This is a genomic window from Neptunomonas japonica DSM 18939 (genome assembly GCF_000422765.1).
Taxonomy (GTDB): domain Bacteria; phylum Pseudomonadota; class Gammaproteobacteria; order Pseudomonadales; family Balneatricaceae; genus Neptunomonas; species Neptunomonas japonica.
Genome location: NZ_AUGR01000027.1, coordinates 1 through 49,061, shown reverse-complemented (window position 1 = coordinate 49,061; position 49,061 = coordinate 1). Strand labels below are relative to the sequence as shown.

51 protein-coding genes, 4 tRNA genes, 1 other RNA gene and 1 pseudogene are annotated in these 49,061 nt (G+C 45.1%); 41 read left to right on the top strand and 16 right to left on the bottom strand.

Annotation, left to right across the window (positions count from 1 at the left end; all coding sequences use genetic code 11):
- Both G511_RS23160 and G511_RS0116210 read right to left on the bottom strand, forming a co-directional pair.
- Positions 1 to 287, bottom strand: a pseudogene (locus G511_RS23160) (IS3 family transposase); the annotation flags it as partial.
- Positions 288 to 405: 118 nt separating this feature from the next.
- Complete coding sequence (locus tag G511_RS0116210; protein ID WP_028470574.1) at positions 406 to 990, bottom strand: superoxide dismutase; 585 nt, start codon at positions 988 to 990, stop codon at positions 406 to 408.
- A gap of 271 nt (positions 991 to 1,261) precedes the next feature.
- On the opposite strand from G511_RS0116210, the gene G511_RS0116205 reads away from it, so the two are divergent.
- Positions 1,262 to 1,543 (top strand): hypothetical protein, encoded by a 282-nt coding sequence (locus G511_RS0116205; protein ID WP_028470573.1) that lies wholly within the window; start codon positions 1,262 to 1,264, stop codon positions 1,541 to 1,543.
- Positions 1,544 to 1,568: 25 nt separating this feature from the next.
- Here the strand turns inward: G511_RS0116205 and nudE are convergent, their stop codons facing one another.
- Complete coding sequence (gene nudE / locus G511_RS0116200; protein WP_028470572.1) at positions 1,569 to 2,120, bottom strand: ADP compounds hydrolase NudE; 552 nt, start codon at positions 2,118 to 2,120, stop codon at positions 1,569 to 1,571.
- Positions 2,121 to 2,161: 41 nt separating this feature from the next.
- On the opposite strand from nudE, the gene yrfG reads away from it, so the two are divergent.
- From yrfG to G511_RS0116180, 4 genes are all read left to right on the top strand, one after another.
- Entirely contained in the window at positions 2,162 to 2,845 is a 684-nt protein-coding gene (gene yrfG, locus G511_RS0116195; protein ID WP_281170426.1) for a GMP/IMP nucleotidase, read from the top strand.
- A complete protein-coding gene (gene hslR / locus G511_RS0116190; RefSeq protein WP_036552264.1) occupies positions 2,838 to 3,233 on the top strand; it encodes a ribosome-associated heat shock protein Hsp15 in 396 nt (131 codons plus the stop codon). The genes yrfG and hslR overlap by 8 nt, the downstream gene beginning before the upstream one ends.
- A 77-nt stretch (positions 3,234 to 3,310) precedes the next feature.
- Complete coding sequence (gene hslO / locus G511_RS0116185; RefSeq protein WP_028470569.1) at positions 3,311 to 4,183, top strand: Hsp33 family molecular chaperone HslO; 873 nt, start codon at positions 3,311 to 3,313, stop codon at positions 4,181 to 4,183.
- A gap of 176 nt (positions 4,184 to 4,359) precedes the next feature.
- On the top strand, positions 4,360 to 5,907 hold the full coding sequence (locus tag G511_RS0116180) for a phosphoenolpyruvate carboxykinase (RefSeq protein ID WP_028470568.1): 1,548 nt from the start codon (positions 4,360 to 4,362) through the stop codon (positions 5,905 to 5,907).
- 81 nt (positions 5,908 to 5,988) lie between these two features.
- Here G511_RS0116180 and ppx read toward each other — a convergent pair whose 3' ends face one another.
- Positions 5,989 to 7,509 (bottom strand): exopolyphosphatase, encoded by a 1,521-nt coding sequence (gene ppx, locus G511_RS0116175; protein WP_028470567.1) that lies wholly within the window; start codon positions 7,507 to 7,509, stop codon positions 5,989 to 5,991.
- A 179-nt stretch (positions 7,510 to 7,688) separates the two neighbouring features.
- Here ppx and trxA point away from each other — a divergent pair, with 179 nt between their 5' ends.
- From trxA to G511_RS0116150, 5 genes are all read left to right on the top strand, one after another.
- Positions 7,689 to 8,015, top strand: coding sequence for a thioredoxin TrxA (gene trxA / locus G511_RS0116170; RefSeq protein ID WP_028470566.1), 327 nt, complete (start codon positions 7,689 to 7,691; stop codon positions 8,013 to 8,015).
- A gap of 199 nt (positions 8,016 to 8,214) precedes the next feature.
- Positions 8,215 to 9,474, top strand: coding sequence for a transcription termination factor Rho (gene rho, locus G511_RS0116165; RefSeq protein ID WP_028470565.1), 1,260 nt, complete (start codon positions 8,215 to 8,217; stop codon positions 9,472 to 9,474).
- A 130-nt stretch (positions 9,475 to 9,604) separates the two neighbouring features.
- On the top strand, positions 9,605 to 11,104 hold the full coding sequence (gene ubiD, locus G511_RS0116160; RefSeq protein ID WP_028470564.1) for a 4-hydroxy-3-polyprenylbenzoate decarboxylase: 1,500 nt from the start codon (positions 9,605 to 9,607) through the stop codon (positions 11,102 to 11,104).
- Positions 11,101 to 12,162 carry a 2Fe-2S iron-sulfur cluster-binding protein gene (locus tag G511_RS0116155; RefSeq protein ID WP_084629136.1) on the top strand — a complete coding sequence of 354 codons (1,062 nt, stop codon included), beginning with the start codon at positions 11,101 to 11,103 and terminating at the stop codon, positions 12,160 to 12,162. Before ubiD ends, G511_RS0116155 begins: the two co-directional genes overlap by 4 nt.
- A gap of 218 nt (positions 12,163 to 12,380) precedes the next feature.
- Complete coding sequence (locus G511_RS0116150; protein WP_028470562.1) at positions 12,381 to 12,833, top strand: DUF302 domain-containing protein; 453 nt, start codon at positions 12,381 to 12,383, stop codon at positions 12,831 to 12,833.
- 86 nt (positions 12,834 to 12,919) lie between these two features.
- On the opposite strand, the gene G511_RS0116145 is transcribed toward G511_RS0116150, so the two are convergent.
- From G511_RS0116145 to hemC, 4 genes are read right to left on the bottom strand one after another with little or no spacing between them, the layout of a single operon-like run.
- Positions 12,920 to 14,218, bottom strand: coding sequence for a heme biosynthesis HemY N-terminal domain-containing protein (locus G511_RS0116145; protein WP_028470561.1), 1,299 nt, complete (start codon positions 14,216 to 14,218; stop codon positions 12,920 to 12,922).
- Positions 14,218 to 15,552, bottom strand: a complete 1,335-nt coding sequence (locus G511_RS23155) for a uroporphyrinogen-III C-methyltransferase (RefSeq protein ID WP_245574104.1) — start codon at positions 15,550 to 15,552, stop codon at positions 14,218 to 14,220. The genes G511_RS0116145 and G511_RS23155 overlap by 1 nt, the downstream gene beginning before the upstream one ends.
- On the bottom strand, positions 15,549 to 16,373 hold the full coding sequence (locus G511_RS0116135; RefSeq protein ID WP_036552262.1) for a uroporphyrinogen-III synthase: 825 nt from the start codon (positions 16,371 to 16,373) through the stop codon (positions 15,549 to 15,551). The genes G511_RS23155 and G511_RS0116135 overlap by 4 nt, the downstream gene beginning before the upstream one ends.
- A complete protein-coding gene (hemC, locus tag G511_RS0116130) occupies positions 16,354 to 17,298 on the bottom strand; it encodes a hydroxymethylbilane synthase (protein ID WP_028470559.1) in 945 nt (314 codons plus the stop codon). Before hemC ends, G511_RS0116135 begins: the two co-directional genes overlap by 20 nt.
- 186 nt (positions 17,299 to 17,484) lie before the next feature.
- Between hemC and argH the strand changes: the two genes are divergently transcribed.
- Both argH and G511_RS0116115 read left to right on the top strand, forming a co-directional pair.
- A complete protein-coding gene (gene argH / locus G511_RS0116125) occupies positions 17,485 to 18,882 on the top strand; it encodes an argininosuccinate lyase (RefSeq protein ID WP_028470558.1) in 1,398 nt (465 codons plus the stop codon).
- Positions 18,883 to 19,272: 390 nt separating this feature from the next.
- Positions 19,273 to 20,271 (top strand): GGDEF domain-containing protein, encoded by a 999-nt coding sequence (locus G511_RS0116115; RefSeq protein ID WP_169565794.1) that lies wholly within the window; start codon positions 19,273 to 19,275, stop codon positions 20,269 to 20,271.
- A 9-nt stretch (positions 20,272 to 20,280) separates the two neighbouring features.
- Here G511_RS0116115 and G511_RS0116110 read toward each other — a convergent pair whose 3' ends face one another.
- The gene (locus G511_RS0116110) at positions 20,281 to 20,535 is read right to left on the bottom strand and encodes a GlsB/YeaQ/YmgE family stress response membrane protein (protein ID WP_028470555.1); all 255 of its coding nucleotides are present in this window, start codon (positions 20,533 to 20,535) and stop codon (positions 20,281 to 20,283) included.
- Between the two features lie 95 nt (positions 20,536 to 20,630).
- Positions 20,631 to 21,143, bottom strand: coding sequence for a glycine cleavage system transcriptional repressor (locus tag G511_RS0116105; protein WP_028470554.1), 513 nt, complete (start codon positions 21,141 to 21,143; stop codon positions 20,631 to 20,633).
- A gap of 76 nt (positions 21,144 to 21,219) precedes the next feature.
- Between G511_RS0116105 and G511_RS0116100 the strand changes: the two genes are divergently transcribed.
- Both G511_RS0116100 and G511_RS24860 read left to right on the top strand, forming a co-directional pair.
- Positions 21,220 to 22,131, top strand: a complete 912-nt coding sequence (locus G511_RS0116100) for an AEC family transporter (protein WP_028470553.1) — start codon at positions 21,220 to 21,222, stop codon at positions 22,129 to 22,131.
- Between the two features lie 215 nt (positions 22,132 to 22,346).
- Entirely contained in the window at positions 22,347 to 22,481 is a 135-nt protein-coding gene (locus G511_RS24860; protein WP_281170425.1) for a hypothetical protein, read from the top strand.
- A 179-nt stretch (positions 22,482 to 22,660) separates the two neighbouring features.
- Here G511_RS24860 and G511_RS0116090 read toward each other — a convergent pair whose 3' ends face one another.
- The 4 genes from G511_RS0116090 to G511_RS0116080 all read right to left on the bottom strand — a co-directional run bounded on the left by G511_RS0116090 (position 22,661) and on the right by G511_RS0116080 (position 24,052).
- Positions 22,661 to 23,239 (bottom strand): 5-formyltetrahydrofolate cyclo-ligase, encoded by a 579-nt coding sequence (locus G511_RS0116090; RefSeq protein WP_028470552.1) that lies wholly within the window; start codon positions 23,237 to 23,239, stop codon positions 22,661 to 22,663.
- Between the two features lie 8 nt (positions 23,240 to 23,247).
- Positions 23,248 to 23,425, bottom strand: a non-coding RNA gene (gene ssrS, locus G511_RS24245) — 6S RNA.
- A gap of 115 nt (positions 23,426 to 23,540) precedes the next feature.
- Positions 23,541 to 23,846: a cell division protein ZapA gene (locus G511_RS0116085; protein WP_028470551.1), complete on the bottom strand. Its 306-nt coding sequence runs from the start codon at positions 23,844 to 23,846 to the stop codon at positions 23,541 to 23,543.
- Positions 23,843 to 24,052 carry a hypothetical protein gene (locus G511_RS0116080; RefSeq protein WP_028470550.1) on the bottom strand — a complete coding sequence of 70 codons (210 nt, stop codon included), beginning with the start codon at positions 24,050 to 24,052 and terminating at the stop codon, positions 23,843 to 23,845. Before G511_RS0116080 ends, G511_RS0116085 begins: the two co-directional genes overlap by 4 nt.
- 151 nt (positions 24,053 to 24,203) lie before the next feature.
- Here G511_RS0116080 and G511_RS0116075 point away from each other — a divergent pair, with 151 nt between their 5' ends.
- The 12 genes from G511_RS0116075 to G511_RS0116020 all read left to right on the top strand — a co-directional run bounded on the left by G511_RS0116075 (position 24,204) and on the right by G511_RS0116020 (position 37,501).
- Positions 24,204 to 24,791, top strand: a complete 588-nt coding sequence (locus tag G511_RS0116075) for a UPF0149 family protein (protein ID WP_028470549.1) — start codon at positions 24,204 to 24,206, stop codon at positions 24,789 to 24,791.
- A gap of 15 nt (positions 24,792 to 24,806) precedes the next feature.
- Positions 24,807 to 26,138 carry a Xaa-Pro aminopeptidase gene (gene pepP / locus G511_RS0116070; protein ID WP_028470548.1) on the top strand — a complete coding sequence of 444 codons (1,332 nt, stop codon included), beginning with the start codon at positions 24,807 to 24,809 and terminating at the stop codon, positions 26,136 to 26,138.
- Positions 26,138 to 27,388, top strand: coding sequence for a 2-octaprenyl-6-methoxyphenyl hydroxylase (gene ubiH, locus G511_RS0116065; RefSeq protein ID WP_028470547.1), 1,251 nt, complete (start codon positions 26,138 to 26,140; stop codon positions 27,386 to 27,388). Before pepP ends, ubiH begins: the two co-directional genes overlap by 1 nt.
- Before the next feature lie 9 nt (positions 27,389 to 27,397).
- Positions 27,398 to 28,666: an FAD-dependent oxidoreductase gene (locus tag G511_RS0116060; RefSeq protein ID WP_028470546.1), complete on the top strand. Its 1,269-nt coding sequence runs from the start codon at positions 27,398 to 27,400 to the stop codon at positions 28,664 to 28,666.
- A 208-nt stretch (positions 28,667 to 28,874) separates the two neighbouring features.
- Entirely contained in the window at positions 28,875 to 29,978 is a 1,104-nt protein-coding gene (gene gcvT, locus G511_RS0116055; protein WP_028470545.1) for a glycine cleavage system aminomethyltransferase GcvT, read from the top strand.
- Between the two features lie 22 nt (positions 29,979 to 30,000).
- On the top strand, positions 30,001 to 30,393 hold the full coding sequence (gene gcvH / locus G511_RS0116050) for a glycine cleavage system protein GcvH (RefSeq protein ID WP_028470544.1): 393 nt from the start codon (positions 30,001 to 30,003) through the stop codon (positions 30,391 to 30,393).
- A gap of 100 nt (positions 30,394 to 30,493) precedes the next feature.
- Positions 30,494 to 31,690, top strand: a complete 1,197-nt coding sequence (locus G511_RS0116045) for a class I SAM-dependent rRNA methyltransferase (protein WP_028470543.1) — start codon at positions 30,494 to 30,496, stop codon at positions 31,688 to 31,690.
- Positions 31,691 to 31,708: 18 nt separating this feature from the next.
- Positions 31,709 to 32,746: an NADP(H)-dependent aldo-keto reductase gene (locus G511_RS0116040; RefSeq protein WP_028470542.1), complete on the top strand. Its 1,038-nt coding sequence runs from the start codon at positions 31,709 to 31,711 to the stop codon at positions 32,744 to 32,746.
- Positions 32,747 to 32,920: 174 nt separating this feature from the next.
- Positions 32,921 to 34,090: a FecR family protein gene (locus tag G511_RS0116035; RefSeq protein WP_028470541.1), complete on the top strand. Its 1,170-nt coding sequence runs from the start codon at positions 32,921 to 32,923 to the stop codon at positions 34,088 to 34,090.
- Positions 34,081 to 34,548 carry a hypothetical protein gene (locus tag G511_RS0116030; protein ID WP_028470540.1) on the top strand — a complete coding sequence of 156 codons (468 nt, stop codon included), beginning with the start codon at positions 34,081 to 34,083 and terminating at the stop codon, positions 34,546 to 34,548. Before G511_RS0116035 ends, G511_RS0116030 begins: the two co-directional genes overlap by 10 nt.
- The gene (locus G511_RS23975; RefSeq protein WP_051222156.1) at positions 34,548 to 36,974 is read left to right on the top strand and encodes a putative bifunctional diguanylate cyclase/phosphodiesterase; all 2,427 of its coding nucleotides are present in this window, start codon (positions 34,548 to 34,550) and stop codon (positions 36,972 to 36,974) included. The genes G511_RS0116030 and G511_RS23975 overlap by 1 nt, the downstream gene beginning before the upstream one ends.
- A 122-nt stretch (positions 36,975 to 37,096) precedes the next feature.
- Complete coding sequence (locus G511_RS0116020) at positions 37,097 to 37,501, top strand: CBS domain-containing protein (protein WP_028470539.1); 405 nt, start codon at positions 37,097 to 37,099, stop codon at positions 37,499 to 37,501.
- A gap of 16 nt (positions 37,502 to 37,517) precedes the next feature.
- On the opposite strand, the gene G511_RS0116015 is transcribed toward G511_RS0116020, so the two are convergent.
- Positions 37,518 to 38,171, bottom strand: a complete 654-nt coding sequence (locus G511_RS0116015; protein WP_028470538.1) for a histidinol-phosphatase — start codon at positions 38,169 to 38,171, stop codon at positions 37,518 to 37,520.
- Between the two features lie 150 nt (positions 38,172 to 38,321).
- Here G511_RS0116015 and G511_RS0116010 point away from each other — a divergent pair, with 150 nt between their 5' ends.
- Together G511_RS0116010 and ptsP are read left to right on the top strand one after the other, a co-directional pair.
- Positions 38,322 to 38,816 carry an RNA pyrophosphohydrolase gene (locus G511_RS0116010; protein WP_028470537.1) on the top strand — a complete coding sequence of 165 codons (495 nt, stop codon included), beginning with the start codon at positions 38,322 to 38,324 and terminating at the stop codon, positions 38,814 to 38,816.
- Between the two features lie 19 nt (positions 38,817 to 38,835).
- Positions 38,836 to 41,112 (top strand): phosphoenolpyruvate--protein phosphotransferase, encoded by a 2,277-nt coding sequence (ptsP, locus tag G511_RS0116005; protein ID WP_028470536.1) that lies wholly within the window; start codon positions 38,836 to 38,838, stop codon positions 41,110 to 41,112.
- 28 nt (positions 41,113 to 41,140) lie between these two features.
- On the opposite strand, the gene G511_RS0116000 is transcribed toward ptsP, so the two are convergent.
- A complete protein-coding gene (locus tag G511_RS0116000) occupies positions 41,141 to 41,908 on the bottom strand; it encodes an NRDE family protein (protein WP_028470535.1) in 768 nt (255 codons plus the stop codon).
- Positions 41,909 to 41,999: 91 nt separating this feature from the next.
- Between G511_RS0116000 and G511_RS0115995 the strand changes: the two genes are divergently transcribed.
- From G511_RS0115995 to G511_RS0115935, 13 genes are all read left to right on the top strand, one after another.
- Positions 42,000 to 42,800, top strand: a complete 801-nt coding sequence (locus G511_RS0115995; RefSeq protein ID WP_028470534.1) for a sulfite exporter TauE/SafE family protein — start codon at positions 42,000 to 42,002, stop codon at positions 42,798 to 42,800.
- A gap of 8 nt (positions 42,801 to 42,808) precedes the next feature.
- Entirely contained in the window at positions 42,809 to 43,606 is a 798-nt protein-coding gene (lgt, locus tag G511_RS0115990; RefSeq protein WP_028470533.1) for a prolipoprotein diacylglyceryl transferase, read from the top strand.
- A 16-nt stretch (positions 43,607 to 43,622) separates the two neighbouring features.
- Complete coding sequence (locus G511_RS0115985; RefSeq protein ID WP_028470532.1) at positions 43,623 to 44,474, top strand: thymidylate synthase; 852 nt, start codon at positions 43,623 to 43,625, stop codon at positions 44,472 to 44,474.
- Between the two features lie 36 nt (positions 44,475 to 44,510).
- Positions 44,511 to 44,984 carry a PaaI family thioesterase gene (locus tag G511_RS0115980; protein ID WP_028470531.1) on the top strand — a complete coding sequence of 158 codons (474 nt, stop codon included), beginning with the start codon at positions 44,511 to 44,513 and terminating at the stop codon, positions 44,982 to 44,984.
- Between the two features lie 212 nt (positions 44,985 to 45,196).
- A complete protein-coding gene (locus G511_RS0115975; protein ID WP_028470530.1) occupies positions 45,197 to 45,703 on the top strand; it encodes a dihydrofolate reductase in 507 nt (168 codons plus the stop codon).
- On the top strand, positions 45,704 to 46,687 hold the full coding sequence (gene birA, locus G511_RS0115970; protein WP_028470529.1) for a bifunctional biotin--[acetyl-CoA-carboxylase] ligase/biotin operon repressor BirA: 984 nt from the start codon (positions 45,704 to 45,706) through the stop codon (positions 46,685 to 46,687).
- The gene (locus G511_RS0115965) at positions 46,647 to 47,393 is read left to right on the top strand and encodes a type III pantothenate kinase (protein ID WP_084629134.1); all 747 of its coding nucleotides are present in this window, start codon (positions 46,647 to 46,649) and stop codon (positions 47,391 to 47,393) included. The genes birA and G511_RS0115965 overlap by 41 nt, the downstream gene beginning before the upstream one ends.
- The gene (locus G511_RS0115960) at positions 47,393 to 48,052 is read left to right on the top strand and encodes a hypothetical protein (RefSeq protein ID WP_028470527.1); all 660 of its coding nucleotides are present in this window, start codon (positions 47,393 to 47,395) and stop codon (positions 48,050 to 48,052) included. Before G511_RS0115965 ends, G511_RS0115960 begins: the two co-directional genes overlap by 1 nt.
- Before the next feature lie 50 nt (positions 48,053 to 48,102).
- Positions 48,103 to 48,178: transfer RNA gene (locus G511_RS0115955), tRNA-Thr, on the top strand.
- Positions 48,179 to 48,191: 13 nt separating this feature from the next.
- Positions 48,192 to 48,275 (top strand) — tRNA-Tyr (locus G511_RS0115950).
- Between the two features lie 15 nt (positions 48,276 to 48,290).
- Positions 48,291 to 48,365, top strand: a tRNA-Gly gene (locus G511_RS0115945).
- Positions 48,366 to 48,378: 13 nt separating this feature from the next.
- Positions 48,379 to 48,453, top strand: a tRNA-Thr gene (locus tag G511_RS0115940).
- A gap of 94 nt (positions 48,454 to 48,547) precedes the next feature.
- A partial coding sequence (locus G511_RS0115935; RefSeq protein WP_028470526.1) for a GTP-binding protein occupies positions 48,548 to 49,061 on the top strand: 514 nt, incomplete at its 3' end.

The following is a 49,061-nucleotide window of genomic DNA, read 5'->3' as shown; positions in this document are numbered from 1 at the left end:
TAACAGGTTTCTCGCTCGCTCATCTTCAAGCTCCCTCTCTAGGCGCTTAATTTTCTGGGCTGGCGTTTCTTTGCTTTGGGGTGATTTAGTCATAATTCTATGCGTTGGCTGGGACCAATCTAGCTTGCCGTGCTTTCTTAACCAAGTCAGAACGGTAGATCGCCCTTGAATACCATATATCTTTTGAGCTTGTTTATAGGTCATGTCGCCTTTTTCAACTGCAATTTAAAGCCCATTGTGTAATCGCACTGACTGCGCTTATGATGCGTGGGGGTTGATGTGTCCATAATAGGTCCTCAATATGTAAACCTATTTCAGGACGGGACAGGTTAATAAAAAAGGCCATTGAATTATTATTCAATGGCCTTTTTTGCATCTATTTAATAGATGCTTTTTTGCTATAACTTACGCGCCAAAGTTCTGGTTAGCGAAGTCCCAGTTTACTAGAGACCAGTAGCCTTTCAGGTAATCAGGACGTACGTTACGGTAATCGATGTAGTAAGCGTGTTCCCACAGATCACAAGTCAAGATAGCGCGCTGACGGTTAGTCATTGGCGTACCAGCATTGCTTGTGTTGATGATTTCTAGAGAGAAGTCATCGTTTTTAACTAACCAAGTCCAGCTAGAACCGAAGTTGTTAACGGCTTTATCGTTGAACTCTTCCTGGAATGCAGCGAAAGAACCCCATTTAGCGATAATTGCATCAGCAACTGGGCCAGTAGGCTCGCCACCACCATTTGGAGATAGGCTGTTCCAGTAGAACGTGTGGTTCCAGATTTGAGCAGCGTTATTGAAAACACCGCCAGCTGGAGCTGAAAGGATAATCTCTTCAAGAGTCTTTCCTTCAAATTCAGTACCAGGAACCAAACCATTTAGTTTAGTTACGTATGTGTTGTGGTGCTTGCCGTGGTGGAAATCAAGCGTTTCAGCAGAGATGTGTGGTTCTAGTGCATCTTTTGCAAATGGCAGTGCAGGTAGTTCAAAGCTCATGTGTTTTCACCTTCTTGTCGACACGTTCAGCATATCGTTGTAGTTATGGATAGCAGTTATGGACATCCCTTTCAGACAAAGATTAGATGACCCACGACATATTTGTGAGTAGATGATATCACCCTTGCTTTGTCTTTTCATGACACAATTTGTGTGTGATTAGATCTAGTTGCGACTAAAGTTTGCTGCAAATTAATAAGGCTCACTCTAGAATAACCAACCTTCAGGTAAGCTGAAGCCCATTCACTAAAACAAGAATAGATAATTCATCATGGCTAAAGTACTTCTTTGGATCTCTGCAGTATTGTTGGCGGTCTTTGTGATTAAAACGCAGTATTTAACTTCAAAAACGTACGAGCCTTTTATTGCTGGGTGTGTTGCCTCTGGCAATGCGTCGCAAGAACAGTGTGAATGTTTGTCTGACTATGTGCATAAACGTTATAGCGACTTAGAAGTGCGAGCGATTATGGATAACCGTTTAGGTGATGAGCTTTCTCAAACTAAGGTAGAGCAAGATATTCGCCAGGGCTCACAAGTGTGTGCAAACCCTTAGGCTTCGTTATTAAATGATTGTCGCGCTACTTGTTTTCAGTCGATAGAAAGTGGCGCGTCATATACAAGGCTGCAATTGCTCGTCCTTCTGTGAACTCGGGCAAAGCTATGAGCTCTTCTATATTAGATAGCGGCCAATGGACGACTTCCATAGGTTCTGGCTCATCTCCCTCAAGCTTACAAGGGTAGAGGTCTCGAGCAATAATCGCTGAAATACGGTGCCCCATATAATTGGGTGCCGATGTCATCTCCTTTAAAAAATTGAGCTTGTTAGCACCAAAGCCCGCTTCTTCCTTGAGTTCTCTATCGGCAGCAAGTTCTGCTGTCTCGCCAGGGTCAATCAAGCCTTTGGGGAGTGTCAGCGTATAATCTTCAATGCCGCCGGCATATTCTCGAATCAGAATGACATTATCTTTTGCATCGATGGCTATGATCATGACAGCGCCGTTGCCACGCGATGCTAAGCGCTCATACGTTCGTTCTACGCCATTACTAAAGCGTAGTTCTAACTCTTCTACCTGAAATAGACGGCTGCGGGCGGTAGGTGTGACCTTCAAAATCTCGGGTTTCACGGGCATACTAATATCCATTCTGATGGATTGATATAAGAGGCATTGATGTGATTGTACCTGCTACGCTTGATTGGTCCAGTATTGATACTGTTTTGTTAGATATGGACGGAACTCTGCTGGACTTACATTTTGACTCTTTCTTTTGGTTAGAGCATTTGCCGGTACGCTACGCTGATATCCACAAAATGGATGAGAAGACCGCGCGAGAGTGGTTACACGAGCGCATCATGAAGGAGTATGGGACGCTGAACTGGTATTGCTTGGATTACTGGTCTCAAGAGTTAAACGTCGATATCGTTGCTCTAAAAAAAGAAGTGGCGGATCGCATTGCTTTTAGGCCGTATGTACAAGACTTTCTTAAACAAGTGAAAGCTGCGGGAATGCGCTCAGTAATAGTGACTAATGCGCATCGTGGTAGCCTTTCATTAAAACTAGAAAGGACTGATTTAGCCGAGCGTGTTGATTCAATCGTTTGCTCACATGATTTTGGCTTACCTAAAGAAGACCTGACTTTTTGGACAAAGCTGCAGGAAGTTGAACCTTTTAACCCCCAGCGGACTCTCTTAATAGATGACAGCTTGTCTGTTTTAGCATCAGCGAAAAAGTATGGTATCCGTTATTTGTTAGCTATTTCACAACCCGATAGCCAAAGCCCAATACGTGATATCGATGAATTTGGCGCTGTAGAACACTTCCATGAGCTTAAACCTGAAGGAGGCAAAGATGTCTGAACAGGTCAAGATCCGTCTAGATAAGTGGCTATGGGCGGCACGCTTTTATAAAACTCGCGCCATCGCCAAGCAGATGGTTGACGGTGGTAAAGTGCATTATGAAGGGCAGCGAACTAAGTGCAGCAAGGTAGTTGAACTAGGTGCTACGCTGCACATTCGCCAAGGCTTTGATCAGCGTGTGATTATTGTAAAAGCTTTATCTGAGCAGCGCCGTGGCGCAGTAGACGCACAGCTATTATATGAAGAAACAGCAGAGAGTTTGGAGCGTCGAGAAAAAGAAGCGTTGCAAAGAAAAGCATTGAAAGGCGCTGACCTAAGCCCTGGACATAAGCCGGATAAACGTAGCCGTCGTCAGTTGTTAGGTGTGAAAGAGTTACAAAGAGGATAATTGCTAGCGTTTGCAGCAAAAACTTTGTGGTAAAATGGGCAACGAATAATCTTTTGTAAAAGTGAGAAATTGGCAATATGAGTAACCCTGATCAAATTCAGCGTATTTTATTTGATGATCTCGATATCCGGGGTGTGTTGGTGGGTTTGGATAAAACCTATCAGGATATGCTCGCGCTACATGACTACCCCACAGCGATACGTAATGCGTTAGGGGAGATGCTAGCCGCGGTAGCATTGCTGAGCACCACCTTAAAATTTGATGGGCGACTCTTGTTGCAGGCCCAAGGTTCGGGGACTGTTAGTGCATTGATGGCTGAAGTGAACAATAAGCGTGAATGCCGGGGTATTGCTAGGTATGACGGTGATATTGATGAGAACGCGGGCATTATTGAGTTGATCGGTGATGGTCATCTGGTGATTACGATTGAGCCAGAGGTTGGGCAGCGTTATCAGGGAATTGTACCTCTAGAAAAAGAAACATTGGCTGCTTGTTTGGCTGACTATTTTGAGCGGTCCGAGCAATTGCCAACCCAAATTCATTTGGCTGCTGATGAACATCGTGCTTCTGGTTTCTTGTTACAAGTGATGCCAGCAGCAGGTACTGCTGAAAACGACTGGGAGCATATTGAACAGATTGGTGCGACGCTCAAAGCAGAAGAGTTGCTGGAATTAGATAACGATGCATTACTCTTTCGTCTATTCCATCAAGAGCAATGTCGTTTGTATGATCCTGATTCAGTTGAATTCAAGTGTGACTGCTCGCGAGAGAGGAGTGCCAATAGTTTACAGTTTCTAACGCAAGATGAATTGCTTGAAATTATTGAAAAACAAGGTCTTATCGATGTTGCTTGTCAGTTTTGCAACGAACATTACAGCTTTGATGAAACAGATATCAGAGCAATGTTTTCAGATTCGGCACATGTGCCTAAATCTGATCAACTGCATTGATGCTGATGTGATGGCTGCCAAGCCGCGGATCTGCGGTTTTGGCATGGCATAAATCGCAACTTTTTGTAATAATATGCATCCCCAAATAATTACTCACTGTCGGTTATACGCAGAATAAAGGGGTTTTTTGCTTTTTAGGTAACGTTTTTTGGCGCCGAGCCAAGGGAATCCACAGAATGACCAAAGAAACTGAGAATACCGTACACTTTAATCTGACCCGTGCTGAGCTCGTGGAACAGGCAATTAGCCGTGGCGAAGGAACGTTGGCAGATTCCGGCGCACTAGTAGTGACTACTGGTAAGCGCACAGGGCGTTCTCCGATGGATCGTTATATCGTAGAAGAACCTAGCACTGCTGATTCTATTGACTGGGGTAGCATTAACCGCCCATTCGATGCTGATAAATTTGATGCTCTTTGGAATCGTGTTGAAGAGTACTTGGCTAGCAAAGAACATTTTGTAGCTAATGTTCATGTGGGATCTGATCCAAATCAGTACCTAGCAGTAAAAATGTCGACAGAAACAGCATGGCAGAACTTGTTCGGCCAGAACCTGTTTATCCGTCCACAAGAATACAACCCAAAAGCGAAAGAAGAGTGGCAGATTATAAATGCTGCTGACTTTGAATGTGTACCTGAGCGTGATGGCACTAATAGCGAAGGCTGTGTCATCCTTAACTTTGCTAAGCGTAAAGTTTTGTTGGCCGGTATGCGTTATGCGGGTGAAATGAAGAAAGCGATGTTCTCTGTACAGAACTTCTTGCTTCCTGAAAAAGATGTTTTGCCTATGCATTGCTCAGCAAACATCGGCGAGGATGGTAACACTACATTGTTCTTCGGGTTATCAGGTACAGGTAAAACGACCTTATCTGCAGATCCTACATGTTACCTTATTGGTGATGATGAGCATGGTTGGGGCAAAGGTGTGGTATTTAACTTGGAAGGTGGTTGTTACGCGAAGACTATCAACCTGAGCCAGAAAAACGAGCCTATCATCTGGGATGCAATTCGTTTTGGCGGAATCGTTGAAAACGTAAAGCTAGATGATAATCGTAAAGCGGATTACGATGATACTTCTCTAACCGAGAATGGTCGTTGTGCATACCCACTAGAGCATGTTGAAAAGCGCTCTGCTACTAATATGGGTGGCGAACCAAAAGCGGTTGTCTTCCTTACATGTGACTTGACGGGTGTTTTGCCTCCTGTGTCTATTTTGACAAAAGAAGCAGCGGCGTATCATTTCTTGTCTGGTTACACAGCATTAGTAGGGTCTACTGAAATGGGTTCAGGTGGTGGTATTAAATCCACTTTTTCTACCTGCTTTGGCGCTCCGTTCTTCCCACGTCCTGCTCGCGTGTACGCTGAGCTGTTAATGAAGCGTGTTGAAGAGTTTGACTCTCAGGTTTATCTGGTTAATACCGGTTGGACAGGAGGTTCTTACGGTACAGGTCAGCGTTTCAGCATTCCTACAACACGTGGTGTGATTGCTGCGATTCAGAGTGGTGCATTGAAAGGTGTTGATACTCAGGAGTTGCCGGGTATCAACTTGACCGTTCCTACTTCTGTACCGGGTGTTGATTCAGCCTTGTTGAACCCTCGCGATACATGGGAAGACAAATCGGCTTACGATGCTGCTGCACGTGACCTGATTGGCCAGTTTGTTGACAACTTCACGAAGTTTGAAGGTGTTTCTACTGACATTATTGATGCTGGCCCTAAAGTTTAAGTAATTTTGATACAAAAAGCCCCTGCTTATGTGAATAAGCAGGGGCTTTTTCGTTTATAACGCTTATAGCATCAGGGGTGATTAACTGATGCTTAGTTTAATATCTGCATTTTTTAGGTAGTCTATCTCTTGTTCAAGGTCAGCTTGAGTCAATGGGTGTTCTATCAGTACACCTTTCGCAAAATTTAGATTTAGTTTCTTCCCATCTGCTTTTAATGTAAATGCAGGCAGAGCAGAGGCATTACGACTACGATGCAAAATAACGGATAACCTGAGCAAGACGCATAGTCTCTTATAGGCATCTTTACGGCGTTCAGGTAGCTGTTTGTAATCACCTTTTGGAAATTTGCGGCGATTTCCTCGAACTAAAAATGCAAGAAGCTGCTGCTCTGATTTGGTAAAACCTGCAAGGTCGGAGTGCTGTAGCAAGTAAGCACTGTGCTTATGAAATTGGCTGTGCGCAATGGTTAAGCCTATTTCATGCGTGCGGCTTGCCCAGCTAAGCATCTCCTGATGAGAGGCTGAGTTAAGGTTCCATGCTTTTTTTACTTGCGATAGTGCTGCCAAAGCGGTGTGTTCAACACGTTGTGCATGAGCTTCATCAACATGGTAGCGTTTCATCAGAGCGGAGATTGAACGCTCGCGTATATCTTCGTGGCGTAAACGCCCAGCCATATCGTAGAGTAAGCCTTCACGAAGTGCGCCATCAGAAAAAGTCATTTCTTCTATTTTTAATGACTGGAATAGCGCCATGAGTATTGCTAGGCCTGCCGGTAAAATGGCAGTTCTTTCTGCTTTAACACCATCGATATCAAGTTCTGATAAGGTGTCGAATGAGAGGATCTGTTTTTTTAGTTGCTCTAAGCCTTTACGAGTGATGCGCTCTTCGCTAAAACCGCTGGCAATACAGGCGTTTTTTATGGCTTTTATCGTGCCGGAAGAACCAACGCTCGTAGCCCAACCGGTTTTTTTATAGCGCTCCCGGATGGAAAGTAGCTCACGCATAGCAGCATGTTCAGCATGCTTGAAGTTCTTTTCATTGATGCTGCCATCACTGAAGAAGCGGCGCGTATAGCTCACGCAGCCCATATGCAGGCTTTCCATTTCAAGTGGCTCGAAATGTTCACCGATAATACATTCGGTACTTCCTCCGCCAATATCTATTACTAGCCGGGCCCCCGTGGTATTGGCTAGGGTATGGGATACGCCTAAGTAGATAAGACGGGCTTCTTCTCTGCCGGCAATAATTTCTATAGGTATGCCCAGTACCTTTTCGGCTTGTTCGGTAAAGGTATAACGGTTGGCTGCTTCTCGAAGTGCGTTTGTGGCGACGATTTTCACTGCATCGTGTGGCAAATCACTCAATAACTGTGAAAATCGGCTTAAACAGCCAAGGCCTCTTTCCATCGCTTCGCAAGAAAGTTTTTTATCAGGACCTATGCCGGCTCCTAGCTGTACTTTTTCTGACATGATATCGACGGTAGACAACTCGCCTTGGGAGAGTCGGGCAACAACGATGTGGAAACTGTTAGAACCCAGATCAATAGCGGCGAGAAGTGAGTCGTCCGTTACTGAATCTGTATGGTTTTCTGAATTGTGCATTAAGCTAATCTTCTCTTTAGCGTTAGCGGTGTAAAAAATTCAAGAGTAGCAGAACAAAAAGACATATTCAGTGAATTAGCTCAATGAATGAAGAGAGTTCACATTTATTTCATTCAGATGGTATCATCTTGCTTTGTTTTGAAAGCACTCAGCGTTTCTGGTGCGTTTGGAGAGGTTAAATGAGCGAAAATATCGTTAATGTTACTGATGCATCTTTTGATGAAGATGTTCTAAAAGCAGACACTGCCGTGTTGGTTGATTACTGGGCAGAGTGGTGTGGTCCGTGCAAAATGATTGCACCAGTGCTGGAAGAGATCGCTAAAGATTATGAAGGTCGTTTGAAAATTTGTAAGCTGAATATCGATGAGAACAGTGAAACACCACCTAAGTTTGGTATTCGTGGTATCCCAACACTAATGCTGTTTAAAGGCGGCAATGTTGAGGCGACGAAAGTAGGCGCGTTATCAAAATCGCAGTTGTCTGCTTTTATTGATTCAAACCTATAAGCTAGATGAAAACGGGGAAGAAATAGCAACTTTAGTAATTATCTTCTCCGTTTTACTAGACACTCGCGATACAACCTTCTATATTTGATCTGTCTGGCGCTTCTATTCAGTATCTGAGCGTTTCAGTTCTTTACATATACTCTTTCGAATTTCCCCCTTTTCTCAATATTATCCTACTCAGTTACTCACCTCAAAATATATGAATCTTACCGAATTAAAAACTAAAAGCGTTCCCGAGCTTCTCGATATTGCAAAAGAAATGGGCCTAGATAACTTAGCCCGCTCTCGTAAACAAGATGTGATTTTTGCCATCTTGAAGAAACACTCCAAGAGCGGCGAAGATATCCATGGCGATGGTGTGCTGGAAATTCTCCAGGACGGTTTCGGTTTCTTGCGCTCTGCAGACTGTTCTTATCTTGCCGGCCCTGATGATATTTATGTTTCACCGAGTCAAATCAGACGCTTTAACCTGCGTACCGGTGATACTATTTCCGGTAAAATTCGTCCGCCTAAAGATAGCGAACGTTATTTTGCACTACTCAAAGTTAATCAAATTAACTTCGATCGCCCGGAAAACGCAAAAAATAAAATACTGTTTGAAAACCTAACACCATTATTTGCGCAAAAGCGTTTGCGTATGGAGCAGGGTAACGGCAGTACAGAAGATATTACCGCTCGTATTTTGGATCTTGTTAGCCCAATGGGTAAAGGTCAGCGTGCTTTGGTGGTATCTCCGCCTAAAGCAGGTAAAACCTTGATGCTGCAGAATATTGCTAACAGCATCACGCGTAACAACCCTGAGTGTCATCTCATCGTATTGTTGATTGATGAGCGTCCAGAGGAAGTAACAGAAATGCAGCGTACCGTTCGCGGCGAAGTAGTGGCATCTACCTTTGATGAGCCGCCATCACGTCACGTACAAGTTGCAGAAATGGTTATTGAAAAAGCGAAGCGCCTAACTGAGCATAAGAAGGATGTTGTAATCCTACTCGACTCTATTACACGTTTGGCTCGTGCATATAACACGGTTATTCCTTCTTCCGGTAAAGTACTGACGGGTGGTGTTGATGCACATGCATTAGAGCGCCCTAAGCGTTTCTTTGGTGCGGCACGTAACATTGAAGAAGGCGGCAGTTTGACCATTATCGCGACTGCGTTGGTTGATACTGGTTCGAAAATGGATGAAGTTATCTTTGAAGAGTTTAAAGGTACGGGTAACTCTGAAGTTCACCTCGACCGTAAAACTGCAGAGAAACGTATCTATCCTGCCATTAATATCCGTCGTTCAGGTACACGTCGTGAAGACTTGCTAACCTCTGAAGATGAATTGCAGCGTATGTGGATTCTGCGTAAGTTGCTAGATTCTATGGATGACTCTGCGGCAACTGAGTTTGTTATCGACAAGCTTAAAGACTTCAAGACAAATGATGAATTCTTTATGTCGATGCGCCGAAAGTAAGCTGCTAAATATGTGATTAAGGGTGAGCTTGTGCTTGCCCTTTTTTATGGGCAGTGCTGCCACCGAGTTTGTAAATAGCCTTGTAACTGCTTGTATAAATAACGCTTAGTATAAAAAAGAGCTCTAACTGATGTCGAATCTCAAATATAAAGACCTACGCGATTTTATGGCTTTGTTAGAAGCCAGAGGAGAGCTTAAGCGCATTAAGCAAGAGATTGATCCTAATCTTGAGATGACGGAAATTTGCGACCGTACTTTGCGAGCAGGCGGGCCGGCACTATTGTTCGAGAATCCAAAAGGCTATAACTACCCAGTACTGGGCAACTTGTTTGGCACACCTGAAAGGGTGGCGCTGGGTATGGGTGAAGAAAGTGTCTCAGCGCTGCGAGAAGTAGGTAAAGTGCTGGCAATGCTAAAAGAGCCTGAGCCTCCTAAGGGCATGAAAGATGCTTGGGAAAAGCTCCCCGTGTTCAAGCAGGTGTTAAACATGGGGCCTAAAGTTGTTAAAAAGGCCGCCTGTCAGGCTCATGTGATTGAAGGTGATGCTGTTGATTTAAGTACATTACCTATTCAAACATGTTGGCCGGGCGATGCCGGTCCCTTAGTAACTTGGCCTTTGGTCATTACGCGCGGACCTAATAAAGAACGCCAAAACCTTGGGATTTATCGCCAGCAAGTGATTGGCAAGAATAAGTTGATTATGCGCTGGTTAGCGCATCGTGGTGGAGCACTCGATTTTCGTGAATGGAAAGAAAAACATCCCGGTGAAAACTTCCCCGTTGCTGTTGCGCTAGGTGCTGATCCTGCCACCATTCTTGGTGCGGTAACACCTGTACCAGACACCTTATCTGAATATGCTTTTGCAGGTTTGTTGCGTGGTGGGAAAACCGAAGTTACTTCGTGTATAGGCAACGACTTGCAGGTGCCTGCTAGTGCTGAATTTATTCTTGAAGGTTACATAGCACCTGACGAAATGGCAGAGGAAGGCCCGTTTGGGGATCATACTGGCTACTATAATGAAGTTGATAGTTTTCCTGTGTTTACTGTTGAGCGTATTACGCATCGTGATACGCCGATATACCACAGTACTTATACAGGACGTCCACCTGATGAGCCGGCAATTCTTGGCGTTGCACTAAACGAAGTATTTGTACCGATTCTGCAAAAGCAATTCCCTGAAATTGTTGATTTCTACCTGCCGCCAGAAGGGTGTTCTTACCGGATGGCCGTTGTGACGATGAAGAAGCAATACCCAGGGCATGCGAAACGCGTTATGTTGGGTGTGTGGTCTTTCTTGCGACAGTTCATGTACACCAAGTTTGTAATTGTTTGCGATGATGATGTGAATGCGCGAGACTGGAACGATGTTATTTGGGCAATTACAACGCGTATGGATCCATCGCGCGATACCTTATTAATCGATAGCACCCCCATCGATTATTTAGATTTTGCCTCGCCAGTATCAGGACTTGGTTCTAAAATGGGTATGGATGCGACCAATAAGTGGCCGGGTGAAACTACTCGAGAGTGGGGCGAACCTATCGAGATGGACGCGGACGTTAAACAGCGTGTCGACGAGCTTTGGGATGATCTCGGTATTATGCCTGACGCAAGTACGAGCAAGGTGTGAATAAAAAAAGTCTGATACAGCTGCATTTAAATGAGCTGGTTCAGCCACTATTGTGCAACCCCGACGAAACGCTACTTCAGGTTGTGGAGCGTTATGGTTATCGTATGCCAAGGAGTTGCCAAAACGGCGTATGCCAAATATGTGAATATCAGTTGCTGTCGGGCCAAGCCTTGCAGCGCTACCCAGAAAAGCACTTAGTAGCCAGCGACGATCTAGTAGAAGGTAGCGCTGGAGTTTTGGGCTTGGCATGTACATCTGTTCCCGTCAGTGATTGTTGGGTAAATATTAAAGGGCTGAAGCGCCCTGGAGAGCAAGAAGTGAAACGTTTGAATTGTGATATTGCGCAAATTGAAAAGCTAAACAAAGATGTTTATAGGGTATCACTGGTTTTGCCTGCAACAGCATCTCAGTCGGTAAGCTATTATGCTGGCCAATATCTTGAAATCGTCATGCCAGATGGTCAGCAGGCTGCATTTTCTATTGGTAGCGCGCCAGAAGCAGGACGTAACCTTGAATTGCATGTAAGGCACGCACCGGAGAGTGAATTGTCGAGTGCCATTCTGGCTCATTTACAGAGTTCTAAGAGTGTAGAAGTGGAGCTGCCAAAAGGCGACTGCTACCTACAAGCAGCCAACTTTTCTGCAGATCAGACGATTATTCTAGCAGCAGCGAGCACAGGCTTCTCGCAAGTAAAAAGTATGATGGAGCACCTGCTTGCTAGCGGTGTGAAAAACCCTATTCATATTTACTGGGGTGCACGTATCGCTGCAGACTTATACCTGCCTGAGTTGCCTAAGCAGTGGGCAACAGAGAATGATAACGTTATCTATCACCCTGTAGTAAGTGAACCAGGCGACAGCTGTGGTTGGACAGGGCGTGTTGATCTGCTGCCTGATGCGATCAAGCATGATTTTGCTACACTTGAAAGCGTTGAAGTATACGCCAGTGGGTCTCCTCCTATGATATATGCGCTATTAGACGCGTGTGAAGAGAAAGGTCTGCAGCAATTACAAATGCACTCCGATGTATTTGCTTACGCACCCAGGCCAGAAAAGTAGTTTTAACAAAACAGTTCTAATACGCTTAAATAGCCGGTCTTTTGATCGGCTTTTTTGTGTCTAAAGAAATCAAAATGCTGATAAGTTGTCTCCACTGAATATGAACTTTTATCTCAAAGGGTCTGTCAAAATAAGCGCTTCTGCCCTATTAGCCTCCTTGTAGACAAGGAGGCTTTAAAGTTATCACTTCTTTCCAATGAATATAAAAAGGATTCCTCATGCGTAAATTTCTATTAGGCTTTATTGCTTTGTTTTCACTCTCGTCAGTCGCACTGGCGGATAATGGCCTTGTCAGTGTTAAAAGTGCTCATGATGTTAAAGAAACTGCAGATAAGCTTGAAGCTGTATTGGCTAAAAAAGGTATGAACGTTTTTGCGCGTATTGATCATGCCGGAGGTGCAAAAAAAGTAGGTATGCAGTTACGTCCAACTGAGCTGGTAATTTTTGGTAATCCAAAAGTTGGCACGCCACTGATGTTGTGCGACCAAAGTGCAGCTATTGACTTGCCTCAAAAAGCATTAATTCATGAAGATGAAGCAGGGCAGGTATGGTTAAGCTATAACAACCCTGCATACTTGGCTGAGCGTCATCAGTTACAAGAGTGTTCTGCTGTTTTGAAGAAAGTCTCGGGTGCGCTTAAAAACTTTGCTAAAGCGGCTACCCAGCCATAATTAGATATGTGAATTTCTTTTCAGGTATAAAAAAACCGGCTCTGTAATCAGATCCGGTTTTTTATGTGTTAAAAGAAAGCGACGCCTCAAGCGTTGCTTGTGTTGCTCTCTTTAGTTTTTTCGTCAGTTTTGCTCTCGTCTTGCTCTTCTGTAGCAGGCAGCGGGATAGGCGTTAAGCCACCACCCATTAAGGCGAGCCCATCTTGCATAACACTCAATGAGCGCTCGTTATCGCCTAGGTGCTGCAATACGCGTGTAAGCTCAGTATAGGTTTCAGGGCGTTTTTCAAGTGCTAAGCTTTCTTCCATATAGTCTACGGCTTTGCCCCACTGCTCGTTGCGCATGGCAAGTCGGCCAAGAGTGAGTTTAAGTGCAGCACTATCTGGGTTCTTTTTCAGCCAGCCTTTAGCAACTTCCAGCTGCTTATGGGCACTTTCACCTTTAATGCGACCATAAAGATTGACGAGATCTTCATCCCATTGACGCTTGATTTTGTCTTGTAGGAAGCTTTCGGCTTTATCTTCAGAGTCAGCGCTCACCAGCTGTTCGATGTAACGCTGGATCATCTCTTTATCGTGAGAAAGTGCTGAAGGTAAGCTTTTCCACTCTTTTGTTAGTGCTTGTAAGCGAGTGTCGCTATCTGCTTCTACTGGGAGTTTTTCTAGTGTGCTTCCCAATAGTTCTGAATAGCAGGTTTGCTCGAGAGCAGCGATTTCGTCTTCTTTTAGTACTTTAAGTTTGCGCAGCTCTGGGATGAGGTTAGTTAACCCTTGCCAGTCTTCTAAGCGAACATAAACATCTTTCAAGAGGCGGAGTACGTAAGTGTGCTTTGGTGCGAGTCTGCGCAAACGTAGCAGGCTTGCAAGGCAAGGCTCAAGTTGGCCACGCTCAAGCTGAATCTGTACTTGAGTGATACCAATAGCTACTTCTGCTTGAGGCACGCTACTGCGAGCCTTTTGTAGTAGCTCATCAGCGGTTTTATCTTCACCCTGCTCATGAGCAGCACGTGCTGCAGCAATATAGTTGATTAATGGTTGGTCTGAGCTTTCAGCAGATTGGCTCAATAAGCGTTGAGCTTTCCACCAACGGCCTTCTGATAAAGCTAATAAGCCTTTTAGTGTTTTGCCTTGGGCTTGTCGGGCGTCGCGACGCTCGCGCCATTCGCGGAATTTAGCCGTAGGGAAGCGCGCTTTAAAGAAGATATTCACGGCCCAGTGAAGTGCAACAAAACCTAGTGTTAGAACAACCAATAAAACCCAGAGGCTGGTTTCTATCGTGCTCTCGTCATAGGAGATCAGAACATAGCCAGGGTCTTTGACCATTTTTTCGCCGACCCATGCTCCCGCAGCGAGAACGACGAGGAGCAGCAGAAATAATCTTTTCATTATGCTGCTCCTTCTTCCTTAAGTTTGGTGACTTGTTGCAGGTAAGTTTTTAACGCATTTAGAGATCCGCTGATATTTGGCATTTCAGGTGAGATCTTTAGATCTTTGAGTTCAGCAATACCGCGAATAAGCGCTTGGGTGGTGGCATCTTTTTCTTCAAAGTAAGTGCCTGTCCACTCTTCAGCTTTGACGAGGCTGCGATCAAATGCGATTTGGTTTTTTTGTAGAAGCGCTAATTGAGCCTGCTCTAGCATTAGATGTAAGTTCTGTTGCAAATAGTAGTTTTGTTCAGGTGATAGCAATGGCTCGATTGGCTCGTCACGATGTTGAATAACAACGAGCTTCTCTACTTTATCAACCGCTTTAGCCCATGACTCTTTTAATCCACTAGACCATGTTTCGCTCATGACTTCTGGTGAGATCTCTTCGATCAGAGACGGTAGCTTATTTTTGTCTGTTAGTGGCACTAGGCGCAGGTTGTTGATTTGTTCGCTTAGGGCTGCCAGTTTCAGGTACGAACCTTCAAGGTCGAAGGTCGGAACTGATTCAAGGGCTGCAATATCTGATGCCAATGTTTTGCGTACTGCATAGATAGAAACATCATCTGTTTCTTTTAAAATTTTGTCAGCAGATTTAAGCAGTGACAAAGCACCTGAGGAGGTGTTTTCCATCAAAATGCGCTGGTTGGCCAATCTCAGTAAATATTCTACTTCTGCTAGCAGCCAATCTTTACGTGAGTTGCTCTGTTTTGCCGTTACTTGCTGGATGCTTTGTGTCAGGCGCGTTTGTAGCTCTTCAATGCCTTTTTGCTCTTTTGAAGACTGAGACTGAAGTAGCGTTAGGTTTTGGTTAACCGATGCCACTTGAGAGCTAACAACTGATTTTGTATCAGTAAGCTGGGTATTTACATTGGCAACCGCTTTGCTGACGTCCTGTTTAAGGTTATCGATTGTAGAGCTATCTTGTTGCTGGCTCTGCATTGAGTGCCAATACTGGTAGCCACTGCCGCCTAGCGCGATAATAGAGATAACTAACGCTAGTTTTCCGGGCCACGTAGCTGCTTGTTTTTCCTGTGCTGGCATGACGGGAGGTGCTGGTGTCTTGTTGGCCGCTTCGGGCTTAACAGGCTCTGGTGTTTCTTGAGCGTCTCGGCCTTTGTCTTGGCCTTTTACTAAAGGCTGTTCTTCTTTAGCTGTTTCAACCACGCTGTCGGTACTGCTTTTTGTGTTCTTAGTATCGACTGTAGGTTCGTCTACGGTTTGATCCGTCGGTGCGGTTTTCGACTCGATGACTGCTTCTACGGTGGTTTGAGTTTTTTTCTCGGTATGTTTCATGCGTTGGCTTCCGAGTCGTTAGCTGAATTTAGCGCTGCTACCATGGATAAATCATCCGGCCCTTGCGCTACCTTGATTCGTGTAAATCCTTTGTGTCTAGCCTGATCAGCAATTCGCTCACTAGGTACTACAAGATAAAGATGATGTAGTGAATCCGTGCTGAATTGTTTTTGACGGCCAGCAGCAACTGTAACAAAATTGCTAAGTGCCTCGCCACTGGTAATCAGGATAGATGATAAAGGAATGTTATAAATAATACTTTTGATATGCGTATCGTCATATTCGGGGCATGTTCTATCATAGAGATTAGCATACTCTACTTCAGCACCGCGGGCTGTTAGTGTTTCGGCTAACATAGCTCTACCGCTTGAACCTCGTAAAATGAGAATCCTTTTACCATCAATATCAGTTAGTTCTGGTAGCGTAAGCATGGCTTCTGAATCAAAGCCTGCCGCTGAATGATGAGCTAGGATATCTTGGTTGTTTAATATTTGAGCTGTTTTTTTGCCAATGGCATACCAATCAATTCCTTCAGGGGGCTGCGGCCAAAATTGATCGATCCACTCGAGTGCTTGGTGTGCTGCATTGGGGCTAATGCAGATGATGATGGAGTAATGATCCAAGTTCATCATCTGGTTTCTGAGCTGAATATATCGAGAATCAGTTTCGCTGATAGGGCATATTTCCAGTGCAGGTAAGTGCACCGGGTTAGCGCCACACTTTACAAGCAGATCGATGAGCTGATCTGCTTGTTGGGCAGGGCGTGTTACTAGCACTCGTTGGTTGTGTAGCGAGGGAAGTTTAGCCTTTGTTAGTTGCATAAACTTCGCTCAAAATTTCATCAGCACCTGCTGCCAAAAGTCGCTCGGCTACTGTGACGCCAATCTCTTCAGCTTGGTCGGGGTGTCCGCGCATTTCATCGCGTAAAACGGTAGTGCCATCCGGACGTGCAACTAAACCGCGTAAATACACCTCATCTTGGGCGTCGTTGAGTATGGCGTGACAGGCAATAGGGACCTGGCAGCCGCCTTCAAGACGTCTATTTAATGCGCGTTCAGCCAATACACACCATGCTGTTGGTTGATGGTGTAATGGAGCCAGCAGGGCAATGGTTTCAGTATCATCAAGGCGGCATTCGATGCCGACAGCTCCTTGGCCGCCAGCGGGCAGGCAGATGTCATCGGGTAGCTCGCTACGAATACGCTCTTCTAGTTTCAGTCGAAGCAGGCCCGCGGTAGCAAGAATAATGGCGTCGTATTGGCCTTCATCTAGCTTTCGTAGACGTGTTTGAACATTGCCGCGAAGATCTTGAATTTCAATATCTGGGCGTTGTTCTTTTATGAGTGATTGGCGTCGTAGTGATGATGTTCCAACAATAGCACCTTGAGGTAAATCAGCAAGGGAGTTGAACTTGTTAGAAACAAAGGCGTCTGTTGGTTTTTCACGTGGGCAAATAACAGAAAGGCCTAGGCCTTCAGGAAACTCCATAGGCACATCTTTCATGGAGTGGACGGCGATATCTGCTCTATTTTCTAACATGGCGACTTCGAGCTCTTTAACAAATAGCCCTTTGCCTCCAACTTTTGCCAGTGGTGTATCGAGAATAATGTCGCCACGGGTCGTCATGCCCAGCAGTTCTACCTGAATACCTGGATGGTGCTTCTCCAGCTCAGCTTTAACGTACTCAGCTTGCCAAAGTGCTAATAGGCTTTTTCGGGTCGCGATGCGCACAACTTTTTTCTGCATAGTCCTGTCCTAAAATAAAAAACGACAATGGGCCTTACCGGGCGAATGCAGCGATTGTAACAGATCATTTCGTTTCTGGGTCTTTGCATATATCAAGAGAACACGCATCGGGTGTCAAAACTGATATAATCCCTCGCAAATTTAGACCAGAACGGTCTGTCTAGTTTTCATAGTGAGGTCCTGAGCATGAGCAATAAAACCAACCAGCAGTGGGGTGGTCGTTTTAATGAACCAACGGATGCGTTTGTAGCACGCTTCACGGCGTCAGTTGAGTTTGATCAACGTATGTACCGACAAGATATTCAGGGTTCGGTTGCTCATGCGACTATGTTGACTGAAGCTGGTGTGCTGACGGTGGCTGAACGCGACATGATTATTCAAGGGTTGTCTGAAATAAGCACTGATATCGAAGAAGGGCGTTTTGAGTGGTCAATTGAACTTGAAGATGTTCATATGAATATTGAGGCAGCGCTAACAGCTAAAATCGGTATTACGGGTAAGAAGCTACACACTGGGCGTTCTCGAAATGATCAGGTAGCGACAGACATTCGTTTGTACCTACGTGATGAGATTGACCTTATCCTACTTGAGATTACTCGCTTGCAAGAGGGTTTGTTGGGTCTGGCTCACCAAGAAGCCGACACAATCATGCCTGGCTTTACCCATCTACAAACAGCTCAGCCTGTGACGTTTGGCCACCACTTAATGGCGTGGTTTGAAATGCTTAGCCGTGACTACGATCGTTTTGTTGATACGCGCAAGAGAGTTAATATTATGCCGCTCGGTGCCGCTGCTTTGGCGGGTACTACCTATCCTATTCAGCGCGATATTACCTGTAAGTTGTTGGGTTTTGATGCTCCCGCTGAAAACTCATTAGATGCAGTATCTGATCGTGACTTCGGTATTGAGTTTTGTGCCGCTTCTAGTCTTTTGTTGATGCATATGACACGTATGTCTGAAGAGTTGGTATTGTGGACCTCTGCTCAGTTTAATTTCATTAACCTGCCAGACCGTTTCTGTACCGGCTCATCTATTATGCCGCAAAAGAAAAATCCGGATGTTCCTGAACTAGTGCGTGGTAAAAGCGGGCGTGTTTATGGTCATCTCTTCAGTTTGTTAACCTTGATGAAGTCACAACCATTGGCTTACAACAAAGACAACCAGGAAGATAAAGAGCCGTTGTTTGATACCATTGATACAGTAAAAGGTTGTTTGCGAGCTTATGCTGATATGGTGCCTGCCCTTGAATCACGCAAAGATTATATGCGTGAAGCGGCGTTACGCGGCTTTTCTACTGCCACTGATCTTGCCGACTATTTGGTTAGGCAGGGTATGCCATTTCGCGATGCTCATGAAGTAGTTGGCAAGTCTGTCGCTTACGGAATAGAGACAGGTAAAGACTTGGGTGAGATGACGCTAGCTGAGTTGAAACAGTTCTCAGGCACTATCGCTGAAGATGTATTTGATGTGCTGACGCTAGAGGGCTCGGTTGCTGCACGTAACCATATTGGTGGTACTGCGCCAGATCAAGTAAGAGCTGCCGTAACACGTGGTCAGGAAAAGTTAGGAGCACGGGCTCAATAATTTTTTAGCCTGCCCTGAATAGAAAAATAGCGTGCCTTTGTACGCTATTTTTTTGTCTGTAGATTTGTTTGTAAATATTCAGAATTGCTTTGTAAATATTCAGAATTGCTTTGTTAATATCGAAAAACAATACCGTCGTGCAAAAGTAGGCTTTACGGAGAATTGTGTCTTTCATTCGTTAATCGATTTTGTTGATTATGTGAGGTTAATGTTTGCCATTGATAATGGCTCCTCTCTTTTATCACCTCTTTTTTATCGGGCTGGTACAAAATATACACAGCTATTACACTAGCGCTTTGTATAAATGCGAGTATAGGGATGTATGCGTTCAGAAAAGTCATACCTTTACTAAAGGCAAGTCGGGCGAGCACTAAGCTTGAAGAAGACATCATGATGATTCAAGGAGCCCTTGGTGTCTTGGCTATTTTGCCTTTTGCCGTTAGCCGTGCTTTGCAAGAAGAGTGGATCATGGTGATTCTTGATCTTTTGATTATTTCAGGCATTGTCTCCTTGGGTGTCTATGGGCGTAATGGTGCGAATTTTAGAATAGTAAGTACGCTCTTTACCTTGATGTACACCAGTGGAATGCTGGCGGTGATTTCGGTAAAGGGACCGGATATGTTGTTTTGGGCCTACCCTACAGCCATCGGCGGCTACTTTATGGTTCGTCTGAGAGTCGCCATCAGTATTAGTGTCCTTTCTGCAACCGCTGTCACCGTATTAGTTTATGAGGCGCTCTCAGCGTTTCAGTTATCAGGGTTTGTGGTGACATACTTGCTCGTGTGTTTGTTTTCCTATTTTTTTGCTGCACGTATGACGCAAGATAAACAGAGGCTTTCTGAGCAAGCAACGATAGATCCGTTAACCGGTGCAAATAACCGCAGAGCCCTCGATGATGCTATTGAAAGCCGAGTCTCTCTTTTTTCAAGAAGAGCAGCCCCTGTCTCTATTGTGATCATCGATATTGATTATTTTAAACGCATCAATGATGAGTATGGGCATGCAGTCGGAGATCTGTTTTTACAGCGCTTTGTAGAGTTCCTCAATGGCGTTGTCCGTCAAAGTGAAATGTTGTTCCGTTTTGGCGGAGAAGAATTTGTTGTAATAGCTGAAGGGCGCTTGGAAGAAGCGAGGAACCTATCAGAGAAGATACGTGAACGGTTTGAGCAAGCGCAGCTAATACCTGATCATCCTGTTACTGTCTCGATTGGCGTAGCAGAACTAGGTCATGTAGAAACTTCACGTGAGTGGATGAAAAGAGCTGACGATGCTTTGTACCTGGCTAAGTCATTGGGGCGAAATAGAGTGTGTTTGGCCCCCTCTTTGGAGAGACAGTCAACAAAGGTTTCAATCGATATAAGCATTCCCGCTGAAAAAGAGAATGCGTAATGAAAGCGTTTAGCGATTATTCTTTATGAGGCGATAAATAAAGAGTAATAGTACAGCCCCCGTTGTGGCTAGTCCAAAGCTGGCTAAATTAAACCCGTTGACTTTCCCAAACCCTAATATTGTTCCTAGGTATCCACCGACTACACCGCCAGCAATGCCCAAAATGATGGTTATAAAACAGCCGCCGGGGTCTTTGCCAGGCATTAGCCATTTTGCAACAGCTCCTGCAAGTAAGCCCATTAGAATCCATGAAAAAATACCCATAGACGTGTCCTTGATGTAAATGGAAGAGTGTTTGAATCTGTAGTTGTCGATTTGTACTTGCTAAGAAAACTGGCGGGCGGGACCCGCCAGAGGTGTTAGTTCAATGTGATATCAACCATTAGGTCGCTGGCAATTGACTCTATAGCGCTTTGAAGATCGTCAAAATCGAGGTTTTCAGGGGCAAGCAGTTGAGCTTGTGCTTTAAACAGTAGCTCTGCTGACATTGAGCCAGAGACTAGTTCTGTCGATAAGCTTTCAACATTGATGTGCCGTTGTGCCAAGGCTTGCGAAATTTCGCGTACGATGCCCGGTTTGTCATGCCCAATTAGTTCGAGTGTAAAAGACTGGAGCGTGTCGGACCTATCTTGCTCATCGGCTGTTTCGACAATGATTTTAAGGCCAGACTTTTCTAGCTCAAGTAAGGCGTTGGTTAATCCTGCAGCTTTTGCTTTAGGGGCTTTGATTACGAGGATTCCTGCGAATTTTCCACCTAGTCGTGATAATGCAGATTCTAGCCAGTTGCCGTCATGTGCAGCAATAGTTTGAGATAAACATTCAACGAGTCCAGGCTTGTCAGGTCCGATGACTGTTAATATAAGGGAGGTCATATGGCTGGTTCCTTCTAAAAGGTGTGATCTCAAAGCTAAGATATAAATATCTGATATAAGAGGATAGTACACAAATATGTTGTCAGTGCTAAGTGCTTTATGGCCGGTTTTTGCAATATTAATCTTAGGGTTTGTGGGGCGTAGAGCAGGTTTTCCAGGCAATGGTTTTTGGGAACCTGCTGAAAAACTTACATACTTTGTCTTGTTTCCGGTGCTATTGATTAACAAATTAGGCTCAGCGGATATAACCGGCGTATCTATTTTGGATATATCGATTGCCGTGGTGGCTCTGTTATTAATTGGCACAGGCCTGTGTTTTGTTGTTCGTTATTGGATGGGGCTTTCTGCAGCAGGGTTTACCTCTTTCTATCAAGGATCTGTGCGTTTTAATACCTATGTTGGGCTGGCTTCAGTTAGCACTCTCTATGGGAATGAGGCTGTTGCTGTCTCAGCTGTTGTTATTGCGTTCATGATTCCATTATTAAACTTACTGAGCATTATTGTTTTCTCCACACAATTGGGACGTAAACAAGGTGTACGGGGGTTGCTTGCTACACTTATAAAAAATCCGCTGATTCTTAGTTGCTTGCTGGGTATTGGGTTAAATATCAGCGGTATTGGTATCCCTTCAGCGGTTGCATCTGTGACTGGGCTGTTGGGTAGTATGGCATTGCCATTGGGGCTTTTGGCGGTTGGTGCGGGTTTGAACCTTCACGCTTTGCGGGTAGTGCAGTCAGCCGTTTGGGTGTCTTCATTTATTAAACTATTACTCTTTCCATTTATAATGTATGGAATTTGTTTTTTTATGGAACTTTCTTCTTTTATTACGGGTCTCTTGCTTGTCTTTGCTGCCGTGCCGACGGCTCCTTCTGCTTTTATTTTGGCAAGGCAGTTAGGTGGAGATGCTGAAATGATGGCGGCAATTATTACTGGGCAGGTGTTATTATCAATGTTGACCTTGCCGATTGTCCTAGGAATGCTGATTTAACGTGACGAAGAAGTTAAAATGTCGCGAAATTCGGCAAAATTCCTGAAAATATGATGATTTATAACATTTTTTTGTTCTTTTTAGGGTAAAAGCTCTTCATCTGGCTATAATACTAAATAGGGACTTAATTGTTTAAACATCTATGGACGGAATGTGGCGGTTATGTATCGGTAGTATGCAATTAAGCTGATTATTAATAAAAATATAGAGATTATATGAAGAAAGGTCCTGATTTAGTGATGGTAGTAGTAATGGCGTTTGTAGTGGGCTCAGTCCTAACAGGCGTATTTTCTCAAACAGACTTTCAGTTTGCATCGTTGGTGGAGCAAGTATTTAATCGCCAGGGTTAAATGTAAATTGATTAAATTGATTAAGTTGAGAGAGAAACTCCATTTCCTTGCATATAGTTTGGGTGGCCGTTTTTTTGATAAAAATAAATTATGGGTAGTCGTTAATATATTAAAGACATGCCCGTAAAAATTTTTACTCAAGGTTTATTAAGATACACAGCAATATTAATTTTTTACTTTTAATAAAAACCGTGGTCAGTAGCAACTGCTGTTAATGGTACATCCCAACTTTCTATAGGTAGCTGTTCAACTTTTTGTAAATGATGCGCAAGCCCAATTAAACGTGGCTTTTGCGCATTGAATTGTCTGATAAAGTTGAAGGTTCGATCATAGTACCCGCCCCCCATTCCAAGCCTTCCGCCTTTATCATCAAATGCAACAAGCGGTAACAATACGATATCTAGCATCTTAGCAGCACGAATAAAGCGGTAAGGAGCTTTGGGTTCTAAAATGCCATAAATATTACGTGTCATTGGTGTGCGTGGGGTGTATTTAACAAACCAAAGTCGATTATGTGAGAGTGGATGTAGTACCGGTAGGTAAACGTTCTTTTTCATCTTCCAGCACCAATGAATAATAGGTGTTGGATCGAGCTCGCCATCATTGGGTAAGTAAAGAGCAAGATGCTTAGATTTATGTATGCTGGGAAGTTTTTGGATTTCAGCTAACAGCTTGAGTGCCGCTGTTGCTTGCTGCTTAGGCGTTAAGGATTTGCGCTTTTGACGCATAGACTTGCGAAGTGCTGAACGTGCGTCCATAAACGTAAAGACTCCCCAAGATGCCGTTACTGGTTGTGGCCCTGAACCCGAAGGTTCAAGGAGGAGATCTCCGAAGTGTATAAGGCTTTCCGAAGACGGACATGCACACAACACTTGCTAGAAAAATCCATACTGGTAATTATCGGCTCGAGGGACGTAACCAATTGACGAACACCTCAGGGAGCCAGATCATTATAACGCGTTTGGCGCCAAAGTCAGCTCTTGTATTTTATTAAATATCTGCTAAGAAGAATATTTAACTGATTGAAATTCATGCAGTTAATCTAATATTTGACTCGTCCTAGGGTGTTCCCTTAGGTTTTATGAGTGAGCTGTCAATCTTTTGGCTGAGCTTCATAATGCGCTCTTCTAAATTTTCTTGTTGCTGTGCTTTGTTCTGTAATAACTCATGAGAAAGATTTAATGCCGTCATAACCGCTACGCGCTCTAATCCTAGCACTTTCCCGGCATCGCGAATTTCGCGCATTTTCTTATCAAGGTAATCGGCTGAAACAAATAGCTCTGCTTCTGAGCCTTCAGGACAGCCAATCAAGTACTCTTTATCCATTATTTTGATAGCGACTTTGTGTCCAGCGTCGTTGCTCATGAGCTTTGCTCCAGTGTCTTCATGCGTTGAATCATTTTTTCAACTTGTACACGTGTTTGATCGTTCACTTGGAGAAGGCGAGCTTTTTCCTGTCGGGCCTGTAATCCGGTGGCCTTAAGATGCTGGTTTTCCAGTTCAAGCTCCTCACAACGTGCGAGTAGCTGATCAATTTTTTGTTCAAGTGCGATAAAGTAATGGTCTGTCATTCGGGAATCCAACATAAAATCTAAAGTGGACTATAAACAGGCTGCCTTAGAGGGTCAATCGAGTCTGCATAGCTCTGTATAGATTACAATGCTAGGATAATCAAAATATTTTGAAATATATGTCTGAAAACAGTTAAGAGAAGAGTGAATAATGCCGGAAGTGAGTGAAGAGCTGATTGGTTTTGATGCGATAGCCAATTTACTTGTATCAGAGAATGTTTTCATTATCACACCCTCTGAATTGCATGGTTTGTTGGCAGGGCAGTTATCGTCTGGTGCCCGCATGGTTCCTGATGTTTGGTTAAGTACTGTTGCTGAGTTGTTAGAGTTAGATGGGCTTACGCAAGAAACCAGTAAGGTGGGTATGGTCGGTCTTTATCAGCAAACTTTGGGACAGATGGAGAGCTTTAGTTTAGAGCTGACGATGCTTCTGCCAGATGATGACGCTACGCTTGCGCAACGAGTTGAATCGTTAGGGCGTTGGTGCCAAGGTTTTATGACAGGTTTTGGTTATCAGGGAAAGCAAACGGATAAATCGCTTTCCGATGAAGCGAAAGATGTGCTGCGAGACTTGTCTGAAATTTCACAGGTAGCAAATGAAGTGGATGACGGTGAAGACAGCGAAGCAGACTTGATGCAGCTAGAAGAGTACGTACGTATGGCTGTATTAATGCTGTTTTCCGAATGCAACCTTAGCAGCGATGCCGTGAGCAACCCTGACGCACCTAAAATGCACTAAATGGATGATGTGAGAATGAAGCAACCCTGTATCAATCAGCGCGAGTTTGCTGAACGCAGAGAGCGGCTCCTCGCTCAGCTGCCCGTTAATAGTGTGGTTGTTGTTCCTTCAGCGATGCTGCAGCACCGAAACAGTGATGTTGAATCTCCCTTTAGGCAGGATAGTGATTTTTATTACCTAAGCGGCTTTGATGAGCCTGAAGCGCTGATTGTGATTACCAAAGGCGAAGCAGTTGTGAGTTATCACCTGTTTTGTCAGCCCCGTGATCCAGAGATGGAAATTTGGAACGGTTACCGTTCTGGACCTGAGGGTGTGAAAGTAGACTTTCTGGCGGATAAGGCGTTTTCTATCGATGAAGTTGATGAGCGCTTACCTGAAATACTCGATGGGATGGAGTCTATCTACTTCTGTATGGGTACGTGCTATCGCACGGAGACGCGTGTTGAACTCTGGTTAGAGTCAATGCGTAAAAAGCGCCGTCAGGGCGTTAAAGTGCCTTCTCGTCTTATTGAGTTGGGCCCTGTGCTACATGAGATGCGATTGCTTAAATCAGAGCAAGAGATTGAAGTGATGCGTGCTGCCGGTGAAATATCGGCTCAAGCGCATGTTCGTGCTATGCAGGTATGTCGCCCTGGCTTGATGGAGTATCAGTTAGAAGCAGAGATTATCCACCATTTTATGCAGCACGGTTGTCGTTTGCCTGCTTATTCCAGCATTGTGGGAGGTGGCAAGAATGGTTGTGTTCTGCATTATGTATCGAATAACGCCATTCTAAGGGAAGGTGACCTAGTATTAATTGATGCGGGTTGTGAAACTGATTATTACGCAGGTGACATTACGCGCACTTTCCCTATTAATGGACGTTTCAGTGATGAGCAGCGAGCCTTGTATGAGCTAGTACTGAGAGCGCAATCTGCATGTTTGGAAGAGATTAAGCCGGGAATTCCTTGGGAGCAAACGCATGATACGTCTGTCAGAGTGATTACCGAAGGCTTAGTCGAGCTAGGCTTATTGAAAGGTAAGGTCGATGAGTTAATTGATTGCGGTGCTTATAAAGCATTTTATATGCATCGTTTGGGGCACTGGTTGGGTATGGATGTGCATGATGTTGGCGATTATAAAACTGATGGCCAGTGGCGGCTCTTAGAGCCTGGCATGGTCATGACGGTTGAGCCCGGTATTTATGTTGCTCCAGATAATGAAAGTGTTGATGCATGCTGGCGTGGTATTGGCATCCGTATAGAAGATGATGTTGTCGTTACTGCTGATGGTTGTGAAGTGCTGACAGCGTCAGTGCCAAAAACAGTTGATGAAATTGAAGGGCTGATGGCTGCTGCGAGGCATTGATGAATACACATTATGATATTGTCATTATTGGTGGAGGGATGGTTGGAGCGAGTTTAGCTGCGGCTTTGTTGCCCATGAGCGAAGCGCTCAATCTGCACATTGCTGTGGTTGAATCAATGCCGATGCCAACCAGCGACTTATCTCAATATCAACCGAGTTATGATGCGCGCGCTACGGCGCTGTCTTATGGTGCCCGAAAACTTTATGAGCAGATGGGTGTTTGGGAGGCTATTTCTGAACATGTATCTTCGATCCAGCGTATTCATGTTTCTGATAAAGGGCATTTCGGTGCTACGCGTTTGCACGCTGAAGAAGAGCACGTACCTGCGTTAGGCTATGTTGTTGAAAACCAATGGATGGGCCGTACGCTACTTAACCATATTACCACCCATCAGCACGCTGATAGGGTTGCTTATTGCTGCCCTGCAGAAGTGATCAGTGTAACGCCTGCCGAAGAGGGGATGCGGTTAGATATCCTTATGGACGACAAAAAAATTCAGGTGTCATCTGCTCTGGTTGTTATGGCTGACGGGGGGCGCTCAACATTACGTGAAAGTTTGGGGATTAGTTATCAGCAAGTTGTCTATGAACAGCATGCCGTGGTTACCAACATTAGTCCTGACCGCTCTCATCAGAATGTTGCTTATGAGCGTTTCACAGACACAGGTCCTTTGGCCTTGCTACCCTTGCACGATCAAGACAACATGGCGCGCTGTGGTTTGGTATGGACGGTTCCAGACGCTGAGTTAGATAATGTTATGGGGCTCGATGATAATGCATTTTTAGCACGTGTTCAGGAGCGTTTTGGCTATCGTTGCGGACGTTTTATGCATGTTGGAAAACGCTTTAGTTACCCACTTAAGCTGGTATTGGCGGATGAGCAGGTACGCCCAGGATTAGCTGTGCTGGGTAATGCAGCGCATGCGCTGCATCCGATTGCAGGTCAGGGGTATAACTTGGCATTGCGGGGTGTGGTTGATTTAGCGCAGCATATTATTGAGGCACGACGTTGTGGTATGTCTGTTGGAGATATTTCTATGTTGCAGGCTTATCATCAGGCGCGTATAGCTGACCAGAAGAGAACGATTGGTTTGAGTGACAAAACCATGAAGCTATTTTCTAATCGTAACCCGGTGTTGGCACTAGGTCGCGATCTTGGTTTGCAACTGATGGACATTTGTCCACCAGCGAAAACACTTTTTGCTCGAGCGGCAATGGGTTTGGATGTGCCTGCTCCTCGTTTGAAATAAGGTAACAGAATGACTGTGCAAACAGCTGATATTGTTATAGTAGGCGGTGGTATGGTAGGGGTGACGGCGGCGCTAGTATTAGCAGCTTCTGGGTTACATATCGTATTACTGGAAAATAGAGAGTTTGATCCCGAGCTTCTTATTGATGATGTTGCTGGTCAGCTCACTGCTGGCTATGACCCGCGAGTGAGTGCTTTGACGTGCGCCTCGCAGCAGCTGCTAACTCATGTCGGTGCCTGGCCTTATATGCAGCAACTTCGTACTAGTCCTTACACCGATATGGATGTTTGGGATGGCGAGGGTAGTGGTCATATACACTTTTCTTCAAGAGAGCTACATGAGCTTGCGTTAGGTCACATAGTAGAAAACAGAGTGACGGTTGCCGCCTTGTATGCTGCGGCACAGCGAATAGATAATCTGAGAATCATCACAGGCGTTTCGGTTGTACAGCTGTCTGAACCAGACAGCGCTGCTGATGGCAGCTCACGAGTATTGACCTGCAAAGATGGCTCGCAGTGGCGCAGCAAATTAGTTGTTGCTGCTGATGGCGCTATGTCAAAAGTGCGACAGCTCGCTTCTATCCCTATGTGGGAGTGGGATTATGGGCATCACGCTATTGTTACTACGGTACGCACTGAAAAGCCCCATCAGGAGACGGCATGGCAGCGGTTTACTGACGACGGCCCACTGGCTTTTCTTCCACTAGATGATCCTAATTGTTGCTCTATTGTGTGGTCGACATCGCCTGACCATGCGACAGCACTTATCGACTTAGATGATGATGCATTTTGTGCCGCGCTAACGCGTGCGTTTGAAGGGCGCTTAGGAGGTGTGTTGTGGGCAGACAGAAGGCATCTCTTTCCGTTACGTCAGCGCCATGCACAATATTATGTGCAGGCAGGGTTAGCTGTTATAGGTGATGCCGCACATACCATCCATCCTTTGGCTGGGCAGGGCGTTAATTTGGGACTGATGGATGCAGCGGCACTAGCTGAACAGATTTTATCGGCTCATACACGTGGAGAAGAGATAGGAAGTGAAGCTGTGTTGAAACGCTTTCAGCGTCAGCGACAAAGCGCCAACTTGCAGATGTCGGCTAGTATGGAGGCTTTCAAACAGTTATTCGGGCACCAGCAACCTTTGCTTAAGTTGGTGCGGAATATGGGTATGAATACCTTGAACAGCCTGTCTCCTATTAAACAGCATGTGGTGATGCAAGCAATGGGCTTGAGTGGCGATATCCCTGCATTGGCAAGAAGGCCAGTAGATCGCGGTTGATGAGTATTATGCATTTATCCTAGTGTCGGTATGAATAGGTTTAGGCATAAGTCGTAGGTCGGGGGTTAGAATGCTATCAAAGATTGATCTAACATTAAAATCCCTATAAATTGACATCCCTTTTTTCTGTATCCAGCTATAGATTAGTACTTATGTGTATTGGCTGTTGATGCGTTAACAATCAGATAACAACAAGAGTTTTATAACGATGGCTAATAAAACCGCTTTATATGATCAGCATCTGGCCATGGGTGCGAAAGTTGTCGATTTTGGTGGCTGGGATATGCCCCTGAACTATGGTTCTCAGATAGAAGAGCATAAACAGGTCCGTACAGCAGCAGGTATGTTTGATGTGTCGCACATGACGATTGTCGATGTGACGGGTGCTGATGCTTCTGAATATCTTCGTTATTTGTTAGCAAATGACGTGGCGCGCTTAGATATTAAGGGTAAAGCGTTGTACAGCGGTATGCTGAACGAAGATGGCAACGTTATTGATGATCTGATCGTATATCGTATGACAGATCCTGGTGTTCCTGGCGAATGGTTCCGTGTTGTTGTGAATTGCGCTACGCGTGAAAAAGATCTTCGCTGGATGGCAGAGAAAACTGCGCATTTTGACGTTGCTTTGACTGAGCAGCCAGAGCTTTCTATGGTCGCAATACAAGGGCCAGAAGCAATAGCTAAGGCTAAATCTGTATTGAATGAGTCCCGGGGGCGTTTAATTGATGGCTTGAGCATCTTCCAAGGGCTTGAATCTGAGGGCTGGTTTATCGCCAGAACCGGCTACACCGGTGAAGATGGTTTAGAAATTATTATCCCTGAAGATGAAATTTCTGAGTTTTGGCAAGCCTTGGCTGACGCAGGCGTAGCGCCTTGTGGTCTAGGTGCCCGAGATACACTACGTCTTGAAGCCGGTATGAACCTATATGGCGCAGATATGGATGAAAGCGTATCTCCATTGGTGTCAGCCATGGGATGGACTGTTGCGTGGGAGCCGGAGAACCGTGATTTTTGTGGGCGTGCTGCATTAGAAGCTGAAAAGGCTGCAGGCGTAGCTCAGAAGTTGGTAGGCTTGGTGATGAAGTCACGAGGTGTATTGCGTGGCCACCAAAAAGTGATTGTAGAAGGTGTTGGAGAGGGAGAAATTACTAGCGGTACTTTCTCGCCTACACTGAACGTGTCTATTGCTTTGGCGCGAGTTCCTGCAGGAACAAAAGACCTAGCGATGGTTGATATTCGTGGGAAGCATGTAGCAGTATCAGTCGTGCGCCCTCCCTTTGTCCGTAATGGCAAAAAAGTATTTTCTTAACCCTAGTGTAGGAATCGGGAATATGAGTGATATTCGTAACGAACTAAAATATGTAGCTAGCCATGAGTGGATTCGTAATGAAGGTGATGGGTCTGTAACCATCGGCATTACCGATCACGCACAAGACTTACTGGGCGATGTTGTCTTTGTTGAGTTACCTGAAGTAGGTGCTGACGTTGAGACGGGAGATGATGCAGGTGTTGTCGAGTCTGTAAAAGCGGCGTCTGATATATATGTACCTATTTCTGGTGAAATCATTGCTACTAATGAGTTGCTGGAAGATTCACCTGAGCTGGTGAATAGCGATCCTTATGGAGATGGCTGGTTTTTCCGTATTAAACTGGCTGATGAAGCTGAGTTGGGTGGATTGCTGGATGCTCAGGCGTACGGAGAATTATGTGAGGATGAATCTTGATCGATTCATGAAGCACTTCGGTGTAAGCTATACCTATTGATTTATTCACTGTCCCGGCACTTGGCCGGGACAGTCATTTTTACTGTTTATAGAGATTACCATGTCATTAAATACGCTTATTCTCAATCAAGGTGCCGAGCGCCGACTTCGTGCGGGCCATGTCTGGATTTACAGCAATGAGGTCGATAATAAGCGCACTCCAATTAAATCTTTTCAGCTGGGTGAGCAGGTTTTAGTTGAAGCGAGTAATGGTAAGTCGTTAGGTGTTGCGTATGTGAATCCTAATACTTTGATTTGTGGTCGCCTGCTGTGCCGTGATACTAAGCTGCGTTTGGATCGCTCGTTACTGGTTCATCGTATTAATATTGCATTGTCATTACGTGAGGCGTGCTTTGATAAGCCTTGCTATCGTTTAGTGTTCGGTGACAGTGATGGCTTACCTGGATTGGTGATTGACCGCTATTTTAATATTTTTGTGGTGCAAATCTCGACGGCTGGAATGGAGGCTGTTGTTGATGAAATTATTTCGGCATTAAATAAAATTTTCACACCAGAAGCGATAGTGTTGCGTTGTGACGGTAAAATGCGCAGTACTGAAGGCCTAGAAAGCTACATTGAAGTTGCGCAAGGTGAAGTGCCTGAACTCTGTCCATTTGAAGAGAATGGCGTGCCTCTGTTAGCGCCGGTGTTGACAGGGCAAAAAACGGGCTGGTTTTATGATCATCGTAACAACCGCGCTGCAATGCAAAAGCATGTGGCAGGTAAGCGCGTGTTAGACCTATTTAGCTATGTGGGTGGTTGGGGTGTACAGGCACTAGCGGCGGGTGCAACCGAAGTTATGTGTGTAGATGCGTCTGAAACTGCGCTGGATGTGGCATTAGAAAATGCACGTCTTAATAATGCAGAAGATCGTTTTGTGGCAGTGCAGGGAGATGCGTTTGATGCTTGTAAAGCATTGATCCATGACCAAGAAAAGTTTGATGTTGTCATTGTTGATCCTCCTGCGTTTATTCAACGTCGTAAAGATATTAAAAATGGTGAACGTGCTTACTCACGCATCAATAATTTAGCGATGCGCTTGTTGGAGCGTAAGGGTGTATTGGTGAGTGCTTCGTGTTCAATGCATCTTGAGCGTGCCAACCTTGTTGACATTATTCGAGCTAATGCGCGTGAGCTCGACCGGACAGCACAAATTTTTGATCAGGGGCATCAGGGAGCTGATCATCCAGTACACCCAGCCATTCCTGAAACTGATTATCTGAAATCATTTTGCGTCAGAGTGCTGCCAAGTAGCTAATCGTTTAGGGGAGTATGTATGCACTATCACACACTGGGAAATAGCGATCTTAAGGTAAGCCGCATCTGTTTGGGAACCATGACGTTTGGCGAACAAAACAGTGAAGCAGAGGCTCACCAAATGCTAGATTATGCTGTTTCTCAGGGAGTGAACTTCCTAGATCTAGCCGAAATTTATCCGGTGCCAACCTCGGCAGAGTCGCAAGGGCTTACTGAGCATTATGTTGGTAATTGGATGAAGCTTCGAGGTAATCGTGAGCAAATAGTTATCGCAACAAAGGTCTCTGGCCCTGCGGATATGGTGAGCTATCTACGCCAAGATATTTGTTTTGATAGCCATAATATCCGCATGGCAATTGAAGGAAGCTTGCAACGCTTACAAACTGAGTACATCGATCTTTATCAGTTGCATTGGCCTGACCGAAAAACTAATTTTTTTGGTCAGTTAGGTTACCAGCATGATACGTCAAAGGATGGCGTGCCGATTCTGGAAACCTTGAAAGTTTTAAAAGAGCTGGTGGATGAAGGAAAGGTTCGTTATATAGGTCTGTCTAACGAATCACCTTGGGGTGTGATGACCTTCCTTAAATATGCACAAATGTATGATTTACCTAAAGTTGTTTCAGTACAAAACCCGTATAGCTTGTTAAACCGTACCGATGAAATTGGTTTAGCCGAAGTGTTACAGCGTGAAGAGGTAGATATGCTGGCATATTCGCCGTTAGGTTTTGGTGTACTATCAGGAAAATATTTAGACGATCAACGCCCCGTTGGTGCGAGACTCACTTTGTTCCCCAGTTATGCTCGTTACATCAAACCTAATGGGGTTAGAGCTACTCAAGCTTATGTTGATCTAGCTAAGCAGCATGGAGTGGATCCAGCCCAAATGGCGCTAGCTTATGTCAGTAGCCGTGCTTTTGTGGGTGCTACTATTATTGGGGCTACCACTATGGAGCAGCTTCAAAATAATATTATGTCTGATGAGTTGCTGCTTAGTGATGAAGTTCTACACGCCATTGAAGATATACATAGTAATAATCCAAACCCCAGTCCGTAACAGTCCAGCTCATTTTCCCTTGTGTGCTGCGTAGACCCAACTTAAATACAAATTTCACTCATGCCATAAGTCGGCTATAGTTACTGAATGTAGCCTGAATTTGTTAGTGTGAGCGCAGATGCTTGCTCGGCTAAGGTCTATAGCGTGTTAACCGTAGCAAGAAAGGACTTTGTGATGCGGCGTTATCTTCAGTTAATTGTTTCTATGTGGCTTTTTCTAAGCTGTGTTGTGCCTGTCTCAGCGGCTGAGTGGGTCTATATTGTTCATGAGGGAGATACTCTTTGGGATTTTAGTATTAAAAATCTCAAAAACAGCGGGCGCTGGCAAGATTTACAAAAAATCAATGGGATAAAAAACCCAAAGAAAATGCAACCAGGTACACGTATTAGGGTGCCTTTGGCGTGGGTGAAAGAAGCGCCTGTAGAAGCACTGGTTGTGGCTATCTTGGGTAATGCTTCATTGACCCTAATAGATAGCAGTGTAAAGCCTGTTATTGTTGGTTCACGTATTCATTTAGGCGACCAGCTTAATGTTGGTCACGCCAGTAGCTTATCTGTGAAATTTGCAGATGGTTCCATTATTACTTTATATGAAGGCAGTGCAGTGCGCTTTAATCACCTTAGTCAATTTGGTGATTCGGGGATGGTAGATACTCGTTTGCGTTTAGAAAAAGGGCGTGTTGATACGCGTGCCATACCGGCTAAAGGTGATGGGTCTCGTTTTGAAATTCAAACGCCTTCGGCCATTACTGCAGTGAGAGGAACAAAGTTCAGAACAACGGTTGTTGGCACTGATGATGTATCCCGTATTGAAGTTATTGAAGGTAAGGTTGCTGTTAAGGGGCAATCTAGAACACGTAATATTGCTGCTGGTTTTGGTACGCGAGTGTCTCCTGGCCAGGTACCTATCGCACCTCAAAAGCTACTCGCTGCGCCTAAACTCAAGACTGTTCCTGATGTGATTCGTGAGCTTAATTGGTCGCTTGGCTGGCATAAGCTTGTACGATCTAAAGGTTATCGTATTGAGCTGTCAAAAAGAGATGATTTTGTTGTAGTGCTGTGGAACAGGGTGACTGAAAATAGGCAGACTACCTTACCAGAAGTGCCCGATGGATCGTATTACGTGCGTATTCGCGGTATTGATCATTTAGGTATTGAAGGTCTTGCAGTGATTGCCCGTTTACAGCTTGATGTGCACCCGCAGCCTCCTTTACAACTGAAGCCCCTTAATGAAAAGGTGATAAGGGGGGGGCTCCCGTATTTCAATGGACACAATCTGCTGATGCTAGCGCGTACCGCTTGCAGGTATCTGCTTCAGAAGGTTTTTCAGGGCCCTTGCTCTTAGATGAACAGGGTGTGGAGCGAGCGTCTTACTCGCTGGATGAGCCCTTAGCTAATGGTAGCTATTACTGGCGTGTTGCTAGTATTTCCTCTGTAAAAGAGCAGGGACCCTATAGTGTGGTGCGCCAATTTCGACAGGAGCCCGTGCCGCTAGCACCTGAGCTTATTGTTTCGCCTGAAGAAGATAAGTTAACGGTATCCTTAACGGGTGAGCATGTTCAGCAATATCAAATGCAGATCTCAGAAAGTAATAGTTTTGATGAGTTAATTGTCGATAAGCTAACAAAGCAGCATGAGATGACATTCTCACGAGCAACTAGCTTGCAATATATGCGTATTCGAGTTGTTGAATCAGACGGATATAAGGGGCCTTGGGGTGCCACTCAGCTGATCTACCCGCCGCAAGATAATCGATGGTTGCAGGTTATTGGCGTGGGTATTTTAGGTATTTTGTTATTCTGATGAACGCTGCAAAGAGGCGAGCCTTCCTTATTAATAGCGGGCTTTGGGTTCTTTGTTTGTTAGTCCCTTTATTACTGCTAAATAACAGCTATATCGCACGTTTAAACTGGATTATTTATGACACTATGCATGGTTTTCTATCGCATGAAGTGTCTGAGCAAGTGGTTATTGTTGCTATTGATGACAAGAGCCTACAGCAGATAGGCCGTTGGCCATGGTCTAGGTCGGTTCATGCCTCTTTATTAGAAAAGACGACTGAGCTGGGTGTTAAGGCTGTAGGCTTTGATATTCTTTTTCCTGAAAGTGAAGCCGCCGATATTGATCAAATGTTTGCTGAGGCAATCAAGCAATCGGGCAAGGTGGTATTAGCGGTGGCCCCTGAAACCAATACATTTGGTGAGATTGCATCGGAGTCTTTGCCTATACCTATGTTGGCGTTAGCAGCAGATAGGCTGGGCCATGTTGATTATGAGCTAGGGGTTGATGGTATATGCCGTTCAGTTTATCTATATGCCGGACTGGATGGTGCGCACTGGCCTGCTTTTTCGTATGCCGTTTATCAAACGGCATACGGTAAGCTTCTTAGTACTAAAAGTGTGGAGTCGACAGGCTCTGGATGGATGAGAAATCAGTCTGTTTATATTCCTTTTTTGACACTACCCAGAACTATAAAACGAGTGTCATTTAGCGATGTTCTATCGGGGCAAGTAGATGATCTTATTCGTAATAAGCTGCTATTAGTTGGCGCCACGGCTACAGGGTTAGGTGATCAGCTGTCGACTCCGGTGTCTGGCGATCATCAGCGTATGTCGGGAGTGGAAGTGAACGCCCATGTTTTGGAGGCGCTGATTCAGCAGCGTACGCTTGAATATGCCTCTTTTCCCTTTCAAGTCATTTGTACCATGCTGGTGACTTTGTTATTTAGTTTGATTATGTATCTGTTCGGACTTTTACGAGCGCCTGTGGTGTTTTTTGCATCAATTGCCTTCGTTCTTTTGCTTGTTTTTATCTGTTTAAAATTAACGCGTATTTGGGTGCCTCCTTTTAGTGCTCTGGTCGGTATTATGGTGGCTTATTTTGTATGGGGTTGGCGGTCTCAATCCATCGTTCAAGGAAAACTATCTCGTTTGAACCAAACGCTACAACATCAGGGTGATCATGATCCTGTATCTTCTTTGCCGAATAGAAGTATGCTTGAAAAAAGTCTTAATCAGAGCATGCTCAGTGCTAAACAATCGGGAGATTTAGTGAGTGTTTATATTATTAATTCTGGGCAGCTACGGACGATTAATGACCAGTTGGGTTTTAAAGTAGGGGATGAGTTGTTGCACCAAGTTGCTCTGCGTATACAGCAGACACTGGGAGAGGAGGCCGTTGTTGCCAAAATAAATGGTGAATTTGCAGTGGTGCAAGAAACATCTAACGAACTCAGAATTAAGCATGTGGGTGGTCGCTTATTACAAATTTTGCAGCAACCCATCGAGTGGCAAGGAAAAGACTACTACCTGCCACCAAGCATTGGTGTCAGTGTTTTTCCTGAAGATGGCCTGAGTAGTGATGCACTGATTAATCATGCTTTCACTGCCATGCATCGGGCAAAGGCAGATAAGAAGCGGGGCTTATTATTTTTCTCTCAACAGATGCGGACTGATTTAGTACAGCGTTCTGAGTTAGAAAATGATCTGCGTAATGCCTTAGTTAATAAAGAATTTGAAGTTTATTATCAGCCAAAAGTGTGTGCGAATAATCATAATATTAAGGGTGCTGAGGCACTACTGCGTTGGCATCACCCCATTAGAGGGATGATCCCCCCCTCTGACTTTATTCCGTTAGCAGAGAAGCAAGGGGTTATTGTCGAAATAGGCGCCTGGGTCTTGCGAGAGGCTTGCCTTCAAACTAAGCAATGGCATGCTTTGGGTTTCTCTGAGTTTCAAATTGCGGTGAATGTGTCTGCTGTCCAGCTAACTGAGAGTGACTTTCCTGCGGTACTACATGATACATTGGTTGAAACCGAGCTTGATCCTCAGCTACTAGAAATTGAGGTGACCGAGACCGCGTTGATGACGGATGTTGAATTAACAATTAGCATACTTGAGCAGATTAAGGCGTTAGGAACCGGTGTAGCTGTTGATGATTTTGGAACGGGCTATTCATCACTGAATTATTTAAATATGTTTCCAGTAGATTCACTAAAAATTGATCGGGTTTTTGTTAAAGATATCGGTATTAAGAGTGATAGCAAAGATATCACCTCTAGTATTATTGGTATGGCGCATCGCCTAAACCTTAAAGTGGTAGCTGAGGGTGTTGAAACGCCAGCCCAGGCTAAGTTTATGAAAGATAATGCCTGCGAATACCTACAAGGCTTTCTTTTCAGTAAGCCTTTACCTGCTAATGAGTTTGCCGCCCTTCTTTCTAAGCCCTGATTTGTTCTCTTTATAGAACTGCATAACGTAAAACTATTATTTAGATAGCGATAGCTAATTAGCTATTATGTAGTGCACCTGATACTACTAAAGATGTAATTTGGATGATTGAGGGTGCTGTTATGTTAAAAGTGAAAGATCTAATGCTAGCGAATCCGCCATTGTTATCAGAAGAGCAGGGGCTTCCTGACGCGGTTGATATGATACTTAATAGCGGTTATTTAGGGCTGCCAGTGATTGATGCTGGAGGATGTCTTATTGGCTTTGTATCGGAACAAGATTGTATCAAGGTGTTGATTAGTGAAAGCTATCATTGCGATTCTCACACCTTGGTTAAAGATGTGATGAGGCATGATCCGCTCTGGGTATCCGCACAACTGTCGGTTCTGGAGTTGGCTGAGCGTTTTGGCAAAGGCCAGCCAAAGGTTTTTCCTGTTGTAGAAGACGGCATCGTCACTGGTTTGGTGACGCGTGGTCAAGTGATGAAATCTTTAAGTCACTCGTTGCAATCATGTCGGGTGGCTTGAGCCACCCGTGGTTAGGCTAGCGTAGGCTGATAACCGGCCAGCCTTTTTGTTGCGCGGTTTGCATTAGCGTTTCATCCGCGTCGACAGCAATGGGGTGGTCAACAAGCTCTAATAACGGTAGATCGTTTCGTGAGTCGCTATAGAAAGAACTCCCTTGTAGCGAGTGATTATTGTCTTTCAGCCAGTGATTCAAGCGCGTTACTTTGCCGTCTTGGAAGCAGGGGGTACCTGCCACTTTTCCGGTATAGCTGCCGTTAATTATTTCAGGGTCGGTAGCCAGAATAGCATCGACTCCAAGGCGGGCTGCAATAGGGCCTGTGACAAAACTATTGGTTGCTGTGATGATGAGCAAAAAATCACCTTGGTCGCGGTGTTTCTTAAGTAGGGCTAATGCCTTAGGTAAGATTATTGGCTCAACTTTCTGCTGCATGAACTGTGCATGTAGTTCTGATAACTTTTGTGCAGAAAGCATCGCTAGTGGGCGTAAAGCAAACTCAAGAAACTCTTGGATGTCTAAGGTTCCTTGCTGATATTGCTGAAAGAAATAGTCATTACTTTTACTATATTCAGCGGCATCAACAATTCCTTGCTCGCAAAGAAACTCACCCCATGCATGGTCGCTATCGCCATTGAGGAGGGTGTTATCAAGATCAAAGATGGCCAGGCTCACGTATTGCACTCCCTTAGTTAGACTGGCAAGCATAAAGTGATATCTATTTGCTTTCAAATTTAGTGCTTTTCCCTATCCGACAGACAAGCTATTTGCGGATGGCAGTAAGTGTGGAACAATAGGGGCAAAATAGTTACAGGATTTGTATACGTGATTGATTCAGACGGGTTTAGACCGAATGTAGGTATCATTCTGGCAAACCCACTGGGTCAGGTGCTTTGGGCGCGTCGTATCGGACAAGATGCCTGGCAGTTTCCGCAAGGGGGAATTAACCCCGATGAAACGCCTGAACAGGCAATGTATCGAGAATTAAGAGAGGAGGTCGGCCTCAGCGAGAAAGATGTTGAGGTGGTCGCTGTCACTCGTGGCTGGCTTCGCTATCGGCTACCCAAGCGCATGATCCGCAGGCACTCACACCCCATCTGTGTGGGTCAAAAGCAGAAGTGGTTTTTGCTCAGAATGCTGAGTCATGACGATGCTGTAGTAATTGATCATACTGATTCACCGGAGTTTGACGGTTGGCAGTGGGTTAGTTATTGGTATCCATTGGGTCAGGTTATTTCTTTTAAGCGTGAAGTTTATCGAAAAGCGATGAAGGAATTATCGCCAAAACTATCGCGTGTGGTTGTACAACAGCAACGCTAACGTCACAAGGAAAAGAAATATGCTGGAATTACTGCGCAAAATTGTTCAAGAAGTCAGTACTGCGCCTGATGTGGATGCCGTGCTGGGGTTGATCGTGCGCAGGATTCAACGAGGCATGAAAACCGAAGTGTGTTCAGTGTTCCTACTAGATGCCCCGTCACAACGTTTTGTGTTGCGTGCCTCTCAAGGGCTTAATCGTAAAGCTGTTGGCCGTGTTTCTCTTTCTTCTTCGGAAGGGATTGTTGGTATGGTGGCGAAAAGAGCTGAGCCGATTAATTTGGAAGATGCTGAAACTCATCCAGCGTTTTATTTGTTGGAAGACACTGGCGAAGAGCGCTTTCATGCTTTTTTAGGTGTGCCGATTATTCATCAAAAACAAGTGTTAGGTGTGCTTGTTGTGCAACAGCAAGACTGTCGCCGTTATGATGAATCAGAAGAGGCGTTCCTAGTGACTATCTCTGCTCAGTTGGCGGGGGTTATAGCGCATGCTCAGGTCACAGGAGCGATCAGTAAGATTGCTTGGAAAAACCAAAAAAGTATCGATCATCGCTTTGAAGGTATTCCGGGCGCTCCGGGCGTGGCTATTGGTCGAGTTGTGGTGGTGGCCCCTTTGGCTGATATTGACGCGGTACCTGAAAAAATCGCTGATGATATTACACAGGAAGTTGCTCGGTTTGAAACGGCATTAGAGCGAGTACGTGCGGATATCCGCAAAGTAAGCGCTAGGCTTGCCAAGCGTCTACGTCACGATGAGCAGGCGTTGTTTGATGTATATCTTAGGATGTTAGATGACAATGCGCTAGCGGGTGAAGTGGTTGCACAGATTAAACAAGGCAACTGGGCCCAAGGAGCGCTGAGCTCGGTTATTACCAGCAATGCGCGACAGTTTTCCAGAATGGATGATCCTTATTTGAGAGAACGAGCAACCGATGTTCGTGATCTAGGACGCCGTGTTCTTGCTTATCTGCAAGAAGAAAGTGGTTCCAAAAGAATTGAGCTGCCTGAAAACGGTATTTTGGTGGCTGATGAGCTGTCGCCGGCAGTATTAGGTGAAGTGTCCGCAGAAAAGCTTGCTGGGCTAGTATCTGTACTGGGCTCAGGTAACTCCCATGCGGCGATCTTGGCTCGTTCAATGGGTATTCCTACAGTAATGGGTATGGTTGATCTACCTTATCGTCAACTGGATGGTCGTGAAGTTATTCTTGATGGTTATTCCGGTCGTTTGTATGTGGATCCATCAGAGGAGCTGATACAAGCTTATCGAGAAGTACTGCGTGAGCAGGAAGAAGTCGCTGCTGAGTTAGCGACATTAAAAGACTTACCCGCTAAAACGATAGACGGTAGTCGTATGCCGCTATGGGTAAATACTGGACTTATTGCTGATGTATCACGCTCATTGGAGCGCGGGGCTGAAGGAATTGGTTTATACCGTACTGAGATCCCATTTATGGTGCGGGACTTTTTTCCTAGCGAACATGAGCAGATGCAAATTTATCGCCGTCAGTTAGAGGCCTTTGCACCTCTGCCTGTAACAATGAGGACACTTGATATTGGTGGAGATAAGGCGTTGCCTTACTTTCCTATTAAGGAAGAAAACCCATTTCTTGGTTGGCGAGGCATTAGGGTGACGCTAGATCATCCTGAGATCTTCTTGGTGCAGATCAGAGCGATGCTCAGGGCTAATGAAGGCCTAGGTAATTTACGTATCATGTTGCCGATGGTGACCAGTGTAAATGAAGTAGATGAAGCTAATAATTTGCTAGATCGTGCATTAATTGAACTGCAAGAAGAGGGCTATGTCGTTGCACGACCTTCTGTTGGGGTAATGATTGAAGTACCTGCTGCGGTGTACCAGTTACGGCGTTTTGCAAAGCGGGTTGATTTTATATCTGTAGGCTCAAACGACCTTACTCAATATCTCTTGGCGGTAGACCGTAATAACCCAAGAGTAGCGGGCCTCTATGTTCCCTATCACCCTGCTGTGCTTAAAGTCCTTGAGGATATTGCGCGAGAAGCGCGCAAGGATAAACTACAGGTCTCTATTTGTGGTGAGATGGCTGCTGACCCTGGTGGCGCCTTGCTGTTGATGGCGATGGGCTATGATGCGTTATCTATGAATGCGACTAACCTCCCTCGGGTGAAGTCGACCATACGTAGTGTCTCGATGGTGCAGGCAAAAGTGCTGCTTGATAAAGTCATGCGCATGGATGACGCCGATAAAATACAGGCACTGATGACAGAAACGATGGAGTCTTTAGGATTAAGTCAGTTAAGTAGCCCGGTGTTGCCTGAGTGATATGCTAAAGACTGCTTTATTACGGCGCTTAACCAATGGGTTTCATGAGAAGAGTAAAACGCTCTTCGCTTACTTTACCTGATGGGTTAAATCTGAACTCCGCTATTTGAGTTTCGCCAGAGTTTTTTTGCAGTAGGACGGTGGTGGCGCGAGTGCCATAGCTTGGGATGTTGATAAAGCAGGCTGATAGTTGTTTTTCCCATTCATAGCTTATACCTGTGTTAGGCAGGTCCTTGTCTGCGGCTTGATGCTTTGAATGAAGTAAATTGGCAAGCGATTCAATGGAGAGCTCTCTTTTGATGAGCTCAACTAGACCTTGTTTGGCCGCATCTACTTTTGGCCAGCTGCTGTCTAAATAGGCATTGCTTAAGCCGTAAACTCCGGGAGCAATTCGCTCAGATGGTGCGCCTTTGTTTGAGCAATAATAGAGCCCTGTAGTATCTCCCAATAGTAAATTGAAGCCTCCATATGGGCTGCTATCAGTGGCTAGTTCTTGTAGGTAGGTTTTGGCGGGTGTCTCCTTGGTGAGAAAGCGCCGTGTAAGGGCGCCCCGAGACTTTACATTACTTTCTATACTTGTGCCGTCTCTGAAGTTTGTGACCGCTGCCAGCTTGCCATTCTTATTGATCCCTAGCCATGTACCGTTTTGCTGTAAATCTTTGCCTGCCAATACGTTAGGGTGATCTTTCCAAAAGTGCATGTCTAATGTTGGTCGGGCGTAAAACTCATCACGGTTTGCCACCATAATAAGTGAGTATTCGGGGTGTTGTTGATAAGCGAAGGTGATTAGGCACACGGTTGATGCTTTCTCCTGTCTTTGGAGTGCTTACATGAAGCGAATTCGATAAACTAGCACATTAACATGAAAAAAATACGGATTAGAAGTGATGTTACTAACTCTTGTGCTCTATTTGGTTCTCGGTGCTGCGGCGGGTATTGTGGCAGGCTTGTTTGGAATAGGCGGCGGTTTGTTAATCGTTCCTGTGCTTATTTTTAGTTTTGGGCTGCAAGGAATGTCACCAGAAGTATTGACGCATGCGGCAGTGGCAACCTCACTAGCAACCATTGTAGTGACCTCTATCAGTTCTGTGCGGGCTCATAACAAGCGTGGTGCTGTGCGCTGGGAGATGTTTAAGCCTTTGGCCGTCGGTATTATCGTAGGAGCTTTTATCGGTGTGTTTACAGCTGATCTGATGAAAGGCGCTCACTTACAGATTGCGATTGGTGTTTTTGCAATGGTGGTAGCCATTCAAATGGCATTCGGTTTAAAACCTAAAGCAGGTAATGAAGCGCCTTCGGATAAAGGCTTGGCGGGTGCTGGTGGTATTATTGGTTGGGCGTCTGCTATTTTTGGTATTGGTGGTGGTACGTTAACGGTGCCGTATTTAACCTGGAAACAAGTATCTATGCAGGAGGCGGTAGCTACTTCTGCCGCTTGTGGGTTGCCCATTGCTTGTATGGGTGCCGTAACAAATATCTATACCGGGTGGGGTGAGGCAGGCTTAGCAGAGTGGAGCTTGGGTTATATCTACTTGCCAGCTTTTGTAGGTATCGTGATCAGTAGTTCTTTGTGTGCAAAAATTGGAGTGAAGTGGGCGCATAGTTTGCCAGGCGATCTGCTAAAGAAAATTTTTGCTGGCTTTCTGGCATTGGTTGCTGCTCGATTCCTATTATCTAACTTATTTTAAGGAACGCTATGTGGGTTCATGATATTAATCCGGTTGCACTGGATTTAGGTTTTATTCAGATCCATTGGTACGGGCTGATGTATTTAATCGGATTTGGTGCGGCATTCTGGCTGGGTGCTTATCGAGCACGACGCCCTGGTTCTGGTTGGACCGAAGATCAAGTATCCGATCTGATCTTTTGGGGTGCTATGGGAGTCGTGTTGGGTGGCCGTATGGGCTATGTACTGTTCTATAATTTTGACCAGTTTCTCTCTGACCCGCTCTGGTTGTTTGCTGTTTGGGAAGGCGGTATGTCTTTTCATGGTGGTTTGCTAGGTGTTTTGGTTATGTTGTGGTTGTTTGGCAAAAAGCATGACAAAAGCTTTATGCAGATGGGGGACTTTGTTGCGCCTTTGGTGCCGATAGGGTTGGGTGCTGGTCGTGTCGGTAACTTTATAGGTGGTGAGCTCTGGGGTCGCGCTGCTGATGTTCCTTGGGCGGTTGTTTTTCCGCGCACAGCTGACGGTTTGGCAAGGCATCCTTCTCAGCTTTACGAAGCGTTCTTGGAAGGTGTTGTCATGTTTGTAGTGCTTTGGTGGTTTACATCAAAACCGCGTCCTCGCATGGCTGCATCGGCGTTATTTTTAATTATGTATGGTGTGTTTCGTTCCTGTGTTGAATTTTTCCGCGAGCCGGATGCGCATATTGGTTACATCGCATTTGGCTGGTTAACAAAAGGGCAGTTGTTATCACTACCGATGATCATCTTCGGTGCTCTCTTGTTATTGTGGGCTTATAAGCAAAAAACATCATCGGCTGCGGTTTAATAAGGTTAGAAGGTATATGAAACAATATTTGGATCTTTGTCAGCGTCTTATTCAGCAAGGTGAATGGGTTGAAAATGAACGCACAGGCAAGCGTTGTCTCACCGTCATTAACGTGGATATGACCTACGATGTCGCTAATAATCAGTTTCCATTGCTCACAACACGAAAATCATTTTGGAAATCAGCAATCGCCGAATTGCTAGGATATTTGCGTGGCTATGATAGCGCTGCTGATTTTAGAAAGCTGGGTACGAAAACTTGGGACGCCAATGCTAACGAAAATAGCGCATGGCTAAGTAACCCTCATCGTCAAGGTATCGATGATATGGGGAGGGTATACGGCGTGCAGGGGCGTGGTTGGAAAAAGCCAGATGGCGGTGCTATTGATCAGCTACGCAAGCTGGTGGACGATCTCTCTAGAGGTATTGATGATCGTGGCGAAATTTTAAGTTTCTATAATCCCGGTGAATTTCATATGGGCTGCTTGCGCCCGTGTATGCATACTCATAACTTTTCATTGTTGGGTGATACATTGCACCTGACATCCTATCAGCGTTCATGTGATGTGCCACTTGGGCTCGTGTTTAATCAGGTACAAGTGTTTGCGTTCTTGAAGATCATTGCTCAAATTACCGGACATAAGCCGGGGCAAGCGTTTCATAAAATCGTTAATGCACATATTTATGATGATCAGATTGAGTTAATGCGTGATGTGCAGTTACGCAGAGAGCCCTTTGAGTTGCCTCAGTTGCATATCAATCCTGATATTAAATCACTCGAAGATTTGGAAACCTGGGTGACGATGGGTGATTTTGAGGTATCAAACTATCAATTTCATGACCCAATTCAATACCCGTTTTCAGTATAAATTAACGGACTAACTTTAACGACTGGGGTTTATTTTATGAGCAAGCAAGCATTTCAAGATTGCTATCCTGAAGAGCTGAGTCATTGTTATGGATGTGGAAGTAATAACGCAGACGGGCATCAGTTAAAAAGTTATTGGCTAGATGAAGAGAAGGGTGAAACGATTGCACACTTCACTCCAAGGTCATGTCACACGGCTATTCCAGGTTTAGTCTATGGAGGCCTGATTGCATCCTTAATTGATTGTCACGGTACTGGCAGTGCTTCTGCAGCGGCTTATCGAGCGCAAGGGCGTGTTATTGGTTCGACGCCTGCGCTTCGCTTTGTTACGGGGGCCTTGAATGTAAACTTTTTGGCGCCCACTCCAATGGGTGTGGAATTAATACTGCACGGAAAAATCACTGAGATAAAAGAGCGTAAGGTAATTGTTGAGGTTGCTTTGTCAGCTAATGACCTAGTGTGCGTTAAAGGTTCTGTTGTGGCGGTCAAAATGCCAGCAACAATGGGATAGGTGTGTTTGCAGCTTCGCTCATTGAGTATTTGAAAATCTTTGCTTTTCTTTATTGTGGGCTAGATATACCTAGACTGAGTAGCCAAAGATATAAGATGAAAAGTAGGCGCCTAAGTTAATCGGTGTGTTTTTGTCTAAAATATAAACTATTGTTATTTTCTTGTTTACTGTGTTTTCACATAACAGCAAAAGCTTATTTAAGGTGTATTTCTATGAGATTGTCCATGATTGTTGCTCAGGCACAAAACCGAGTGATTGGCAGGCAAAACAAGCTTCCTTGGTATTTGCCTGGTGACCTGAAATATTTTAAACAAGCAACGATGGGCAAGCCGGTCATTATGGGGCGTAAGACATATGACTCGATTGGTAGGCCGCTACCAGGGCGCTTGAATATAGTGATTTCGCGCGATGATGCTTATCAGTTGGAAGGCGCAAAGGTGGTGCGTTCCCTGAATGAGGCCTTTGATTTAGCCGCCTGTCAGGCAGAGATCGATGGTGCTGAAGAGGCTATGGTTATCGGTGGGGAGCAAATATATGCTCAAGCTTTACCACTGGTTGAGCGTCTTTATGTGACGCAAGTACATGCAGAAGTTGATGGTGATGCCTATTTTCCTGAGTTCTGTGTGGATGAGTGGAAAGAGCTGGGGCGCGAGGATTTTCAAGCCGAGGGGCCGAATCCATATGATTATAGTTTTGTTGTATACCAGCGGGCCAGCTAGATGATTGATGACAGACTGCTAGCGATTTTATCGAACGGCCAGTTTCATTCAGGGCAAGAGCTTGGTGATTTATTGGGCGTGAGCCGCAGTGCTATCTGGAAGCAGATGAAAGAGCTTGAGCAGCTAGGTGTTGATGTCTATAGCATCCGAGGACGTGGTTATCGCGTTCCGGGAGGCTTGGATTTGCTCTGTGAAAAAGAAATTGTTACGGGCTGCTCTGAATATGCAAGTAGCCGCTTAACAACGATTTCTCTAGAGCGGGTTGTTGATTCTACAAATATGATGGCCATGCGAGAAGTGCATCAGCAGGGTGTTGTTTCTGGGCGCTTGTATTTGGCTGAGTATCAGACTGCGGGCAAAGGTCGCAGAGGTCGGGCGTGGGTGAGTCCGTTTGCAAAAAACCTCTATTTTTCGCTGGTATGGCGCTTTACTCAAGGCGCTGCTGCGCTAGAGGGCTTAAGTCTTGTTGTCGGCTTGGCGTTGGTAAAGGCATTGGGTTACTTGGGTGTGGAGCAGGTGCAGGTTAAGTGGCCAAATGATCTGCTGGTTAACTCCAAAAAGCTTGCGGGGATATTGCTTGAGATGCATGGAGATGCATCAGGTGAGTGTCAGGTAGTGATTGGTGTGGGCGTTAATGTGGCTATGCCGGATCAAGCGCAGGAGTCTATTGATCAGCCGTGGACCGATCTGCATAAGCTCTGTGGTGGCGGTATATCACGAAATACATTGATGTCAGCAGTACTCAATCATCTAGTGCCTGAATTAGAGCGTTTTAGTGAGCACGGCTTCTCCGTGTTTCGGGATGAATGGCAGCAAATACATGCTTACCAGAATGAAACAGTGCGTCTGTTGCTAGGTAATAAAGAGGTAGTGGGGGAGTGCTTGGGTGTTGATGAGCATGGCGCGCTTATTGTGCAGCACTCAGCAGGTGTAGAGCACTTTCATGCGGGCGAAATTAGCGTTAGGCCGCATCATGCGTCTTGAAGTTGATATAGGAAATACTTTTTTAAAATGGCGTTTGGTTGATGCTGGCAAAGTTATAAAAAAGGCTTCTGTGTTAACGCAAGAGTTTACGGCAGCATCGTTTGCAGATGCCATAAATTGTGGTGTTGAACAGATACTGGTAGGTTCTGTTGCAGGTTTTGAATGTGATGAACGATTGCGTAAAGTGTGTAGTGCGTTATGGAAGGCTGAACCTATATTTGCTGAAACTAGCAAGCAGTGTGCTGGTGTTACTAATAGTTATCAAGATCCCTCTAAAATGGGGGTTGATCGCTGGCTAGCGATGATAGCGGCGTATAAGCGTGTTAATAAAGCAGTGGTTGTTGTTGATTGTGGTAGTGCTGTTACTGTTGAGTATCTTTCAGATAAAGGTGAACATCTAGGGGGATATATTATTCCGGGTTTGCGTTTGATGAGAGAGTCTTTGTTGAAAAACACTGCGCAAGTTCGTTTTGAGAAGCAGTCGGCAGAAATAGTGACTCATCCTGGTGTAAGTACGGCTGAAGCAGTCTTGCAGGGGAGTGCCTATCTTTTTAAAGCGCTTGCGCATGAGATTGAGAGTGATCTTGAAAAGGGTGTGGAGCTGTTTTTTACAGGAGGAGACGGTGCGTTGATGCAGGAGATGATTCAGGTTGGTCGGTATGAGCCGGACCTTGTTATGGATGGTTTGGTCTGGGTTTGTCGGTAATGCGTAAATGGCTACTGATTTTCTTGTTGTTGGCGAATGTGATCACGTTTTTTGGCTTCGTTATGACTAATGTCAAACCGGTTAATCGAGCCGATGTCGAAATTGAACAGGCATTTGTGCTTCGCTTGGTAAGTGAGGTGGCTGAGGGTAGTCTGCAGAAAAGACCGGCGCAAAAGCTGTCAGGTAGTAGGGCTGGCGAGGTATTGGCTGAATGTATTGTTTATGAGGGGCTTGGTAATCAGTCTATCGCTGATGCAGTTGCAGGTTTTATGGTTGAGCAAGGTTTGTCACCTACTATCATTGTGACGCCTGCTGAAGGTGAAAAATTTCAGCTGGTTCTTAGTCTGCCCAAGAGGATGCGAGACAAGTTGTTGCTGGTTGCACCTTTACGCGAAAGTGGAATCTTGGTGACACCGCGTCGAGATTTTCTTGCTTCTGAATTTGTCATTGCTGAATTTTTAACGCAAGCAGGTGCTCAAGATAAACTTAATGGTTTGTTGATGCTGGCGCAAAGGCTTGAAATAAAACATCTGCTTGCTGTGAAATCTCGTTATTCAATCCAGTTATCGGCAGATATTGATCGTAATTTGATCAATAAAATCAATGATGTACTGCAAAAAAAATATAAATCGTTAAAAATAGTAAAAAAACCTTGTTGAGGGGTTGCAAGGGTGGGGTCTCCTCAGTACTATATGCGCCACTTCGTTAAGCCGGTATAGCTCAGCTGGTAGAGCAACTGACTTGTAATCAGTAGGTCCCGAGTTCGACTCTTGGTGCCGGCACCAACGAAGATGGTAAGGTGGGGTTCCCGAGTGGCTAAAGGGATCAGACTGTAAATCTGACGCGCAAGCTTCGGTGGTTCGAATCCACCCCCCATCACCATAAATGCTCCGATCAGCGGGTATGGTATAGTGGCTATTACCTCAGCCTTCCAAGCTGAAGAGGTGGGTTCGATTCCCACTACCCGCTCCAGAGCTAATGGCTTGCTCATGTAGCTCAGGGGTAGAGCACACCCTTGGTAAGGGTGAGGTCGGCGGTTCAAATCCGCCCATGAGCTCCAAAAAATTCGAGAAGGGTAGATATAGAAATATGTCTGCCCTTTGTTGTATCTGTGAACTTGCGGTCAGAAAGTGGCCGGTTAGGGGATAATAACGATGGCTAAACAAGCATTTGAACGTAATCTGCCGCACGTCAACGTAGGTACAATTGGCCACGTTGACCATGGCAAAACAACTCTGACTGCAGCGTTAACACGCGTATGTGCGGAAGTATTTGGTGGTGAAGCGGTAGCATTTGACGGTATCGATAATGCTCCAGAAGAGCGTGAGCGTGGTATCACAATCTCTACATCGCACGTAGAGTACGAATCAACGATTCGTCACTATGCGCATGTTGACTGCCCAGGGCACGCGGATTATGTGAAAAACATGATCACCGGTGCTGCCCAGATGGATGGTGCTATTTTGGTATGTGGCGCGACTGATGGTCCTATGCCTCAGACACGTGAGCACATCTTGCTATCTCGTCAGGTAGGTGTTCCATACATCGTTGTTTTCCTAAACAAAGCAGACTTGCTAGCTGAAGACTGTGGTGGTGTTGATTCTGAAGAATACGCTGAAATGCGTGAGCTTGTAGAAATGGAGTTGCGTGAGTTGCTAGATGCTTACG

Bases quoted from the DNA above. Each gene is read 5' to 3' on its own strand.
- pepP (WP_028470548.1), top strand. From the start codon at position 24,807: ATGAAGCAACCCTGTATCAATCAGCGCGAGTTTGCTGAACGCAGAGAG.
- trxA (WP_028470566.1), top strand. From the start codon at position 7,689: ATGAGCGAAAATATCGTTAATGTTACTGATGCATCTTTTGATGAAGAT.
- G511_RS0115995 (WP_028470534.1), top strand. From the start codon at position 42,000: ATGTTACTAACTCTTGTGCTCTATTTGGTTCTCGGTGCTGCGGCGGGT.
- G511_RS0115965 (WP_084629134.1), top strand. From the start codon at position 46,647: ATGCGGGCGAAATTAGCGTTAGGCCGCATCATGCGTCTTGAAGTTGAT.
- ppx (WP_028470567.1), bottom strand. From the start codon at position 7,509: ATGCACAATTCAGAAAACCATACAGATTCAGTAACGGACGACTCACTT.
- G511_RS0116045 (WP_028470543.1), top strand. From the start codon at position 30,494: ATGTCATTAAATACGCTTATTCTCAATCAAGGTGCCGAGCGCCGACTT.
- G511_RS0115975 (WP_028470530.1), top strand. From the start codon at position 45,197: ATGAGATTGTCCATGATTGTTGCTCAGGCACAAAACCGAGTGATTGGC.
- ubiD (WP_028470564.1), top strand. From the start codon at position 9,605: ATGTCGAATCTCAAATATAAAGACCTACGCGATTTTATGGCTTTGTTA.
- G511_RS0116060 (WP_028470546.1), top strand. From the start codon at position 27,398: ATGACTGTGCAAACAGCTGATATTGTTATAGTAGGCGGTGGTATGGTA.
- G511_RS0116100 (WP_028470553.1), top strand. From the start codon at position 21,220: ATGTTGTCAGTGCTAAGTGCTTTATGGCCGGTTTTTGCAATATTAATC.
- G511_RS0115960 (WP_028470527.1), top strand. From the start codon at position 47,393: ATGCGTAAATGGCTACTGATTTTCTTGTTGTTGGCGAATGTGATCACG.
- lgt (WP_028470533.1), top strand. From the start codon at position 42,809: ATGTGGGTTCATGATATTAATCCGGTTGCACTGGATTTAGGTTTTATT.
- gcvT (WP_028470545.1), top strand. From the start codon at position 28,875: ATGGCTAATAAAACCGCTTTATATGATCAGCATCTGGCCATGGGTGCG.
- gcvH (WP_028470544.1), top strand. From the start codon at position 30,001: ATGAGTGATATTCGTAACGAACTAAAATATGTAGCTAGCCATGAGTGG.
- G511_RS0116035 (WP_028470541.1), top strand. From the start codon at position 32,921: ATGCGGCGTTATCTTCAGTTAATTGTTTCTATGTGGCTTTTTCTAAGC.
- G511_RS0116180 (WP_028470568.1), top strand. From the start codon at position 4,360: ATGACCAAAGAAACTGAGAATACCGTACACTTTAATCTGACCCGTGCT.
- G511_RS24860 (WP_281170425.1), top strand. From the start codon at position 22,347: ATGAAGAAAGGTCCTGATTTAGTGATGGTAGTAGTAATGGCGTTTGTA.
- G511_RS0116115 (WP_169565794.1), top strand. From the start codon at position 19,273: ATGATGATTCAAGGAGCCCTTGGTGTCTTGGCTATTTTGCCTTTTGCC.
- hslO (WP_028470569.1), top strand. From the start codon at position 3,311: ATGAGTAACCCTGATCAAATTCAGCGTATTTTATTTGATGATCTCGAT.
- hslR (WP_036552264.1), top strand. From the start codon at position 2,838: ATGTCTGAACAGGTCAAGATCCGTCTAGATAAGTGGCTATGGGCGGCA.
- G511_RS0116145 (WP_028470561.1), bottom strand. From the start codon at position 14,218: ATGAAAAGATTATTTCTGCTGCTCCTCGTCGTTCTCGCTGCGGGAGCA.
- argH (WP_028470558.1), top strand. From the start codon at position 17,485: ATGAGCAATAAAACCAACCAGCAGTGGGGTGGTCGTTTTAATGAACCA.
- G511_RS0115980 (WP_028470531.1), top strand. From the start codon at position 44,511: ATGAGCAAGCAAGCATTTCAAGATTGCTATCCTGAAGAGCTGAGTCAT.
- hemC (WP_028470559.1), bottom strand. From the start codon at position 17,298: ATGCAGAAAAAAGTTGTGCGCATCGCGACCCGAAAAAGCCTATTAGCA.
- G511_RS0116090 (WP_028470552.1), bottom strand. From the start codon at position 23,239: ATGGACGCACGTTCAGCACTTCGCAAGTCTATGCGTCAAAAGCGCAAA.
- G511_RS0116085 (WP_028470551.1), bottom strand. From the start codon at position 23,846: ATGAGCAACGACGCTGGACACAAAGTCGCTATCAAAATAATGGATAAA.
- nudE (WP_028470572.1), bottom strand. From the start codon at position 2,120: ATGCCCGTGAAACCCGAGATTTTGAAGGTCACACCTACCGCCCGCAGC.
- G511_RS0116020 (WP_028470539.1), top strand. From the start codon at position 37,097: ATGTTAAAAGTGAAAGATCTAATGCTAGCGAATCCGCCATTGTTATCA.
- G511_RS23975 (WP_051222156.1), top strand. From the start codon at position 34,548: ATGAACGCTGCAAAGAGGCGAGCCTTCCTTATTAATAGCGGGCTTTGG.
- ptsP (WP_028470536.1), top strand. From the start codon at position 38,836: ATGCTGGAATTACTGCGCAAAATTGTTCAAGAAGTCAGTACTGCGCCT.
- G511_RS23155 (WP_245574104.1), bottom strand. From the start codon at position 15,552: ATGAAACATACCGAGAAAAAAACTCAAACCACCGTAGAAGCAGTCATC.
- G511_RS0116105 (WP_028470554.1), bottom strand. From the start codon at position 21,143: ATGACCTCCCTTATATTAACAGTCATCGGACCTGACAAGCCTGGACTC.
- G511_RS0116040 (WP_028470542.1), top strand. From the start codon at position 31,709: ATGCACTATCACACACTGGGAAATAGCGATCTTAAGGTAAGCCGCATC.
- G511_RS0116150 (WP_028470562.1), top strand. From the start codon at position 12,381: ATGCGTAAATTTCTATTAGGCTTTATTGCTTTGTTTTCACTCTCGTCA.
- G511_RS0116080 (WP_028470550.1), bottom strand. From the start codon at position 24,052: ATGACAGACCATTACTTTATCGCACTTGAACAAAAAATTGATCAGCTA.
- ubiH (WP_028470547.1), top strand. From the start codon at position 26,138: ATGAATACACATTATGATATTGTCATTATTGGTGGAGGGATGGTTGGA.
- birA (WP_028470529.1), top strand. From the start codon at position 45,704: ATGATTGATGACAGACTGCTAGCGATTTTATCGAACGGCCAGTTTCAT.
- G511_RS0116110 (WP_028470555.1), bottom strand. From the start codon at position 20,535: ATGGGTATTTTTTCATGGATTCTAATGGGCTTACTTGCAGGAGCTGTT.
- G511_RS0115985 (WP_028470532.1), top strand. From the start codon at position 43,623: ATGAAACAATATTTGGATCTTTGTCAGCGTCTTATTCAGCAAGGTGAA.
- G511_RS0116075 (WP_028470549.1), top strand. From the start codon at position 24,204: ATGCCGGAAGTGAGTGAAGAGCTGATTGGTTTTGATGCGATAGCCAAT.
- G511_RS0116135 (WP_036552262.1), bottom strand. From the start codon at position 16,373: ATGCAACTAACAAAGGCTAAACTTCCCTCGCTACACAACCAACGAGTG.
- G511_RS0116210 (WP_028470574.1), bottom strand. From the start codon at position 990: ATGAGCTTTGAACTACCTGCACTGCCATTTGCAAAAGATGCACTAGAA.
- rho (WP_028470565.1), top strand. From the start codon at position 8,215: ATGAATCTTACCGAATTAAAAACTAAAAGCGTTCCCGAGCTTCTCGAT.
- G511_RS0116205 (WP_028470573.1), top strand. From the start codon at position 1,262: ATGGCTAAAGTACTTCTTTGGATCTCTGCAGTATTGTTGGCGGTCTTT.